Below are 56,065 nucleotides of genomic sequence, written 5' to 3' on the forward strand. Positions count from 1 at the left end.
TCCAAAATCTAGACAGTCTCATGGCATCAATTCAATTGAAATATTTGGTCACCGCATCTTATCGGCAGCACCCATCGATCTATAAAAAAGAAAAAAACGGCATCAATGGAATTGATATTTTTGTTTTCAATGCAGGCCCATTGAGCCACCCCGGCCTTCCAAACACGTTTGGCTATTGAAGACAGGGCGCAGTCGCACTTCGCTTGATCAGACGGCGCCGGCCAATGTGTACGCCCCGCCCCGCGCAGGGACAAGATTTCAATCGACGACCCGACGGCGCGCCGGACTACTTTTGGATGCACCGCGTAACGGCATGCTGTCCTTCGTAGCAAGAGACAAGCAACAGGGGGCAAGCGATGAACAAGACCGAGGCCTTGGCGGCCATGGTGGAAGTGGCACGGATCGGGCGCGGCATGACGCCCGCCGATGCACTCACGCAGTTGGGCGAGCTGATCGCGCAGGAGTCGCCGGACGATCCGGCGCATGACGTGAAGGTCGAGAAGCTGCTGCGCCTCGGCGCCTGCATCTGGTCATTGCGGCGCGGGGTGTTCCTGCCCGAGCCGCCCGGGCGCAGCGACGAAGCGGAGGCTGCGCCGGTGCAGCGACCCCGCGAGATCGCGCCCATCGGCACGGTGCCCGCGCGCGCATCGCACCCTGTCTCGCACCACCCGGTGATCCCGGCCCTGAGCACCTCGGTGCACTACGGGCTCGCGTCGGCCTTCACACCACCCGAAACTCCTCCACCACAAAGGCCGTGATCTCCGCCAGGAAGGTCTTGGCGTGCGCCATGGTGCGCTGGCCTTCGGGCGAAGCAAAGGCGGCGTTCAACGTGTCGGTGTTCTCGAACCACAGCTCCACGATGCCGTCGATCGGCAGCTCGGCGTAGCCGCAGGGCGTGCCCTTCTCGAACTCGCGCGCGACGACCACGTTCTGGCGGTAGCCGGCCACGCCGGGCATGCGGCGCACGTGGTCGGCGTGCACCTTCCATTCGCGGCGGAAGTCTTCTTCCGACTGCGCGACCGGGCGGCGCAGGGTCGAGATGCGCTTGAGCATCGCCGGCCCCGCCGACGATGCGGGCGACGGCGGCGCGATGACCTCGGTCTGCTCGACCGTCACGATGTGCAGCCCGCCCAGGAAGTGCCGCTCGTCCGCGCGGATCTCTGCCGCCAGCTCACCGGTGTTGAAGGCCGCATCGGCCTGCGCTGCCGCATCGAACTGCAGCTGCGAGAAGCCATCGAAGTCCCACGGCCCGCGTGCGAAGTCGATGCCGCGCTGCAGCCGGTCGGTCACGCGGTTCTGGCGGTAGGCGCGCAGCGTGGGCAGTCGCGCGACGAGCGGGCCGTGGCGTTCGCGCCAGTGGCGGCTGAAGGCCTCGTCGGTCCAGCCGGGCTGCTTGCGGATCAGGCCCATGCGCAGGGTCGTGGTCGTGGGGTCGGTCATCGATCGGTCTCCTTGTGGGGTGGCGCGTTCTGCGCTTCGGCGCGCGCACGCGCCAGGCCGGGCGCACGCTTGGCGAGCCACACGCCGTGGCGCACAGGCCAGCGCTGATACTGCGGATCGGCGCCGAGCGCGGCGGCCGCGTGGTGCGGCCAGTAAGGGTCGAACAGGGCTTCGCGGCCGAGCGCGACGAGGTCGGCCTGCCCGGCGGCGAGCACGGCCTCGGCCTGCTGCGCGTCGACGATCATCCCGACGGCCTGCGTGACCACGCCGGCCTCGCGCCGGATGCGTTCAGAGAAGGGCACCTGGAAGCCCAGGCCGCGCGGCACGGGCAGCGCGCGCGTCTCTTCGGTGAGGCCGCCGGACGAGCAATCGATCACGTCGACGCCGCAGCGCTTCAGCTCGCGCGCAAGCACCACCGAGTCGTCGAGACTCCAGCCGTCGAGCGTGCCGTCCACGGCCGAGAGGCGGCAGAACAGCGGCTTGCCGGCGGGCCATGCGGCGCGCACGCGCTGCGCGATTTCCAAGGCGAGCGACATGCGGTTCTCGCGGCTGCCGCCGAGCGCGTCGTCGCGGTGGTTGGCGTTGGGCGACAGGAAGCTCGCCACCAGGTAGCCGTGACCGAAGTGCAGCTCGACCACGTCGAAGCCGGCCTGGTCGGCGCGCACGGTGGCATCGACAAAGCGCTGCACGACCTCGGCCATGTCTGCGGCATCGAGTGCGCGCGGCGCCGACCAGCCGGGGCCGGCCGCGAGCGCGCTGGGGCCCAGGCGCTCCCAGGGCTCGTCGTCGGCCGCCATGCGCGCCGGGTCGATGGCCGCCCCGCCCTCCCACAGCGGCTCGCTGCCGGCCTTGCGGCCCGCGTGCGCCAACTGCACGCCGATGGCGCTGCCTTGCGCGTGGACGAAATCGACCACGGCCTTCAGCGGCGCGATCTGGCTGTCGTTCCACAGGCCGAGGTCGGCGGTGCCGATGCGCCCGCGCGGATCGACGGCGGTGCTCTCGGTGAGGATCAGGCCCGCGCCGCCGAGCGCGAACTTGCCCAGGTGCACCAGGTGCCACGGCGTGGCATGGCCGCGCTCGGCGGCGTGCTGGCACATGGGCGAGATGACGATGCGGTTGGCCAGCGTGAGCTCGCGCAGCTGCAAGGGCTGGAACAGCAGGGGAAGAGAAGAATCAGGCATGTGAAGGAATCAAGGGGCCGGCGCAGCCACCGGCCGCGTGCCGAGCCAGGTGCCGCTCATCACCGCCGCAAAGCCGAACAGGTGCCACCACGTGAGCACTTCGCCCAGCAGCAGCGCCGCGAACAGCACGCCGAACACCGGCACCCAGTAGAGAAAGACGGCCGTGCGCGCCACGCCGATGACGGAGATCGCACGGTTCCAGATGAGGTTGCCCGCGGCGGTGGCCGCGATGCCCGAGAACAGCACCAGCGCCCACGGCCACAGGCCGGGAAAGAGCTGCGCCGTGCCGAGCCGCGACGGCCCGAGCAGGGTGTGCACCACGAGCATGAACGTGCCGATGAGGTAGATGACCCAGCTGATCGACAGCGGATCGATCTGCCGCGCCAGCCGCTGCACGCCCACGCCGCCGACCGCGAAGCTCACCACCGACAGCGCGAGCATCAGGTCGCCGATGCCGGCGCTCGACAGCCCCGCGCCCGGGTGGCTCAGCACCACCGCCGCCACGCCCGCGAAGCCCAGCGCCACGCCCACCATGCGGCGCGCCGTGAAGCGCTCGCCGAAGACCAGCGCGGCCATCAGCGCCGACACCAGCGGGCTCAGCGCCATGATGAGCGCGCCGTTGGTGGCGGTGGAGCGCAGCAGCCCCTGCGCGAACAGGATCTGGTTGCCGTAGACCATGAGGAACGCACAGCCCGCCATCACCGCGAGCTGCCGCGCCGTGAGCCGGGGCACGCCACCGCGCCGCCACAGCACGATGGCGCTGAGCGCGACGCACGCCACGCCCATGCGCAGCGCCGCCAGCGGCAGCGTCTCGAAGGACGCGGTGAGCGCCTTCACGGCCGAGACGTTCACGCCCCACACCAGCATCGCGAGCAGCATCCAGCCCTGCACGGACGCGGGCGTGGCGCCGTGCGAAGGCGCGGGTTGGCTCACCTCAGCTTTCGAGGGCGTTCCACATTTCGATGTCGCGCTCCGCGGTCCAGATGCGCGGATGCACATGGCCGGTGGCTTCGTCGTAGGCACGGGTCACGTCGAAGGGCATGCAGTGGTCGAAGATGACCCAGTGGCCGTAGGTCGGGCGCAGCGCGGCCACGGTTTCCTTGTAGATCACGTTGAGCGACTTGCCCTCGGCCACGCCGTTGTTCACCAGCGTGTAGACGTCGGAGATGAAGGCGCGCGTGGAGGCGATGGCCTTGCGCACGTCGGCGGCGTTTTCCAGCGCGGCGCCGCGACCGGGCACCAGCTTCTCGAAGCCGAAGCCGGCCAGGCGGTCGAGCGTGGTGGGCCAGTCGCGGAAGTAGCAGTCGCCCGCGTAGGCGGTGCTCTGGTACTCGACGAGGTCACCGGCGAAGCAGATCTTCTGGTCTTCGAGGTAGGCGATGGTGTCGCCCTTGGTGTGGCCGCGACCCACCTGCGCGATCTTCACTTCGAGCTTCTTGCCCAGCCACACGCTCATCGTGCCGTCGAAGGTCATGGTGGGCCAGGTGAGGCCAGCGGGCACCGACTCGACGTTGCGGAACAGGCGCGGGAAGCGGCCGATCTCGCTGGCCTTGTCCTGCTCGCCGCGCTCGACGATCAGGTCGTAGGTGTCGCGGCTGGCCAGGATCTGCTCGGCGCCTTCCTTGAAGTACGCCGACGCGCCCAGCACGCGCACCGCGTGGTAGTGGCTCAGCAGCACGTACTTGATGGGCAGCGGCGTGACTTCCCGGATGCGGCGGATCACGTCCTGCGCCATCGCGGGCGTGGCCTGGGTGTCGACCACCATCACGGCCTCGTCGCCGATGAAGACGCCGGTGTTGGGGTCGCCCTCGGCGGTGTAGGCGTAGGCGTTCTCCGAGAGGCGGGTGAACGAGACCTTCTTTTCTTCGAGGTCGGCCTGGCTGGCGAATTTCTTGGTGGTCATGGGAGTTCCTTTGATGTGAGCGGTGAATTCAATGCGTGCCGAGGTACGCGGACTTCACCTTGGGGTTGTCGAGCAGCTCGCGGCCGGAGCCTTCGAGCGTGATGCAGCCGGTTTCGAGCACGTAGGCGCGGTCGGCCACGCCCAGCGCCTGCTTGGCCATCTGTTCCACCAGCAGGATCGTGAGACCCGAGCTGCGCAGCTGGCGGATGGCGTCGAAGATGTCCTTGATGATGAGCGGCGCCAGGCCCAGCGAGGGCTCGTCGAGCAGCAGCAAGCGCGGCTCGCTCATGAGCGCGCGGGCAATCGCGAGCATCTGCTGCTCGCCGCCCGACAGCGTGCCGGACAGTTGATGCGCGCGTTCTTTCAAGCGTGGGAAGCGCGCGAATTCGCGTTCGATGGCGCGTTCCACGAAGGCCTTGTCGCTGCGGCGCGAATAGGCGCCCAGCATCAGGTTCTCGCGCACGGTCTGGTCGGGGAACACGCCGCGCCCCTCGGGCGACAGCGCCACGCCCAGGCCCACGCGCTGGTGCGCGGGCACGTGCGTGCAGTCCTTGCCGTCGATGAGCACGCGGCCTTCGGTCACGGGCTCCAGCCCGACGATGCTCTTGAGCAGCGTGCTCTTGCCGGCGCCGTTGGCGCCGATGATGGTGACGACCTCGCCCGCGCGCACTTCCAGGCTCACGCCCTTGACGGCCTCGATGGCGCCGTACGAGACCTTCACCGATTCGATTTTCAACATGATGGTTTCGGTCCTCTGGCTCAGGCGGGCACGGCGGCCATGTCTTCTTCGTCGTCCACGCCCAGGTAGGCCTCGACCACGCGCGGATTCGACTGCACCTCGGCGGGCTTGCCTTCGGCGATCTTCACGCCGTAGTCGAGCACGATCACGTGGTCGGAGATCGACATCACCAGGTCCATGTGGTGCTCCACCATCAGGATGGACACGCCGCACTTGCCGATGCGCACCAGCAGTTCGCCGAGCTCGGCGGTCTCCTGCGGGTTGAGGCCGGCGGCGGGCTCGTCGAGCAGCAGCAGCTGCGGCTCGGTGGCCAGCGCGCGCGCCAGTTCCACGCGGCGCTGCAGGCCGTAGGGCAGGCTGCCGGCGGGCCAGTGCGCCAGGTGGCCCAGGCCCACGAGGTCGAGCAGCTGCAGCGCGCGGTCGCGCGTGGCGCGCTCCTGCTTTCCGGCCGTGGGCCAGGCCACGAGCGACGACAGGAAGCCGTTGCTCATGCGGCTGTGCCGTCCGAGCATCACGTTGTCGAGCACCGAGAGGTCGGCGAACAAACGCAGGTTCTGGAAGGTGCGGCCCATGCCCAGGCAGCAGATGGTGTGCGCCGGCTGGCCCACGATGTTACGGCCCAGGAAGCGGATCACGCCCGCGTCGGGTTCGACCACGCCGGTGAGCATGTTGATCATGGTGCTCTTGCCGGCACCGTTCGGGCCGATGAGCGCGTGGATGTGGCCGCGCTGCAGGCGGAACGACACGTCCTGCGCTGGCTTCACGCCGCCGTACGACTTGGTCACGCCCTGCACCACCAGCAGCTCGCCTTCGCCGCCGGGACCGATCTGGCCCGGCACGCCGTTGCCGGCCGCCCCTTCGCCGCGGTGGCGCGACTTCAGGAACCACTTGTTGAACAGGCCCACCACGCCGCCCGGCATCACGTACAGCGCGAACAGCAGCAAAAAGCCGTACAGGAAGTGCTGCGCCGAAGGCCAGCGCGCGAGCAGCGCGTCGGTCGCCGTGAGCAGCACCGCGCCCACGATGGGGCCGTACATCGAGCCCGCGCCGCCGAACAGCACCAGCAGCAGGATGAAGATCGACAGGTGGAAGGTGATGAAGTCGGAGTTGATGTACTGGTTCTGCTGCGCCACGAGCGCGCCCGCGATGCCGCAGGTGACGGCCGCGACCACGAAGGCCATGACCTTGGCGCGGTACACGCGCACGCCCACCGACGACGAGGCGATCTCGTCCGCCTGCAGCGACAGCAGCGCGCGGCCGAAGCGGCCCTGCAGCAGGTTGCGCAGCAGCAGGTGCAGCGCGGCGCTGAGCACGATGCCCAGGATCACCCATTGCACGCTGCTCAGCGGCTGGCCGTTCCAGGTCAGCGGGCGGATGCCGTAGATGCCCTGCGCGCCGCCGAACACGTCGGTCCATTCGCCCACGAGCTTCTCGACCACGATGCCGAAGGCCAGCGTGACCATCGCGAGGTACGGGCCCTTCACGCGCAGCGAGGGCAGCGCGATGAGCACGCCGCACACGCCGGAGACAACTGCCGCGATCACCAGCGCGAGCCACGGGCTCAGCTCGGTGCGCGAGGTGATGAGCGCGACCGCGTAGGCGCCGGCCGCGAACAGGCCGGCCTGGCCCAGCGATTTCTGTCCCGCGTAACCGACCAGCACGTTCATGCCGGCGGCACACAGGTAGTAGACGCACATCATGAAGGCGATGCGCAGGTAGTAGTCGTTGCCGGACAGCGAGACCAGGCCGCACAGCACGGCCGCCACCAGCACCACGGCGGCGGGATGGGCGAGGCGCTTCATACCTTCTCCACCGTCGAGCGGCCGAACAGGCCCGTGGGCCGGAAGGCCAGCACCAGGATCACGAGCGCGAACACCGCGACCTCGCGCCACTGCGCCTGCCAGAGGTTCACCATCGACTCGAGCACGCCCAGCAAAAAGCCGCCGATGACGCAGCCGCGCGGGTTGCTCAGGCCGCCGATCATGGCGCCCGAGAAACCCTTGAGCCCCACGGTCAGCCCCATGAAGAGCGAGGCCTGCGCGATGGGTGCGAGCAGGAAGCCCGACAGCCCCGCCAGCGCCGAGCTGACGACGAAGGCGCCGATCATCATGGCGTTGGTGTTGATGCCCATGAGGCTGGCGACGTTGCCGTTCTGCGCCACGGCACGCATGGCCTTGCCGATCATGGTGCGGTTCATCACGCGGTCGAAGCCGATCATCACGACCACGGCCACGCCCAGCGTCAGCAGTTCCTGCGGGCGCACGCCCACACCGAACATGCGGATCACGGTGTCGCCCACGGGCGCGGGTACCACCACGGGCTTCGGGCCCCAGATGGCCAGGCCCACGCTTTGCAGGATCACGCCGAAGCCCAGCGTGCTCATGACCCACGCCATGCCCGGGCGGCCCGCGAACGGGCGCACGCCGAGCACGTAGAGCAGCCAGCCCAAGAGGCCCATCACGCCGAGCGCGGCGACCAGCGCAAACAGCTGCGCGCCCGCGCCGGGCACGGCGTCGCCGAAGGTGGTGGAACTGAGCGGCTTGCCCAGCACGAGGAACAGCGCGCTCATGCCGATGAACGCGCCGGCCGAGACGAACTCGCCGTGCGAGAAGTTCAGCGTCTTGGTCGTCGTGAACGTGATGCTGAATCCGAGGGCCACCAGCGCATAGGCACCGCCGACGGCGAGCCCGCTGATGAGCGCCTGCAGGAGCGCTTCAACCATGGTGTGTATCTCCGTTGCGGAACGAGGCGGTGCCCCGTTCCTTTTGTCTCAGACGTTTATTGCTTGAAGTCGGCCGGCTTGAGCGCGCCGATCAGCGCGTCGCTGTAGGGCAGCAGCTTGCCGTCCTTCCAGCGGATCCAGACCAGGTCCTTGGCCGTCAGGGCTTCGTGGTTGGTCTTGCTGAAAGGCTTCTCGTAGGTCTTGAGAACGCCCTGCACCGGCGTCTTCAGGTCCTCGAGCGCCGCACGCACGGCAGCGCCGTCGGTGCTGTTGGCCTGCTTCATGGCCTGGGCCAGCAGCAGCACCGAGTCGTAGCCGTGCAGCGCGAACGAGAACGAGCCCGGCGCCTTCAGCTTGCTGCCGATGCGGTCGAACAGCTTCTGCTGCACGGGCGTGCGCGTTTCGCTCACGGTGCGCATGAAGATCGGCTTCTCGGCCAGCGCCTTGCCGGCCGCGTCGTAGAAGGTGATGTTGTCGGCCGCCCACGAGGTGAGCGTCAGCGGGAAGTAGTTGATCTTCTCCATGCTGCGCACCAGCTGCGCGATCGGCGTGCCCTGCGCCCACACCACCACGGTGTCGACGTTGGCGGCTTTCATTTTGGAGAGCTGCGAGGTCATGTCGGTGTCGCCAACGCCGAAGCGCTCGGTGGCCGCGATCTTGATGTCCTGCAGCTTGGCGATTTCTTCCATGTCCTTCAGGCCGCCCTGGCCGTAACCGGTGGTCTCGGCCATGAGGCCCACGACCTTGGAGCCGGCCGTGTTGCGCTTCACGTAGGCCATGAGCGCGGCGACCTGCTCGCGGTCGACCATCGAGACGCGGAACATGTAGTTGTCGGCGCCGGCGCTCATGGGCTTGGTGATGTCGGTGCCCGAGCCCACGTTGCCCAGCACCGGAATCTTCTTCTGGTTGGCGATGTGCTTCCAGGCCATGGCGTTGCCCGAGTTGGTGGGGCCGAACACGGCGACGACCTTCTCGTTGTCGACCAGGTCGCTCATGTTCTGGATCGACTTCGGCGGCGCCGAGACGTCGTCGCGCGTGACCAGCGTGAACTTCCGTCCGAGCGCGCCGCCGGCGGCGTTCAGGTCGGCAATGGCTGCTTCCATGCCCAGCACCGCGGCCTGGCCGCTCTGCGCCGAGGGCGACGCCGAGAGGTCGCCGTTGTAGCCGAGCTTGATGTCTTGCGCGTAGGCGCCTGCCGAGAACGCAGCGAAGGCGGCGGTCGCGAGCAGGGTCTTGTACAGACGGATCGTTTTCATTCTTTGTCTCCTAAGGGTTGACGGACGGGGAACGGGAAATCGAAAAGGAAGAGGCGTGGCTCAGACGGCGAGGAAGCCGCCGTCCACCGGCAGCGTGATGCCGGTGACGTAGCGCGACATGTCGCTGGCCAGGAAGATCACCGGGCCCACCAGGTCTTCGGTCTGGCCGACGCGGCCCAGCGGGATGCGCGTCATGAACGACTCGAGGCGCTGCGGGTTCTCTCGCGTGGCGGCGGTCATGGGCGTCTCGATCACGCCGGGGGCCAGTGCGTTCACGCGCACGCCGGCCGGTGCGAGCTCCTGCGCCAGCGACTGCGTCAGCATCTTGATGGCGCCCTTCGAGGGCGAGTAGCCCAGGCTCGCGGCCTGCCCCGCGTAGGCGGCGATGGAGGCGATGTTGATGATCGAGCCCTTCGTCTGCTTGAGCACGGGGATGAAGGCCAGCGTGGTGTTGAAGGTGCCGTGCACGTTCACGTCGATGGTCTTCTTCCAGTTGGCTGCGGCGTTCGGGCTGCTGGTGGTCTCGCGGATGATGATGCCGGCGTTGTTCACCAGCAGGTCGACGTTGCCGACCTCTTGCGCCACGCGCGCCGCCAGCGCCTGGCAGGCCTCGGGCGCGGTGACGTCGAGCACGAACGACCAGGCCTCGCCGCCTTCATTGCGCACCAGCTGCGCGGTCTCGGCCACGGTGGCTTCGTTCATGTCGGTGACGACGACGCGCGCGCCCGCCTGGGCCAGGCCGAGCGCGAGCGCGCGGCCGTTGCCCTGGCCGGCGCCGGTGATCAGCGCGAGGCGGCCTTCGAGCAGGCGCGGTGCGACGTGAGGAGGAAAGGGCATGGTCGGCTCCTTGGGTTGACTATCGGAACGGGGTCAGGCGCCGCGCGGCACGGCCACGGCTTCGCGCTGTTCGACGTGCAGGGGCACAGCCACTTCGGCCTGCGCGACCTGCAGGCCCGCGACGTAGCCGAAGGTGAGCGCCGGGCCGAGCGTGATGCCCGCGCCGGGGTAGTTGCCGCCCATCACGCTGGCCGCGTCGTTGCCGACGGCGTACAGGCCCTTGATCGGCTGGCGGTCGGCGTCGAGCACGCGGGTCTTCTCGTCGGTGACGAGGCCGGCAAAAGTGCCGATGTCGCCGATGACCAGCTTGATGGCGTAGTACGGGCCGTTTTCCAGCGGCGCCACGCAGGGGTTCGGCGTGACGTTGGCGTCGCCCTGGTAGCGGTTGTAGGCCTTGCTGCCCTTGCCGAAGGCGGGGTCGTCGCCGGTGCGCGCGCCCTGGTTGAACTCCTGCACGGTGGCTTCGAGCGCGGCCGGGGCGATGCCGATTTCCTTGGCCAGCTCGCCGATGCTCGCGCCGCGCTTGAGGTAGCCGGTCTTCAGGTGGCGGCCGATGGGCAGCGGCGCGGGCGCGACGCAGCCCAGGCCGTAGTCGCGCAGCGCCTTGTGGTCGCACAGCAACCAGGCCGTGACCTCGGGCTCGCCCTCGCAGGCCTTGACCATCGCCTGCACGAAGTCGTGGTACGAGTTGCCTTCGTTGGCGAAGCGCTTGCCCTTGGGCGTGACCGCGATCACGCCCGGCTTGGCGCGGTCGATGAAGTGCGGCATGACGCCCTTGCTGCCGTCGGGGCGCGTGGTGACCGAGGCCGGCACCCAGGCCGCCGCGTGCGGGATGGTGCCGTCGACGCGGCCGCCCACGGCTTCGGCCAGGCGCAGGCCGTCGCCGGTGTTCGTGGAAGGCGACGGCGAGTAATGCTCCTTGCCGGTGGGTGCGTGCGGGAACAGTTGCTTGCGGCGCTCCACGTCGTACGGGAAACCGCCGCAGGCCAGCACCACGCCACGTTTGGCGGTGATGCGCACCGTCTTGCCTTCGTGCTGCACCACGGCGCCCGAGACGCCGTCGTACTCAACGATGAGCTTCTTCACGGGCGACGAAAGCCACACGGGAATGTCCAGGTCCATCGCGGCCTTGGCCAAGCGGCCGGCCAGCGCGTTGCCGTTGGTCAGCGTCATGCCGCGGCCGTGGCGCACCACGTCCAGGAAGTGGCGGGTCAGGCGCTTGGTCACGTACCAGAACGAGGTCGGCGACTTGAAGGCCCGCATGAAGTGTTTGATCTCGGGGCCCGAGCCCAACATCATCCCGAACACCGTGAGTTCGGGCAGCGGCGGCGCCAGGTGCTTGATGCGCGCGCCGAGCTCGCGGCCGTCGAACGGGCGCGTGACCATCGAGCGCCCGCCGGGCTGGCCGCCGGGCGCTTCGGCGTGGTAGTCGGGGAAGACGGCCGGCATGTCGAACTGCACGCAGGTCTGGCGCGTGAAGAAGTCGATGGCCTTGGGGCCCATGTCGAGGAAGGCGCCCACGCGCGCCGCGTCGAAGTGCGTCGTGGTCTCGTGCTTCATGTAGTCGAGCGCCGCGCCGGGCGGCTCATGGATGCCCTGCTCCGTGGCCAGGCGCGTGCCCGGAATCCACAGCCAGCCGCCCGAGCGCGCGGTGGTGCCGCCGAAGCGCGGCTCTTTCTCGACCACCAGCACCTTCAAACCCTGCGACGCCGCCGTGACGGCGGTGGCCATGCCCGATGCGCCGCTGCCGACGACGAGGACATCGCATTCCCACGTGTTCTGTTCCATCTCTGCCTCTGTTCGCTCTCGTGTTGTGTGTACGACTTAAGTTGCGGCGGAGTGTAGGCATCGATGTTGATATGGTCAAGTCGTTTAGTTACTATCAGATGATCAGTCATCGTCGATTGAACACGACAATATCAGTAGAAACCCTGATGGCTATACTCGCTCCCACTCTCAACCCCCACGCCGGGCGCCCCATGGAAAAGCCAAGACGTGGCATTCAATCCGTCGAAATCGGAACGCAATTGCTGGTCGCGCTTGGCCGGCACGTGGCGCCCATGGCGCTGCGCGATCTCGGCAAGGCCGCCGGCGTGCCGGTCGGCAAGGCGCACCCCTACCTGGTGAGTTTTCTGAAGGTCGGCTTCGTGGTGCAGGACGGCACCGGCCGCTACGAGCTGGGCCCGCTGGCCCTGCAACTGGGCCTGGCCAAGCTGCAGCGGCTCGACCCGATCAAGGAAGCCTCGCCGCTCATCGAGGCGCTCGCGTCCGAGACCGAACAGAGCATCGCGGTCGCGGTCTGGGGCAACTTCGGGCCGACCGTGGTGCGGCTGGAAGAACCGATCCACCCGCTGCACGTGAACCTGCGCACCGGCACCGTGATGTCGCTGGCCTACACGGCCACGGGCCGGCTGTTCGCGGCCTACCTGCCGCCGAAGGTGGTGGAAAAGATGATGCTCGAAGACCTGGCGCGCACGCGCCCGGCCGACGGGCGCGGCGCCAGCGAAGAGCTGTCGAAGTCGCAGATCGAGGCGCTCCTGGTCGAGACGCGGCTGCACGGCATCTCGCGCACGCTGGGCCAGCCGATTCCGGGCATCGACGCCTTCTGCGCGCCGGTGTTCGACTCGACCAACAACCTGGTGCTGGGCATCACGGCCATGGGCCCCGAGGCCACCTTCGACAGCGACTGGAACGGCCGCGTGGCCGTGCCGCTGAAGGCCTGCGCACTCGAAATCTCGCGCCGCCTGGGCTTCGTGCCCACCGACGAAGCGGGCTGAACCGCCGGCCCGTGCCGTGTAGGCAGGCGCTCACGCGCTTGGTTTGCCTTATCCCGCACGCGCGGGCCGCAGACGCGGCCACCGTAGAGGCCTACCTACCTCACGGAGACCGGTCATGAAAAGCATCATCCTTTGGCTCTGCGGCGTCCCGCTGATCGTGATCATCGGGCTGAAGGTGTTCGGCATTCTCTGACCGGCCACGAGTCACGACGAACGATCCCGCTTCCTCCTCACGGCGCTTCTTGCGTCGTTACAGCGCCCCTCCCGGGGCGCTTTTTTTGCGGATCGATCCGCTCAGTGCCGCTCAGTGGGTATCGCGGCGCAGCTGCTGCACGTCTTCATGCAGCGAATGCGCCCAGCTGCGGCGTTCGCGGCTGTACGAAGGCTGCGGCTCGCCGAAGCGCACGATGGCCAAGAGCGGCGGCGCGCGCAGCGTGTTCCACACCGAGGCCAGCAGGCTGTCGTCGTCGATGTAGCGCGGCGCCTGGCTGGTTTCGCCGGTGGCGGCGTCGGCAAAGCGCAGCGCGGCCGGGATCACCGGCGCGCCCGAGGAAATCGCGGCCTGCAGCAGGTTGGCGTGGAACGGCAGCAGCCCGCGCCCGTCGCTCGTGGTGCCTTCGGGGAACACGCCGATCAGGTCGCCGCCGCGCAGCGCCTCGGTCATGTGGTGCACCACGCGCATGGCGTCGCGCCGGCGTTCGCGCTCGATGTAGAGCGTGCCCGAGCCGGTGGACAGCGTGCCGATCACCGGCCACTGCTTGACGTCCGACTTCGACACGAAGCGCACATGGCGCGCCGCATGGATGGCGGTGATATCGAGCCATGAGAGGTGGTTGCAGATGAGCAGCGCCGGCCCGTGCGCGGGCGGCTCGCCCTGCACGCGCAGCGTGACGCCCATGATCTGCAGCATGCGCGCCGACCAGGCCTGCACGCGCGCGTTGCGCTCGTCCTGCGGCAGGCGGGGGAAGGTGAAGCGGATCGTCCACCAGCCCGACAGCGCATGCGAGGCCGCATGCAGCAGGCGCCAGCCGGCCTTCAACGAGTGCAGCATCTGGACGCGGGCCCTCTTCTTCTTTTTGACGGCGTGCCGTGTGGCGGGCGGCTGTCGCTCAGCCGTGCACGACGCGACCGGCCACCAGCGTGTGGCGCGCGCGCCCCTGCATCGGGTAGCTGGAGAACGGCGTGTGCTTGCCCTGGCTGCGCAGCGCCTCGGGCACCACCTGCCATTCGAGCGACGGATCGGCGATGCACAGGTCGGCCACGCCGCCCTCGGCGATGCGGCCGATGCCGCTGGCCGCGTCGGCCGCGTTCAGCAGGCGCGCCGGCGCCGAGGTGACCACCTCGATGGCGCGCGCCAGGCCCGCGCCGCTGCGCTCGCCCCACTGCAGCGCGAGCGGCAGCAGCAGTTCGAGGCCGGTGGCGCCGGGTTCGGCTTCGGCAAAAGGCAGCGTCTTGGCGTCGGCCTCGACCGGCGTGTGGTCGGACACCAGCGCGTCGATGGTGCCGTCGGCCAACGCGGCCGAGAGCGCGTCGCGGTCGCCCTGCTGGCGCAGCGGCGGGTTCAAGCGCGCGCGGCTGTCGAAGAAGCCGATGTCGGTGTCGGCCAGGTGCAGCGAGTTGATGCTGACGTCGCAGGTGATCGGCAGGCCCTGCGCCTTGGCCTCGCGCACCAGCGCCACGCCGCGGGCGCTGGAAATGCGGCACAGGTGCACGCGCGCGCCGGTGCTCTTCATGAGCTCGATGATGGTGAAGATGGCGATCGTCTCGGCCGCCACCGGCACGCCGCCCAGGCCCAGCCGCGTGGCGAGCGCGCCGCTGGCGGCCACGCCCTTACCGAGGTCGCGGTCCTGCGGGCGCAGCCACACGGTGTAGCCGAAGGTGCTGGCGTACGACAGCGCGCGCTGCAGCACCTGCGTGTCGGCCAGCGGCACGTCGGCCTGGCCGAAGCCGATGCAGCCGGCCTCGGTGAGTTCGGCCATCTCGGTGAGCACGCCGCCGGCGAGGTTGCGCGTAAGCGCGCCGAGCGGGAACAGGCGCGCGCACTGCAGTTTTTCGGCGCGGAACTTGAGCATCTCGACCAGGCCGGGCTCGTCGAGCACGGGGTCGGTGTCGGGCGGGCACACGAGGCTGGTCACGCCGCCCGCGATGGCCGCGGCCATTTCGCTTTCGAGCATGCCTTCATGCTCGTAGCCCGGCTCGCGCAGGCGCGCGGCGAGGTCGACGAGGCCGGGGGTGACGATGCAGCCCGTGGCGTCGAGGGTGCGCTCGGGCTTGAAGCCGGTCGGTGCGCGCCCGATGCCGGCGATCTTGCCGTCGGCGATGGCGATGTCGGTGGGCTTGTCGGTGCCCGAGGCGGGGTCGACTACACGGCCGTTGGTGATGAGGATGTTCATGCGTCTGTACTTCCGGTGGCAGTCAGGGCCTTTTCGGGAAACACCGTGGAACCGGCTTTGCCGGGCCACTGGTGTTGCCCCCGGTAGGGGGTTGGCGAAGCGACACGAAGTGCGCGAAGACTGGGGGCGAGCAACATGTCTATGCTTCGTTACCTGCCACGATGCTCATCACGGCCATGCGGACCGCGATGCCGAAAGTGACCTGCGGGAGGATCACGCTCTGCTTGCCGTCGACCACGGCGGAGTCGATCTCCACGCCGCGATTGATCGGGCCCGGGTGCATCACGATGGCGTCGGGCTTGGCCAGCTGCAGCTTTTCCTGCGTGAGGCCGAAGGTCTTGAAGAACTCCTGCGACGAGGGCAGCAGCGCGCCGCTCATGCGCTCGTTCTGCAGGCGCAGCATGATGACGACGTCGCAGTCCTTGATGCCTTCTTCGAGCGTGTGGCACACGCGCACGCCCATGCCGGCCATGTCGGCGGGCACCAGCGTCTTGGGGCCGACCACGCGCACTTCGGCGCAGCCGAGCGTGGTGAGCGCATGGATGTCGGAGCGCGCCACGCGCGAGTGCAGCACGTCGCCGACGATCGCGACCGTGAGGTTCGAGAAGTCTTTCTTGTAGTGGCGGATCGTGTACATATCGAGCAGCCCCTGCGTCGGGTGCGCGTGGCGGCCGTCGCCGGCGTTCACCACGTGCACGTGCGGCGCGACGTGCTGCGCGATCAGGTAGGGCGCGCCCGACTCGCTGTGGCGCACCACGAACAGGTCGGCGGCCATGGCGCTCAGGTTGGCGATGGTGTCCAGCAGCGACTCGCCCTTGGTGGCCGAGGAGCGCGCGATGTCCAGGTTGATGACGTCGGCGCTCAGGCGCTTGGCCGCGATCTCGAAGGTGGTGCGCGTGCGCGTGCTGTTCTCGAAGAACAGGTTGAACACGCTCTTGCCGCGCAGCAGCGGCACCTTCTTCACCTCGCGGTCGCTCACGCTGGTGAAGTTGGCGGCCGTGTCGAGGATGTGCGTGACGATGTCCTTGGGCAAGCCCTCGATCGACAGCAGGTGGATCAGCTCGCCGTTCTTGTTGAGCTGCGGATTTCGCTTGTAGAGCATTACGTGTTGTCCTCCACCTTGAGGCTGAAGGCGCCGTCATCGGCGCGCGCGAGGGCGAGCAGCTGGGTGTCGGGCAGCTTGAGCGTCGTTGCCGCGAAGTCGGCTGCGACGGGCAGTTCGCGGCCACCGCGATCCACCAGCACGGCAAGGCGCACGCAGGCGGGGCGGCCGAAGTCGAACAGCTCGTTGAGCACGGCGCGGATGGTGCGGCCGGTGTAGAGGACGTCGTCGAGCAGCAGCACGTCGGCGCCGTTCACGTCGAAGGGCAGCGCGGTCTGCGCACTGGCCGAGAGGCCGCGGCGCGCGAAGTCGTCGCGGTGCATGGCCGACGAGATGATGCCGGGGGCGCCGGCCAGGCCCAGGTCTTTTTGCAGGCGCTCGACCAGCCAGGCGCCGCCGGAGGTGATGCCCACCAGTTTCGTCTCGGGGCGCATCAGCGCCTTCACGCCGGACAGCAGCGTCGTGTAGAGCGCTTCGGCATCGGGGATTGAACTCACGGGAGACTCCTCAAAAACTGTTCCAGGATGATGCAGGCGGAGGCGGCGTCGGCGTCGCGGGCGCCGGACGACAAGGCCTCGGTGGTGCTGTAGCGCTCGTCCACCTCGAACACCTGGAGATTGAAACGGCCGCGCAGCTGGCGCGCGAACTTCTGGGCGCGGCGGGTGTTCTCGTGCGGGGCGCCGTCGGGGTGGTAGGGCACGCCGACCACCAGCGCGTCGGGCTGCCATTCCTTGATGCGCGCCTCGACCTGCGCAAAGCGGGCGTCGGCGCCCTCGGCCTTGATGGTGGCCTGCGGGGTCGCCGTGCGCAGCAGCCGGTTGCCGCTGGCCACGCCGGTGCGCTTGGCGCCGAAGTCGAAGGCCAGGAAGCTCTGGAAATGCGCAGGAACGGCGGCGGGAGCGGAAACGGAAGCAGGGGCGGATGCGGGCGCGTCGGACATGACGTCGCTCATGCGTGGCCCGCGTCGGGGGACAGCGTCCAGGCCTCGAGCCCCAGCAGCATCAACGCCTTGTCGTAGCGCTTTTCCACCGGCGTATCGAAGATCACGGCCGGGTCGGCCAGCACGGTGAGCCAGCTGTTCTCGGCCAGTTCGGACTCCAGCTGGCCCTCGCCCCAGGCCGAATAGCCCAGCGAGACCAGCACCTTGCGCGGGCCGGCGCCGGTGGCCAGGGCCTCCAGCACGTCCTTGGAGGTGGTCATTTCGAGCCCGCCGGGGATGGTCATGGTCGAGGCGTAGACCGATTCCTCGGGTTTCTCGGCCTGGGTGAACACCGGCTCGTGCAGCACGAAGCCGCGCTCGGTCTGCACCGGGCCGCCCTGGAAAACGGGGGCGTCGCCCAGCTCGGGGCGGGCCAGGTGCAGCTCGATCTTCTCGAACAGCACCTTGAGGTTGATGTCGCTGGGTTTGTTGATCACCAGCCCGAGCGCACCGCGCTCGCTGTGTTCGCAGAGGTAAACGACGCTGCGGTTGAAAGTTTTGTCTTCCATCCCCGGCATCGCGATCAGAAAGTGATGCGTCAGGTTCATCGGGGCAGAATCGGCAGCCATATGCCCCCGATTTTACTGGCCGTCGACAAGACCTATCCCAAAGGGCTCATGTGGTTTCGCCGGGACCTCCGGGTGGACGACAACGCAGCGCTGTACCGGGCGCTGCGGGCCTGCCGGCAGGTGGTGTGCGTTTTCGTGTTCGACCGGGCGATCCTGGACGCCCTGCCCCGCGCGGACCGGCGGGTCGAATTCATCCGCGAATCGCTGGTGGAGCTCGAAGCCGAGCTGCGCGGCCTGGGCAGCGGGCTGATCGTGCGGCACGCGGTGGCCGCCGAGGAGATCCCGGCGCTGGCCCACACGCTCGACGTGCAGGCGGTGTTCGCCAACCGCGACGACGAACCCGACGCCCTGGCGCGTGACGCCCGCGTGCTCGGCGCGCTGGCCAATACGGGCATCAGCTTCCACACCTTCAAGGACAGCACGGTCTTCGACCGCGACGAGGTCATGACCAAGGCCGGCCTGCCCTACACGGTGTTCACGCCGTACAAGCGGGCCTGGCTGGCGAAGGTGGATTCGTTCTTCCTGAAGTCGTACCCCGTGCGCAGCCACGCCGACGCGCTCGCCCCGCCACCGCCGGCCCTGAACGGGCCGGTGCCCACGCTGGGCGAGATCGGCTTTGAAAGCACCAACCTCCAGACGCTGGAGATTCCCACCGGCACGCGCGGCGCGGGCGCGCTGTTCGAAGACTTTTTCGAGCGCATCGACCGCTACGACGAGGCACGCAACTTCCCGGCCGTGCGCGGGCCCAGCTACATGGGCGTGCACCTGCGCTTCGGCACCGTGTCGATCCGCCAACTGGCCAGCGTGGCGCACCAGCTGGCGTTGCAGGGCAACACCGGGGCCGCGACCTGGCTCAGCGAGCTGGTCTGGCGCGACTTCTACTTTCAGATCCTGGCGCACTTTCCGCACGTGCATGCGAACGGCGAATCGAAGAGCTTCCGCCCCGAATACGACAAGATCCAGTGGCACCACGGCAAGCACGCCGACCAGCTGTTCGACGCCTGGTGCGAAGGCCGCACCGGCTACCCGCTGGTCGATGCGGCGATGCTGCAGATCCGCCAGAGCGGCTACATGCACAACCGGCTGCGCATGGTGGTGGCGAGCTTCCTGTGCAAGGACCTGGGGCTGGACTGGCGGCGCGGCGAGCGCTACTTCGCGCTGCACCTGAACGACTTCGAGCTGGCCTCGAACAACGGCGGCTGGCAATGGGCCAGCTCGACCGGCTGCGACGCCCAGCCCTACTTCCGCATCTTCAACCCCGTGACGCAGAGCGAACGCTTCGACCCCGAAGGCAAGTTCATCCGCCGCTACCTGCCGCAGCTCGCGGGCCTGTCGAACGTGGCGATCCATGCGCCGTGGATGGCCTCGCCAGTCGAGCTGGAGGCAGCGGGCGTCAGGCTGGGCGAGAACTACCCGAAGCCGGTGGTGGACCACGCCGAGGCGCGGGAGAAGACGATGCAGCGCTATGCGGCGGCGCGGGCCAAGGCCCTGCAAAAGCCGTAACCCAAGAGAAAAGGGCCCCGAAGGGCCCTTTTTCTTTTGCGCGCCGATTGCCGGCGCTGCCGAGGCCGGTCAGGCCACCGCCAGCGCGGCCGGCTCGCTCGTGTAGGCACGCACCAGGCGCAGCAGTTCCTCTTCCGAGTACGGCTTGCCCAGGTAGTGGTTCACGCCCAGGTCGCGCGCGTACTCGCGGTGCTTCTCGGCGATGCGCGAGGTGATCATGATGATCGGCAGCTCGGCCAGGGCCACGTCGGCGCGGATGTTGCGGGCCAGGTCGAAGCCGTCCATGCGCGGCATCTCGATGTCCGACAGCACCACGGCCGGGCGCTCCTGCTGCAGCCGCTCCAGCGCCTGCAGGCCGTCGGCCGCAAGCGACACGCGATAGCCTTCGCGCTGCAGCAGGCGCTGCGTGACGCGGCGCACGGTGATGGAGTCGTCCACCACCAGCACGAGCGGGATCTGCGGCACCACCGGGGCAAAGGCGGCCGGCGTCTGCGGCGCGCCGGTGTCCACCGAAGCGGCATGCGTCGGCGCGGCCAGCGCGGCGGTCTGGCGCGCACGCGCCTGGTCGCCGTGCACCGCGGCCAGCGCCACCGGGTTGTAGATGAGCGCCACCGCACCCGAAGCCAGCACCGAGATGCCGGCCAGGCCGGGCAGCCGCGCGAGCTGCGGGCCGAGGTTCTTCACCACGACTTCCTGGTTGCCCAGCACTTCGTCCACGTGCAGGGCCACGCGCTGCGCCGCGCTTCGCACGATCACCAGCGTGTTGTTCTTGGTGGCGGCGTGCTCGCTGCGGATGGAGTGCTGCAGCAGCGCACCGGCCCAGTAGAACGGCACCTGCTCGCTGCCGAAGGCGAAGCTGTGGTTCAGGTAGGCGGCCTCGAGGTCGGCGCCGCTCACGCGCTGCACGAGTTCCACGAGGTTCGACGGCACGCCGATCGACACCTCGCCCGCACGCAGCATCACCACGTGCGTCACGGCGGTGGTCAGCGGCAGCACCAGCTTGAAGGTCGTGCCCTGGCCCGGCGTGCTGTGCGTTTCGATGCGGCCGCCGAGCGCGGCGATCTGCGCGCGCACCACGTCCATGCCGATGCCGCGGCCGGCCAGTTCGGACACCTGTCCGGCGGTGGAGAAGCCGGGCTTGAAGATCAGCTCGGTGGCTTCTTCGGGCGACAGGTCCTGGTCGGGGCCGAGCAGGCCGAGGGCGCGGGCGCGTTCGGCGATGCGCTTCTGGTCGAGGCCGGCGCCGTCGTCGCGGAAGCTCACCGACACGTCGTTGCCTTCGTGGTGCAGGTCGATGACGATGAGGCCGCTGGCGTCCTTGCCGGCCTTCTCGCGCGCCGCCACATCCTCGATGCCGTGCGCCACGCAGTTGCGCAGCAGGTGTTCGAAGGCGGGCGTCATGCGGTCGAGCACGCCGCGGTCCATTTCGATGGAGCCGCCGACGATGTCCAGGCGCACCTGCTTGCCGGTGTCCTTCGAGGCCTGGCGCACCACGCGGTACAGGCGGTCGGAGATGCCTTCGAACTCCACCATGCGCGTGCGCAGCAGGCCGCGCTGCAGTTCGCGCGTCTGGCGTGCCTGCACGCTCAGGTCGTCTTCCGTGGCCTGCACGGTCTTCTGCAGCGTGCGCTGCACGGTGGCCACGTCGTTCACCGACTCGGCCATCATGCGCGTGAGTTCCTGCACGCGGGTGAAGCGGTCGAACTCGAGCGGGTCGAAGCTCTGCTGCGAATCCTTGGCTTGTGCCAGGCGCGACTGCATCTGGCTTTCGGCCTGCACTTCGATGTCGCGCAGCTGCTGGCGCAGGCGGTCGAGGTTGCCCGTGAGGTCGGCGAGCGAGCCGCGCAGTTGGCCGAGTTCAGCCTCCAGGCGCGAGCGCGTGATGATGACCTCGCCGGTCTGCGCGACCAGGCGGTCGAGCAGCTGGGTGCGGATGCGCACGGCCTGGCCCGAGGCCGCGCGCAGCGGCGCGAGCAGGGCCGGCGCGGGGCGCGGCAGCAGGGAGGACGGAGCTTCCACGGCAGATTCGGCGGAAGCCGCTTCGGCCTGGTCGTCGTTCGCCGACTCGCGCACCTCGGGCGCCGCCTGCACGCGCTGGATGGCGGGTGCGGTCGGGCTGGCGGTGGCGATCAGCTGGGCCACTTCGACCTGGGCGGCGTCGTCGGCCGCGCGCAGGGCGTCGAAGGTGTGTTGCAGCGTGTCCAGGCGCGTGAGCAGCTTCTCGATGTCGGCCCGCTCCGCCCCCTGGGAGCCCAGCAGTTCGATCTCGGACTCCATGCGGTGCGCGCGCTCGCCCAGGCGCATGGCGCCGGCCAGCCGTGCACTGCCCTTGAGCGTGTGCAGCGTGCGCAGCACCGAGGCGCGCGGCGCGGCGTCGTCGGGGTGGTGCGACCACTGGCGCAGCGCCTCGCCCAGCTGGGGCATCAGTTCGGCAGCCTCTTCCTCGAAGATCGGGAACAGGTCGACGTCGACCGCATCGGCCAGGTCGATGGCGTCTTCGTTGTCGTCCAGTACCACGTCGGCGAAGGCGTCGTTGGCGACGACCTGCTTGGGCAGCAGCGTCTCGAAGCGGGCCGCGGCGATTTCGGGCGGCATCGGTGCGGCGGCGATTTCGCGCAGCGCCTGCAGCGTGGCTTCGGACGGATCGCGCAGGAAGCCGACGGCGAACTGGTGCAGCAGGCGACGCAGCTCGTCGGCCGCGGCGACCAGCACCACGCCCTGCTCGCGCGTGCCGCTGCCCTGCATCTGCAGGTGCTGCAGCGCCGATTCGAGCAGGCGGGCCATGCCCGAGAGGCTGTGGAAGCCGACGGTGGCCGAGCTGCCGGCCAGCGAGTGGGCCAGCGCGATGGTCGAGTCGGGCAGGCGCTCGTGGGTTTCGAGCGCCCATTCGCCGACATCGGTCGCCAGTTGGCGGGACCATTCGTCGGCTTCGTTGAGGTAGACGTTGTACAGCGCGATGCCGATGCGCAGCGGGCCGATCACCTTGACCTGGTCTTCGGCGCTCGGCGCGATGGAAGACTCGGGCTCGAGGACCGCCTCGGCCAGCACGGGCTCGGGCTCGGGCTCGGGCTCGGACACGGGTTCCGGCTCGGCCACGACGGCTGCTGGCAGCGCTTCGACGACAACGGGGGCTGGGGCTTCGGGGGCGACTTCGATGGCCGCCGACACAGGTTCCGGCTCCGGCTGCAGTTCTTCGACCGGCACGTCCAGCGCCGGCAGTTCTTCGGCGGCCTCGATGACCTCGACAGGTGCCACCGTCTCGGCGACAGGCTCTGCGGCAGCCAGCGGCAGCGGCTCGGGCGCCCATTCGAGATCGGGCAGGCCCGACGCGGTCGGCATCGTCGCTTCGATTTCCGGGGCGGGCTCGGGCTCGGCGTGCGACACGGCAGGCTCGGCCGGTGCATGCGTCTTCGGGGGCGCGAGGAAATCGAAATCGTCGCCGCTGGGCAGCACGTCGAGCGGCGCGGGCGCTGTGCTCTGCTTGCCTTCGAAGTCGAGGAAGTCGGTGGAGGCGAAATCGTCGTCGGGCTCGGGTGTGACAGGCTTGGTCGGTGCGTGTGGCGCTTCTTGCGCCTGCTGCCAATCGGAGAAGTCCAACGTGGCGTCAGGGGCTGCGACATCTTGCGGCGTCAGCGACAGGTCGGGGAGCTCAGGCAGCTCCGGCAGCGCGATCGGCGCGGGCTCCGCGGCGATGTGGCGCGCGGCCACCGCGAGCGCTTCGGCGTCGGCCACGCGCACCGGTGCAGGCACGGGCTCGCCGGCCAGCAGCGCATTGGCCACGCGGCTGAACGGTGCCGAGTGCCAGGTGCCTGCATCGCCGGCGGCGATGGCTTCGACCCACTGGCTGAAATCGCGCAGCATGCGCTCGGTGCTCGACAGCAGCTCGGGCGTGGCGTCGCGCTGATCGGCGAGCCAGGTGTTGAGCACCTGCTCGAGCGACCAGGCGGCGTCGCCGAAGTCGGTGAGGCCGACCATGCGCGAGCTGCCCTTGAGCGTGTGGAACGCACGGCGCAGGATGGTGAGTTCTTCGGTGTCGCCGGGACGGTTGCCGAGCGCGGCGATGGCAGCCAGGCCGTTGCCCACCACTTCGCGGGCTTCGTCCAGGAAGATGTTCTGCAGGTCGTCTTCTTCGAGCTCGGTGACCTCGGTGTCGGGCAGCGCCGACGGGCCCGTGATCTTGGTGGTCCAGCTCTCGGCCTTGCGGCTGAATTCCTCCAGCGGCGACGGCTTGGTCTTGCGGTTGGGCGTGGCCAGCGCGGCGAGCTTGGAGGCGATCTGTGCGTCGACTTCCTCGATGCTGAGCACGGGCTCGGCGGCCGGCGCGGCAGCGCCTTCGGCCGGGGCCGCGGCATCGATGGCCTGGCGGCCCATCAGCGGCTTGAGTTCGCCCGCTTCGGCGTCGAACACGAACAGGCGCTTGGCCAGTGCGGGCTGGTAGCCCAGCATGTCGATGAGGAAACCGAGCGCGCCCAGGTTGTTGCCGAGCGCGTCGAAGGTGGCCATTTCCTCGACGGGCGAACGGCTGACCTGCAGCATCTGCTCGACGTCGTCGCGCATGCGTTGCACGGTGTGCGCAGCCTGCTCGAGCCCCAGCACCGAGAACACGCCGCGCATCTGCATGAGCTGCGTGGGCACGGTGCGCAGCAGCGGCTTTTCGGCCGGGCGGCGGAAATACTGGTCGAGCGACTTCTCGAGTTCGCTCAGGTGGCTGCGCAGCTCGTCGACCACGGTGCCCATGGTCTGGCGGTCGCTGACGCGGCGGTACAGGTCCTCCATCCACGGCTCGAGCGGCTCGGAACGGCCGCCGTCGCGCACGCGTTCGATGCGGCCGGCCAGCTGCAGCGTGCGGGCCGTGAGCTGCGGGTCGCTGGGGTCGAGGTCTTCGAGTGCGGCTTCGAGGTACAGCACCGAGGTGGCGACTTCCATCGCCAGTTCGGTGTCGGGCGGCTGGCCGGAACGCACCGAGGCGTCCACGGCGTGCGTCAGCGCCTGCACCATCGGCTGGCTCGGCGGATGCAGCTTCAGCAGCGATTCGCCGAGTTGCGCGAAGGTGTCGGCCACCTGCCGCGTGCGCGTGATGTCGCCGCCCGAGAGCGCCGACCACATTTCCTTGGCGGTCTCGATGCGCTTGCGCGCCTGCGAGAGCACCAGCGGGTCGAAGCGGCCGAACTGCACCACGGTGTAGTCGACGCGCGGCTCCTGCGTCACGCCCCAGGCGCTGCGCACGGTGCGCAGCGTGGCGGCGTCGTCCTGCGCGCCGGGCACGGCCTGGGCGCAGAAGAAGAGCAGGTCCTGGCCGAGGCGATCAGATACGACGCTGTCGCCGCGCGCCAGCGTGGCGTACTGCAGCAGCACGCGCGAGGCGGCGCGCTTGACGTAGGTGTCGGCGGGAATCAGGCCCAGCGCAAGGGCTTCGAAGAAGCCCGCGGCCAGCGTCCAGAAGCTCGCGACGCGCGGCAGCAGCGCACCGCGCCCGAGCCCCAGGCACAGCGCATGCAGTCGTCGCGCGGCCTGCGCATCGCCGCTCTTGACCAGTTGCAGCACCTCGCGGTCGAGCCGCGAACGCACGGCCGGGTCATAAGCGAGCGCGGCTTGCGTGAGGGCCGGCTTGACCTCGACCCAGCGCCAGGCGGTGCTCCACAGGTCCGCCGGATGGACGCGCTCATTGCCGCCCAGCTCCAGCACGTCGCGGTACTGCGGAAACAGCGCCACCGACGACACGGCCTTGCCGGCCAGCAGTGCGCTGAGGAAATCGGTGACGGCGAAGCCGGCACGCTCGATCTTGTGCACGGCACTCTCGGTGCAGCGCTGCGGTTCGGCGATGAAGCCCTGCACCGCGAATTCGATGGTGCCCAGCACCAGCGCGGGCGAGCTGTGGCCGACCATCTGCAGCGCGCCGACGGCCTGGTGCAGTTGCTGGCGGGCCATCTGCAGCGGACCGCTCTCGGGCTCCGTGGCACTGCCCACGTCGCGCACGAAACGCCGCAGCGACTTGCCGACACCGTCGAGGGACTTCTGGATTTCTCCCAGCACCCAGGCCAGCGGCCCGAGGTCTTCGGTGGCCGGCATGTTGCCGGCAAGGGGGGCCGTGGCAGGGGTTTGAATCGACACGTGGTTGCTCGCCGTTCTTATCTATCTGTTGTCACGCGATCTTGAAACGGGCCACCGAGCGACGCAGTTCTTCGGCCATCTGCGAGAGCTCGCGCACCTGCTGGGCCGTGGTCCGCGTGCCTTCTCCGGTCTGTTCCGTCACCGCAAAAATGTGCTGGATGTTGGCGGCCACCACGTTGGCCGAATCGGCTTCGCGGGAGGCGGACTGCGAAATCTGCTCGATGAGGTCAGCGAGTCGGCGCGACACGCGGTCGATCTCGGACAGCGCGGTGCCCGCGTTGTCGGACAGCTTGGCCCCTTCGACCACACCCTGCGTGGAGCGCTCCATGGCGCCCACCGCGTCCTGCGTGTCGGTCTGAATCGCCTTCACCAGCGCCGAGATCTGGCGCGTGGCGTCTGCGGAGCGTTCGGCCAGTCGCTGAACTTCTTCCGCCACCACCGAGAAGCCGCGGCCGGCTTCACCGGCGGATGCCGCTTGAATGGCGGCGTTCAGGGCCAGCACGTTGGTCTGTTCGGTAATGTCCGAGATCAGCTCGGTGATTTCGCCAATCTCTTGCGACGATTCGCCCAGGCGTTTGATCCGCTTGGAGGTTTCCTGGATCTGGTCGCGGATGGAGTTCATACCGCCGATGGCGTTCTGCACGGCCTGCAGGCCCGACGATGCGGCTTGCAGCGACTGGCGCGCCACCGTGGCGGACTCTTGCGCTTGCGAGGACACGCCGTTGATTCGCTCGGCCATGGTCAGCACCGACTGGCCGGTTTCGCGAATTTCGCGCAGCTGTTCGGTCGAGGCGGCGAGCAGTTCGGTCGAGGTGTTTTCCACCTGCGACGTCGTCTGCGCCACGCGGGTTGCCGTGTTCTGCACGTTGCCCACCAGCAAACGCAGTTCTTCCACCGTGTAGTTCACCGAGTCGGCGATGGCGCCGGTGATGTCCTCGGTCACGGTCGCTTCCTGCGTCAGGTCGCCTTCGGCCACTGTCTGCAGTTCGTTCATCAGGCGAAGAATGGCGGCCTGGTTGGCGTTGTTCACGCGGCCGGCTTCTTCCGATGCCTGCTCGGCAGCCAGACGCTCGCGTTCGGCGACGGCGGCACGTTCGCGGCCTTCGCGCACCTGCACGAAACCGATGGCGCCGGCCAGAGCCAGGGCGGCCAGCGACAGCACGAACAGCAGCACGATGGTGCCGGCGCCCAGGCCGGTGCGTGCCGAGAGCTTCTCTTGCAGTTCGCCCAGCGACTTACGCAGCGGTTCGCTGTCGGTCAGGATGGACGCCTGCGCTTCGCGCGCGGCCACCAGGCCCTGCAGGTTGCCCAGAATGGCCGAGGCCTGCGTGCGCATCTGCTCGTAGGTCTTCAGGATGGCTTCGAGCTGCTGGCGCGTCTGCGGGTCTTTCGAGCCGGGGAAGCGCTGCTGCGCGTTGCCGTCGAGCAGGCCGCGGGTGGTTTCCTGGAAGGTGTTCAGGTCCTTGCCCAGCAGGAACACGGCGTCGGGGTTCACACCCTCGACCGTGAAGAACTCGTTGGTCGACTTGCCGATGCGCTGCGTCAGCATCACGAGCTGGCCGGCGGCCGAGATCTCGGGCAGCGTGGCGTTCTGCTGCATCTTCAGCGACGCGACGGTTTCCGTCATTTCGAGCAGCGTGGACGACTGCTGGTTGATGTCGCGCAAGGCGGCGCCCACCTGCGTCAAGATCTGGCGCTGGGCCAGCACGGCCTTGGCGCTGGTGTCGGCGCGGGCGACCAGCGGGTTGATCTTGTTCATCTCCTCGTCGTACTGGTTGCCGACGGCTTCCAGGCGCAAGGCGTCGTCGCCGTTGGTCAGGCCCTGCACGCGGCGCGAGAGGTCGTCGGCGCTGTCCTTCACTTCGACGAACGCCGAGGCGCTGCCGACGAGGGCCTGCGAGATCGACTTGGCCAGGCGCTGCGACTGCATCAGCGACTGGCCGGTGGCCGCCACCTGCTGCGCCAGGCGTTCCGCGCGAAGGATGGCGGAGCCGGCCACCAGCAACAGCGCCAGCACCACGATGGCCAGCATGATGGCCAGCACGCGCTGCTGCTTGGCGGGGTTGGCGCCCATGCCGCCGCCCGCGGCGGGGGCCAGCGGAACCGCTTCGAGCGTGGCCGCGTTGGCGGCCTCGACGGACGCCGGATCGCCCAGCGCGTCGATGCCGCCGAAGCCGGTGTCGGCTGTGGCGGCGGATGCCCCCTCGCCCTTCTTGGCGAGGCGGATCGTTTTTTCGTCCGGAACCTGAACCGTGTCGACATCGTCGAGCGATATCGAACCGGAGCCGTCGACGCGGGCCTTGTCGTTCCCGTTGGTCGCGGGGAGTAATTTCTTGAACTTGTCGGCGATCGAGCTCACGGTCGGTCCTTCAGGTGGTTGCCAGTGCCATGTGCCGAAGCACTACGCACCAATACTCAAAAACTGGGGTTGCTGCGAAAGCGCCTGCAGGTTGACTTCCTGCCAGCGCTCTCCTGCTGCGTCGGTGTACAGATGCCCGTGCCAGGCCGGGGCCTCTGCGCCCGGGGCGTCAGCGGCCGTGAAGGCCTCCGCACCCCGCAACCCCGCCAGTCGATCGACCAGCAAAGCGCAGTTGACTTCGAGCAGCTCGTTGAATGCCACGAGCCGCGATTGGATGCGTGCCGCCTCGGTGGCGGCGGGGGCGCCCGGCGCACCGGACGCAAACGCCGACAGCTGCACGACGCCGTACAGGCCGCCGCGCAGGTTGGCGACGCCGAGGAACCAGGGCTCCGTGTAGGGCACGGGCTGGGGCGGCGTCCAGGGAAAGATTTCGCCGGCGTGCGCCAGCGGAAAGAGGTACTTGCCCTCACCCGCCTCGACCGCCAGCCAGCTCGCGGCCACGCCCGTGGTGCGCGCGGCCTGGAGGCGGCTCGCAAGCCGGGACTGGAAGGCGCGCAGCGCGTCGCGATTCGCCATGGAGTGCGCAGGTTCCCGCTCAGGCGAGCGCGCTGATCTTGGACATCAGATCGGCCGCGTTGACCGGCTTCACGATGTAGTCGCGTGCGCCCTGGCGCATGCCCCAGACACGATCGGTTTCCTGGTTCTTGCTGGTGCACAGGATGATCGGAATGGCGGCGTACTTCGGGTCGCGGGCGATGGCGCGCGTGAGCTGGAAGCCGTTCTGGCCGGGCATGACCACGTCCATGAGGATCAGGTCGGGGTGGTCTTCCTCGAGGCGGCGCATCGCGTCGTCGGCGTTTTCGGCCGTCTTCACGGAGAAACCGTTCTTCTGGAGGAGGTCGGTCAGGAACACCAGTTCCGTCTTGGAGTCGTCGACGACGAGGATTTTTCGAATGGGCATTACTGCACTTCCTGTTGAACAATGCCAAACTGCTGCACGGCCTGCAGCAGCTGGTCTTTGGTGAATGGCTTGGTGAGATAGTCCTGGGACCCGACCATGCGGCCGCGGGCCTTGTCGAATACGCCATCTTTCGAAGACAGCATGACGACCGGGACATTGGAGAAATGCGCGTTGCGCTTGATGATGGCGCAGGTCTGATAGCCGTCGAGGCGAGGCATCAGGATGTCGCAGAAAATCAGGTGAGGCTTGTGGTCGTTAACCTTGGAGAGCGCGTCGAAGCCGTCTTCCGCGAGAAGAACCTCGTGCCCACCCTGCTTCAGAAAAATCTCGGCACTGCGCCGGATGGTGTTGCTGTCATCGATGACCAGCACCTTGTAACCAGATCCATTCGGGCCCATTGCAAACGCTCCTGCTCATGAGACTTGGATGCCCGCCGCGCCGAACATCGACGCAGATCGCGTAGCCCTATGCCATGCTTGTCAGATCTCAACCATTTCGAAGTCTTCCTTGCGCGCACCGCACTCAGGACAGGTCCAGTTCATCGGCACATCGGCCCAGGCCGTGCCTGCCGCGATGCCGTCTTCCGGTACACCAACCGCTTCGTCATAGATCCACCCACAAATCAGGCACATCCAAGTTTTCGTGTTCATCGGAGCTTAAAGTCCTTGTTCATTAAATGCAACGAGTGTATCTATGCGTATCTCACTGGCAGACCGTAAACGTCGCGCCTATGCCACCATCCAGGGGATTTCGCTAGGCGTATGACCATCTACTTACATCCAGACGAGAACGCCCGTAACCCGGGCAATCTTAACGACCCCTCGCAGGACGACGAGGCGCTGAGCGAACGCGACCTGAATCCCCCCTGCGTGCTGGTGTTCAATGCCAGCGATCCGAGCGGCGCGGGCGGCCTGGGCGCCGACGCCCTGGCCATGGGATCGGTGGGCGCTCACATCCTGCCGGTGGTGACGGGCGCCTACGCGCGCGACACGGCCGAGATCTTCGACCACTTCGCCTTCGAGGAAGAGGCCGTGGCCGAGCAGGCGCGCGCCATCCTGGAAGACGTCGAGGTCCAGCTGATCAAGGTGGGTTTTGCCGGCACCCCCGAGGCGCTGAGCACCATCGCCGAGACCGCCGCCGACTACCCGGACGTGCCCGTGGTGGCCTACATGCCCAACCTGTCGTGGTGGGACGAGAACCTCATCGAGGCCTATCTCGACGCTTTCCGCGACCTCGTGCTGCCCCAGACCACGGTGTTGGTTGGAAACCACAGCACGCTGTGGCGCTGGCTGCTGCCCGACTGGAGCGGCGAGCGCCCGCCCGGCGCGCGCGACATCGCCAAGGCCGCCGGCGAGTTCGGCGTGCCTTACACATTGGTGACCGGCATGGTGCTGCCCGACCAGTTCATCGACAACGTGCTGGCCTCGCCGCAGTCGGTGCTGGCCAGCGAGAAGTACGAACGGCTCGAAGCCGTCTTCGCCGGTGCCGGCGACACGCTCTCGGCCGCGCTCGCCGCCCTGCTGGCCAGCGGCACCGACCTCGTGGCCGCCACGACCGAAGCGCTCGCTTACATGGACCGCTGCCTCGACGCGGGCTTCCGCCCCGGCATGGGCCACGTGCTGCCCGACCGCCTGTTCTGGGCCGAGCCTGAGGACGACGAAGACGATGACGACGCGCCCGACACCCCTCCCGATTTCGCTTTACCCCCGCACGACACGCGACACTGATGACTGACCAGAACGACCTTCTTTTCGAGCGCGCCCGCGCCGTGATCCCCGGCGGCGTGAACTCGCCCGTGCGCGCCTTCAAGGCCGTCGGCGGCACGCCCCGTTTCATCCAGCGCGCGCAAGGCGCCTATTTCTGGGACGCCAACGACAAGCGTTACATCGACTACATCGGCTCCTGGGGCCCGATGATCCTGGGCCACGGCCACGCCGCCGTGGTCGAGGCGGTGCAGAAGGCCGTGCTCGAAGGCTTCTCGTACGGCGCGCCGACCGAGCGCGAGATCGAACTCGCCGAAGCCATCCTGGCCCTGGTGCCGTCGATGGAAATGGTGCGCCTCGTGAGCTCGGGCACCGAAGCCGCGATGAGCGCGCTGCGCCTGGCGCGCGGCGCCACCGGCCGCAAGACCATCGTCAAGTTCGAAGGCTGCTACCACGGCCATGCCGACGCGCTGCTGGTGAAGGCCGGTTCCGGCCTGGCCACCTTCGGCAACCCGACCTCGGCCGGCGTGCCGCCCGAGGTGGTGCAGCACACGCTGGTGCTCGAGTACAACAACCTGCAGCAGCTCGAAGAAGCCTTCGCGCTGCACGGCAAGGACATCGCCTGCCTGATGATCGAGGCGATCGCCGGCAACATGAACTTCGTGCGCGCCACGCCCGCTTTCGCCAAGCGCTGCCGCGAGTTGTGCACGCAGCACGGCGCGCTGCTGATCTTCGACGAGGTGATGACGGGCTTCCGTGTCGGCCTGCACGGCGCGCAAGGCGTGCTGGGCATCACGCCCGACCTCACGGTGCTCGGCAAGGTCATTGGCGGCGGCATGCCGCTGGCGGCCTTCGGCGGCCCGCGCGCCATCATGGAACAGCTCGCGCCGCTGGGCCCGGTCTACCAGGCCGGCACGCTCTCGGGCAACCCGGTGGCCACCGCCTGCGGCCTGGCCACGCTGAAGGAAATCTCGAAGCCCGGCTTCTACGAAGCACTGGCCAAGAAGACCCGCACACTGGTCGACGGCCTGAAGGCCGCCGCGGCCGCCGAGGGCCAGCCCTTCAACGCCGACAGCGAAGGCGGCATGTTCGGCTTCTTCCTGATGAACGAGCTGCCGCAGAACTACGCAACGGTGATGACCACCGACAACGCCCAGTTCAACGCGCTGTTCCACGGCCTGCTCGACCGCGGCGTGTACATCGCGCCGGCGCTCTATGAAGCAGGTTTCGTGAGCGCCGCGCACAGCGAGGACGACATCGCGGCCACCATCGCGGCGGCGCGCGACATCTTCCGCAAGCGCTGACGCGCGCCCTCCCCGCTCAGGCGGGGTCGACCGCCGCCACCGGCCCGGCCTCGGCTTCGAGCACCTCTGCCGCGGCCAGGCACAGGTCTTCCCGGAAGCGGTCGCTCACGAGCTGCACGCCCGTGGGCAGCCCGTGGCGCAGCCCCATCGGCACCGACAGCCCCGGCAACCCCAGGATCGCGGTGGACAGCAGCGGGCTCTGCGCATCCAGAATCTCCCGCATCGCGGCGCTGCCGCGCTGGTCGGCATCGACCGGGAACGGATGGCGCCACGACACGGGCATCAGCAGCAGCGGATGTCGTTGAAGGAACAGCGCCCATTCACGCATCAGGCCCGTGCGCGCAGCCAGGGCGCGCATGTAGCTTGCTGTGTCGAACTGCGGCGCGTGCGCATCCATGGCGCGGTAGGCCTGGCGGATGGTGTCGTCGCCGTCGCGCATGAGCGCCTCTTCCACCAACAGCCGGCTGTCGGCCATCGTCAATGACAGCCAGAGGTCGGCCGTCTCGCGCAGGCGCGGCGGCTGCGCAGGCTCGACGCGGTAGCCGGCACTCTCCAGGCGGCGCGCGGCGCGCTGCAACGCATCGGCGACCTCGGGGTCGCAGGCGTAGCCGGGCAGCTCGGTGCACAGCGCGACGCTGACCGGCCCGGTCGACGCGGCCTCCAACGGCGCAGGCGCCCACCACGGGTCGCGCACATCGCGCTGCGCCATCGCGGCAAAGGCCAGCCGCAGGTCGCGCACGCTGCGCGCCAGCGGCCCTTGCACCGACGTGAGCTGGACCACCATCGGCCGCTCGCTCCCGCCTGAGGGATTGAAGGCCGGCACGCGCCCGAAGCTCGGGCGCAGGCCGTACACGCCGCAGGCATAGGCCGGGTAGCGGATCGATCCGCCCTGGTCGTTGCCGTGGGCGATGGCGCCGATGCCGACCGCGACCGCCGCCGCCGCGCCGCCGCTCGAACCGCCCGGCGTGACCGCGGCGTCGTGCGGATTCAGCGTGCGCCCGTGCGCTGCGTTGTCGGTGAACCAGCGCATCGAGAACGCGGGCGTGTTGGTGCGGCCGACCACGATCGCGCCGGCGCGCTGCAGGTTCGCCACCACGGGGCTGTCGTCCGTCGCCACGACGCTGCGGTAGGCCTCCACGCCGTTGGTGGTTGCATGCCCGCGCTGGTCGACATTGACCTTGATGGTGACCGGCACGCCATGCAGCGGCCCGGTCGCCTCGCCCTGCGCGAGCACGGCATCGGCCTGCGCCGCCGCGCCGAGGGCCTCATCCGCGCAGCCGTCGACCACGGCGTTCACCCGCGGGTTGACGGCCTCCAGCCGCGCCAGGCTGCTGCGCACCGCCTCGACGCACGAGACCTCGCGCGCCTTGATGCGCTGCGCCAGGTCGGCGGCTTCCAGTTGCCAGAGTTGCATGCGTTGTCTCCTTGAGAAAAATGAAATCGATCGGACCGCCGTGCGTCAGTCACCCTTGACGCCCGCGCGCCGCACGGCGTCGGCCCAGCGCGGCTTCTCGCGCTTCATCAGCGCGCTGAGCTCCTCGGGACTCGAAGGCAATGCCTCGATCGACAGCGCGGCGTTGGCGCGCACCACGGCCGGGTCGGCGAGCGCGGCGCGCAACGCGGTGTTGAGCCGGTCGACCATCTTGCGCGGCGTGCCCGCCGGCGCCATCAGCGCGCCCCAGGCCACCACCTCGAAACCGGGCACGCCGCTCTCGGCCACCGTCGCCACCTCGGGCAGCACGCCGGCGCGCTTCGCGCTGGTCACGGCGATCGCCTTGACCCGGCCCTGCTGGATGAACGGGAGCACCGCCGAGATGTTCTCGATGGTCACGTCGAGCTGGCCGTTGACCATGTCGCCGACCGCCTGGGTGCCGGTCTTGTAGGGCACCTGCACCATCGTCAGCCCGGTCTCGGCCTTCAGCAGTTCGCCGGTCAGGTGGCCTGCGCTGCCGATGCCGGGCGAGCCGGCCGAGAGCTTGCCGGGATGCTCGCGCCCGTAGGCGATGAGCTCCTGCAGGTTGCGCACCGGCAGGTCCTTGCGCACGATCAGCACGTAGGCGTTGCTCGAGATCAGGCCGACCGGCACCAGGTCTTTCTCGGGCGCGTAGGGCAGCTTCGAGAAGAAGGCCGGGTTGATGCTCAGCGTGACGAGGTTGCCGTAGCCGACCGTGTAGCCGTCGGGCGCGGAGGTGGCCAGCGCCTGCGTGCCGACGATGCCGCCGGCGCTGGGGCGGTTGTCCACCGCCAGGGCCTGGCCCAACTCGCGCCCCATGGCGTCGGCCACCGGCCGCACCGCGACGTCCACGCCCGACCCGGCGGCGTAGGGCACGATGAATTTCAACGGGCGCTCGGGAAACTGGGCCGAGGCGCCCAGGGCAACGGCGGCCAGTCCGGCCAGGACGGTGCGGCGGGTCCACGCGAATGACAGTGCAGGCACGAAGCGATCTCCTGTGAGAGTCCCGCCGCTCACCATGAGACGACCGGTGCGCAAAGTCTAGAAATCGGCCGCGCGCCGGAAAAGACAATCGCTTGTCGCGATGACAACCTGCGTTTGTCTGGGGATCACCCGGTGGCGCCGGGCGGCAGAATGCGCCGCATGAAGGACCACCAGCTCAAGGCCTGGCTGCGGCTGGCCGACACCGGCAGCATCCGCGCCGCCGCGCGCAGCCTGCACCTGAGCCAGGCGGCAGTGACCAAGGCGATCCGCGAACTCGAGGCCGAGGTCGATGCCCAACTGGTGCTGCGCAGCTCGCGCGGCATCGAGTTCACCGAGTGCGGCCGCCAGCTCACCGTGCGCGCGCGGCTGGCGCACCAGCAGCTCGAACTCGCGCGCCAGGACATCCGCATCCTGCAGGGCAGCCAGCACGGGCGCGTGGCCGTCGCCGTGACGCCGATGGTGTTCCTGGGCGTGCTGCCCGAGGTGGTGCGCGCCTTCCGCAAGGCGATGCCGCATGCGCAGCTCAAGCTCTTCGATGGCCTGATTCCCCAGGTGCTGCCGCTGCTGCGCGAAGGCACGATCGACTTCGCGGTGGCCGGCCCGGTGGCCGCGGCGCTCGATGCCGACTTCGCGTTCGAACGGCTCGACATGATCGAGATGGCGGTGCTCTGCCGGCGCGGCCATCCGCTGAACCGCGCCACCCGATGGGAAGAAGTGGCGGGCGCCGAATGGCTGATGCACCTGGCGCCCGGCAGCCAGCACACCTTCTTGCTCGAACAGTACGCCGCGCAGGGCCTGCCGCTGCCCGAGCACCGCATCGAGGTGGCGTCGTTCGGCGTGAGCTGGGGCCTGCTCACGCGCAGCGACGCGCTGATGGTCGGGCCGGCCGGCATGCTCACGATGCCGCCGTATGCCGACCTGGTGGAGCGCGTGCCGCTCGCGATGCCGGTGCCGCCTCTGGAGCTGGGCATCGTCTCGCCGCGCGGCAAGCCGCTGTCGCTGGCGGCGCTGCGGCTGGCCGAGCTGTTTCGCAAGTACCTGGCGCGGCCCGCCTGAGCGATGTCATCGTTTTCGCGATGGCCGCGTGTATATTGCGCCGGCGTTCGCGGGGCCGTGCCCCCCGCGCGCAGACCCAAGGGAAGCCGTCATCGCAGCCACCATCGAAGCCGCGAGACAGACCAATTTCAGGATGCCCCGCCCATGACCCCCTTGCGCATGCTGCCGCTGCTGAGTGCCCTTCTTTTGCCGGGCCTCGCGCTGGCGCAGTCCTTCGAGCCGAAGAACATCTGGGTCAACCCCGGCTTCTACTCGGCCCACTTCGACAGCGGCAAGGGCCTGGAAAACGCCAACCCGGGCCTGGGCTTCGAGTACCCGCTGAACGACACCTACCGCGTCACAGCCGGCACCTTCCACAACAGCAACCGGCGCCAGTCGCACTACGTCGGCCTGTACATCCTGCCCTTCGAGTTCTACGGCGTGAAGTTCGGCGCGGTGGTGGGCGGCTTCGACGGCTACCCCGACTACCGCAACGGCAACTGGTTTCCGGCCATCATTCCCACGGCCGCCATCGAGGGCAAGAACTGGGGCCTGAACATCGCCTACGTGCCGACGATCAGGAACCGGCTGTACGGCGCGATCAGCTTCCAGCTCAAGTACCGCTTCGGCACGCACGAGTAGCGGCCACAAAAAAAGCCAGGGCCGCGTAAGCGACCCTGGCCTTGTTCTGTTCGGGCAGGCCCCGCAGGGCCGCAGGCTCAGTGCCGGAAGTGGCGCACGCCCGAGAACACCATCACCACGCCGCGCTCGTCGGCCGCGTCGATCACTTCCTGGTCGCGCATCGAGCCGCCCGGCTGGATCACGCAGCCCGCGCCCGCGTCCACCACCACGTCCAGGCCGTCGCGGAACGGGAAGAAGGCGTCGCTCGCCACCGCCGTGTCCTTGAGCGACAGGCCCGCGTGCTCGGCCTTGATGCTGGCGATGCGCGCCGAATCGAGGCGGCTCATCTGGCCGGCGCCCACGCCCATGGTCATGCCGTCGGCGCAGAACACGATCGCGTTGCTCTTGACGTACTTCGCGACCTTCCAGGCGAACAGCAGGTCTTGCAGCTGCTGCGGCGTGGGCTGCTTCTTGCTGACCACCTTGAGGTCGGCCAGCGCCAGCTCGTGGTTGTCGGCGGTCTGGATCAAGAGGCCCGAGCCGACGCGCTTGACGTCCATCGCGTTGCGGCCATTGTCCCAATCCGTGCTTCCACCCTTGGGCAGTGCGATCTCGAGCACGCGCACGTTGAGCTTGGCCTTGGTAGCCTGGAACACTTCCAGCGCCTCGGGCGTGTAGCCCGGTGCCATCAGCACTTCGACGAACTGCTTGTTGACGGCCTGCGCGGTGGCCAGGTCGACCGGGCGGTTGAAGGCGATGATGCCGCCGAAGGCCGAGGTCGGGTCGGTCTTGAAGGCCTTGCTGTAGGCCTCGAGCGCGTCGGCGCCCACGGCCACGCCGCAGGGGTTGGCGTGCTTCACGATCACGCAGGCGGGCACGTCGAAGCTCTTCACGCATTCCCACGCCGCATCGGCGTCGGCGATGTTGTTGTAGCTGAGTTCCTTGCCCTGCAATTGCTTGGCCGACACGAGCGAACCGGGCGCCGGGTACAGGTCGCGGTAGAACGCGGCCTGCTGGTGCGGGTTCTCGCCGTAGCGCAGGTCCTGCACCTTCACGAAGCGGCCGTTGCTCTGCGCGGGGAAGAGCGAGCGCGTGGGCGCGGGCTGGCCGATGCTGGCGTCGAAGTCGATGGCCGAGAGGTAGTCGCTGATCGCGCCGTCGTAGTCGGCGATGCGGTTGAACGCGGCCACCGAGAACGCGAACTTGGTCTTGTCGCTGAGCTTGCCGTCGGCCTGGAGCTCGGCCAGCGCCACGGCGTACTGCGAGGCGTCGGTGAGCACGCCCACGTCCTTCCAGTTCTTGGCGGCGCTGCGCACCATCGCCGGGCCGCCGATGTCGATGTTCTCGATGGCGTCTTCCAGCGTGCAACCGGGCTTGGCCACGGTGGCTTCGAACGGGTACAGGTTGACCACCAGCAGGTCGATGGTGTCGATGCCGTGCTCCTTGATGGCGGCGACGTGCGCGGGCAGGTCGCGGCGCGCCAGCAGGCCGCCGTGGATCTTCGGGTGCAGCGTCTTCACGCGGCCGTCGAGCATTTCGGGAAAGCCGGTGTGGTCGGCGACCTCGGTCACCGGCAGGCCGGCGTCGGCCAGCAGCTTGGCGGTGCCGCCGGTGGACAGCAGCTTGACGCCCAAGCCATGCAGGGCTTGCGCGAATTCAAGGATGCCGGTCTTGTCGGAAACGGAAAGGAGTGCGGTCTGAGCCATGGGATATGCCGTGGAGTTATTTCAAAAGTTTGTGCTCGACCAATTTCTTGCGGAGCGTGTTGCGGTTCAGGCCCAGCCATTGGGCGGCCCGGGACTGGTTGCCTTCGGCGCGCGTCATGACGACGTCGAGCAGGGGTTTCTCGACCACGCGCACGAGCATCTCGTACATGCCGTCGGGTTCGGTGCCCCGCAGATCGCGAAAGTAGCTGTCCAGACTGCTGCGAACGCAGTCCTCGATGTGTTTCTTGCTCATTGCTTCTTCTCTTTTTGTCTTCGCTCAATCGACGGCGCAGGCCGTCTCCTCTTCTCCCGCCGGCTCCTCGTCTGCCGTCGGGGCGGGCATGCGGTCCATGCGGTCCGCGAGCCCCTGGAAATAGTCGTCGACCGCGCGCAGCTGGCCGGCGCAGTCTTCGATGGCGTTCATCCGTGCGCGGAAGGCCTCGCCGTCGGGCAGCGCGCGCACATACCAGCCGATGTGCTTGCGCGCCGTGCGCACGCCGCTGAACTCGCCGTACAGCGCGTAGTGCTCCACCAGGTGATCGAGCAGCAGCCGGCGCACCTCCGCCACCAGCGGCGGCGCCAGGTGGGTGCCGGTGTCCAGGAAATGCGCGATCTCCCGGAAGATCCACGGCCGGCCCTGCGCGGCGCGGCCGATCATCACGGCGTCGGCGCCCGTGGCCGCGAGCACGTCGCGCGCCTTCTCGGGCGAGCGGATGTCGCCGTTGGCCACCACCGGCACGCGCACCGCGGCCTTCACGGCGGCGATGGTGTCGTACTCGGCGTGGCCCTTGTAGCCCTGCTCGCGTGTGCGCCCGTGCACCGTGAGCATCTGCACGCCGGCCGATTCGAAGTCGCGTGCGAGCTTCACCGCGTTGCGGTGGTCTTCGCTCCAGCCGGTGCGCATCTTGAGCGTGACCGGCACGTTGAAGGGTTGCGCCGCATCGACCACGGCCTGGACGATCTCGAGCGCCAGCGGCTCGTCGCGCATGAGCGCCGAGCCGGCCCACTTGTTGCAGACCTTCTTGGCCGGGCAGCCCATGTTGATGTCGATGATCTGCGCGCCGCGCTCGATGTTGTAGACCGCGGCCTCGACCATCATGGCCGCGTCGGTGCCGGCGATCTGCACCGCAATGGGGCCCGGCTCGCCGTCGTGGTTGGCGCGCCGCGAGGTCTTCAGCGTGTTCCAGAGTTCCTTGCGCGAGGTGACCATCTCGCTGACCGCATAGCCCGCGCCGAGTTCGCGACACAGCATGCGGAAGGGCCGGTCCGTCACGCCGGCCATGGGCGCGACGAACAGCCGGTTTTCCAGCGTGTGGGTGCCGATCTGCAAGGTCATGGGAAGGAGTGCTGTGCGGGTCGGCTGCTGAAAAATGAGGCACGATTGTAGCCACGTGGCATTTCAGCGACTGAAACGATTTACGCCTTTTTGCGCTTGCGACACAGGCGTAAACACCAGTATTTCGCGGGGCCTTCTCCCACGCGCTTGCGACGTGAGCGCTGCCTATACTTCGCCGACCTTATGCAAGCCTGGCTCGACGCACTCCTGGCGCTCCTCGCGCTCCCCCAGTACGGACTTTCGACGCTGTTCATCGCGGCCTTCGTGTCGGCCACGCTGCTGCCGGTGGGCTCCGAACCGATCTTGTTCGGCCTGCTGAAACTCAACCCCGAGATGTTCTGGCAGGCCATTGCCGTGGCCACCGTGGGCAACACGCTGGGCGGCGCGGTCGACTGGTGGATGGGCTACGGCGCGCACAAGGTGGCCGACAAGTACTCGCACTCGAAACACCACCTGCGCGTGCTCGGCTGGCTCGAGCGGCTGGGCCCGAAGGCCTGCCTGCTGAGCTGGCTGCCGATCGTGGGCGACCCGCTGTGCGCGGTCGCCGGCTGGCTCAAGCTGCCGTTCTGGCCCTGCGTGGGCTACATGGCGATCGGCAAGTTCCTGCGTTACGTGACGATGACCTACGCGCTTCTATACGTCTTTCCGTCATGAAGCGCGCGGTCGAAAAAACTCAGCTCAGCAGTTCGTAGGGGCCACCGCGCTCCAGCGCGCGCTGGTAGGCCGGACGCGCATGGATGCGCTCCAGGTAGGCCATGAGCTTCGGCCGCTTCGCATCGAGGCCGCCGCGCGCCCGCGAGGCTTCGACCACGAAACTCATCTGGATGTCGGCGCCCGTGAATTCATTGCCCGCGAACCACTCGCTGCGGCCGAGCTCGGCCTCCATGAAATTCAGATGGCCCGTGATGTTCGGATGAATGAAGGCCGACTTCGCCTTCGCCGCGATGGCCTTGGCGATCGGCTTGGCGAAGAAGGGCATCTTGCTCGTCTCGATGCGGTCGAACACCAGCTTGAGCAGCAGCGGCGACATCGCAGTGCCTTCAGCGAAGTGCAGCCAGTAGCGATAGCGCAGGGCCTCGGGCGAGCCCGGCGCGGGCGCGAGCCGGCCCTGGCCGTAGCGCTCGATGAGCGACTCGATGATTGCGCCCGATTCCGCCAGCGTCGCGCCGTCGTCGGTCGTCACCACCGGCGACTTGCCCAGCGGATGCACGGCCTTCAGCGAAGCGGGCGCCAACATGGTCTTGGGGTCGCGCTGGTAATGGACGATCTCGTAGGGCAGCTCGAGTTCTTCGAGCAGCCAGAGCACACGTTGCGAGCGCGAGTTGTTCAGGTGGTGGACAGTGAGCATGGCAAATGAAAGCCTTCCGGCGGAGGATGCAGCGGGCGCGCAGTCTAACCACAACACGTGCGGGCTTCAGGCGCCCGCTGCGACAGCGTTATCGCCTACGGCAAACCGTGGGGCTGCTTCCTACACTGACCCAGATGGCTCCTCACTTCACGCGGCGCCGCCGCACCTCGCTCATCGGACTCTGGCTCGGCCTCGCGGCCTGCCAGGCCTGGGCGCTCACGCCCGAGGAGGTGTTCCGCAAGGTCGCGCCCGCCGTCTGGACCGTGAAAGGCGAACGCGGCAACAACCAGACCGCCATCGGCAGCGCGGTGGCTGTGACCCCGGGCGCGCTGGCCACGGCCTGCCATGTGGTCGACGGCGCCGTCGCCGTCACCGTGGAGCAGGGCCCGACCACATTGCGCATCGCCCGCATCGTGCGCGACCCCGATCCGTCGCGCGACCTGTGCGTGCTCACGAGCGAAACGCCGCTGCAGCTGCCCGCCGTGCAGATCGTGCCCGCCGCCGAGTTGCGCGTCGGCCAGCGCGTGTTCGCCGTCGGCAGCCCGCATGGCCTCGAACGCACGCTGAGCGAGGGCCTGATCTCGGCGCTGCGTCCGCGCGCGCCCGGGCAACTGCCGATCGTGCAAACGTCGGCGCCCGTATCTTCAGGCTCCAGCGGCGGCGGGTTGTTCGACACCGAGGGCCGGCTGGTCGGCGTGACCGACAGCGTGGCGCCCGGCGGCGCGAACCTTGGCTTTGCCTATCCGGCGCAATGGGTGATGGAGTTGCCGCAGCGCGTGACCACGGAGCTGGCGACATGGCGCGATCTGCTGAAAAGCACCGGCGTGGTGTTCGGCCCCAACGGGGAACCCGCGCCGTCCGGCCACGCCGAACTGTCGGACCTGCAGGCCCTGCCCTCCATCGGCGCAGACCCGACCCCGGTGCGCAATGCGTACCGCCAGTTCCTGCTGCAGGCCCGGCCCCGCATCTTCCTGATCACCGGCGATCAGAAGTTCGGCACTGCCACCAGCTCGGCCGCGCTGACCGAGCATCTGAAAGGCTGCACTGAACGCAAGGTGACGTGCGCGGCCTATGCGGTGGATGACACGGTGGTTTGGGGCAAGCAGCAGGCCGCGAAGTAGCCGTGACTTACTTGACCCCGGCCTTGCGGAGCTCTTCCGCCGTGATGCGGACCGACTTCTGGCCCCGCTGGACCACGATGGCGGTGTTGGTACGCACCGCGGCCTCGCGCGCGGCCCGCGCGGCGCGCCGGATCGCGACCAGCGAAGCGGCCAGATCCTTGTCCTTGGCTTGCATGAGCTGTTCACGGGTCATGGTGCTTCTCCCCATTCGATGAGATCCGGCTCTTCGCCGGCGTTGTCGTACAGCGCCCACGCGTCCACCGCGACGCGATAGCGGTCGTCGAAATTCCGACGACCCGCCTCGAATCGGCGACGAATCACATCTTCGGGAATGTGATGCCCGCCCTGCCGGACACGCTCGACGACGCGTGCCACGGCAAATTCTGCCGTCGGAAGGGCCAGAAAGAAAAGGCTCACGTGGTAGCCCGACTTTCTCCACGCATCGATGTGGCGCAGATAGCCCAGTCCCGACAGGGTCGTCTCGAAAGCGAAGCTCTCTCGGCGACGGGCGCACTCCGCGATCTCCGCCAGCATCAGTCGCCCAGCCTTGAGGGCTTCAGCCTCCGGTGCGAAAGGCGACAAGCCGGCCGCGATCAGATCGGCATTGATGAAACGCGAGATTTGCGCTTCCTGAGGAAGGAAGGCGCGGGCGAAAGTGGTCTTGCCCGCACCGTTCGGTCCCGCAATGATGACGATCTTGGGATGGCTCATCAAAACGGGCGGCGCATGCTCAGGAACTGAACAGGAAGTTCATCACGTCGCCATCCTTGACGACGTATTCCTTGCCCTCCGACCGCATCTTCCCCGCGTCCTTCGCGCCCTGCTCGCCCTTGAAGGCGATGTAGTCGTCGAACGCGATGGTCTGGGCGCGGATGTAGCCCTTCTCGAAGTCGCCGTGGATCACGCCGGCGGCCTGCGGGCCGGTGTCGCCGATGTGGATGGTCCAGGCGCGCACTTCCTTCACGCCGGCGGTGAAGTAGGTCTGCAGGCCCAGCAGCTTGAATGCGGCGCGGATCAGGCGGTTCAGGCCCGGCTCTTCCTGGCCGATTTCGGCCAGGAACATCTTCTTGTCTTCGTCGTCCATCTCGGCCAGGTCGGCTTCGATCTTGGCGCAGATGGCGACCACGGGCGCGCCCTGCTTGGCGGCGTACTCGCGCAGGCGGTCCAGGTAGGGGTTGTTCTCGAAGCCGTCTTCCGACACGTTGCCCACGAACATGGCGGGCTTGGCGGTGATGAGCGTGAAGCTCTTCACCAGCGGCATCTCTTCCTTGGTGAACTCGAGCGCGCGCACGGGCGTGTTCTCGTTCAGCGCGGCCTGGCAGCGTTCGAGCAGGCCGACGAGCTTCTGCGCGTCCTTGTCGCCCGAGCGGGCCACCTTGGTGTGGCGGTGCAGCGCCTTCTCGACCGTGGCGAGGTCTGCCAGGCACAGCTCGGTCTGGATCACTTCGATGTCGGAGATCGGGTCGACCTTGCCGGCCACGTGGATCACGTTCTCGTCGTCGAAGCAGCGCACCACGTTGACGGTGGCGTCGGTCTCGCGGATGTGCGCCAGGAACTTGTTGCCCAGGCCTTCACCGGTGCTGGCACCGGCCACCAGGCCGGCAATGTCGACGAACTCGACGATGGCGGGCACCACGCGCTCGGGCTTGACGATCTCGCTCAGCTGGTCGAGCCGCGGATCGGGCACTTCCACCACGCCCACGTTGGGCTCGATGGTGCAGAACGGATAGTTTTCCGCTGCGATGCCGGCCTTGGTCAACGCATTGAAAAGGGTGGATTTACCGACGTTGGGCAGGCCGACGATGCCGCATTGCAAACTCATGGGAGGTCCTCTTGGGTAACCCCCGATTTTAGGCTGACCGGGTTCTCCCCCGGGTCGGGCGCCCTTCCCGCCACGCCGGCGCGCCCTTTTCCCGACGCGCTCGACCCTGCGCGAAAGCCCTCTGGCAGCGGCTTCGAGCCCCGAAAGGCTCAGGGTTTGACCCGACTAGCAAACGTTTGCGCAAACGTTTCCCTCGATTAACATCGGAGCCCCCGGCACAGACCGGCGTTCCGCTCTGACCCCTCATTTCAGGAGACATCCACCATGAAGTTCACCCGCCGTACCCTGCAAAGCGCTGCCGCATTGACCTTGCTGGGCGCCATCGCCGGAACGCCCGCCTTCGCGCAGGACAAGCCGAAGGTCGCGCTGGTCATGAAGTCGCTGGCCAACGAGTTCTTCCGCACCATGGAAGACGGCGCCAAGGCGCACCAGAAGGCCAACGCCGCGCAGTACACGCTGGTGGCCAACGGCATCAAGGACGAGACCGACACCGCCGCCCAGATCAAGATGGTCGAGCAGATGGTGGCGCAGAAGATCAACGCGCTGGTCATCGCGCCGGCCGATTCGAAGGCGCTGGTGCCGGTGATCAAGGCGGCCATCGACAAGGGCATCCTGGTCGTGAACATCGACAACCAGCTCGACGGCGCTGCACTGAAAGAGAAGGGCATCCAGGTGCCCTTCGTCGGCCCCGACAACCGCGCCGGCGCCAAGCTGGTGGGCGACGCGCTGGCCAAGGAGCTGAAGTCGGGCGACAAGGTCGGCATCATCGAAGGCGTGTCGACCACCTTCAATGCGCAGCAGCGCACGCTGGGCTACCAGGACGCCATGAAGGCCGGCGGCATGACCGTGGTCGGCGTGCAGTCGGGTCAGTGGGAAATCGACAAGGGCAACACCGTGGCCGCCGGCATGATGCGCGAGCACCCCGACCTGAAGGCCCTGCTGGCCGGCAACGACAGCATGGCGCTGGGCGCCGTGGCCGCCGTCAAGGCCGCGGGCAAGACCGGCAAGGTGCTGGTGGTGGGCTACGACAACATCGGCGCCATCAAGCCGATGCTGAAGGACGGCCGCGTGCTCGCCACCGCCGACCAGTTCGCCGCCAAGCAGGCCGTGTTCGGCATCGAGACCGCGCTGAAGGCCATCGCCGACAAGAAGAAGCAATCGGAAATGCCGGCCGAAGTGAAGACCGACGTGGTGCTCGTCACCAAGTCGTCGAAGTAAGCCATTCCGCTCCCCTCTAAAAAGAAGAAGACCTCGTTTTGACCGCCGCACCCGACGCCGCCATGAATCCGCCCTTACCCACCGCCGTGCTCGCCCTGAGCACGGTCGGCAAGGACTACGCGGCGCCGGTGCTCGACGGGGTTTCTCTTGAACTGCGCGCCGGCGAGGTGCTGGCGCTCACGGGCGAGAACGGCGCGGGCAAGAGCACGCTGTCGAAGATCGTCTGCGGGCTGGTGCAGCCCACGCGCGGCGGCATGCTGCTGGACGGCCAGCCCTTCGCGCCGGCCTCGCGCCGCGATGCCGAGCGCCTGGGCGTGCGCATGGTCATGCAGGAACTCGGCCTCGTCACCACGCTGTCGGTGGCCGAGAACCTGCTGCTCGACCGCCTGCCGCACAAGAGCGGCTGGATCCGCCGTGCCACGCTGCACGAGCTGGCCGAGCGCCAGCTCGCCAAGATCGGCCTGGACGGCATCGACCCGGCCTCGCCGGTGGCGCGGCTGGGCATCGGCCAGCAGCAGATGGTGGAGATTGCGCGCAACCTGCAGGACGACACGCGCGTGCTGGTGCTCGACGAGCCCACCGCCATGCTCACGCCGCGCGAAACCGCGCACCTGTTCGAGCAGATCGAGCTGCTGAAGCTGCGCGGCGTGGCGATCGTCTACGTGTCGCACCGCCTCGAAGAGCTGCAGCGCATCGCCGACCGCGTGGCGGTGCTGCGCGACGGCAAGCTGGTCGACGTGCGCGCCATGGCCGGCGTGCGCGAATCCGAACTGGTGCAGCGCATGGTCGGGCGCGCGGTGCACGAGCACGAAGGCCGCGCGCGCCGCGTGGCGGGCCCGGTGCTGCTGAGCGCGCGCGGCATCGGCCGGGCGCAGGTGGTGCGCGACGTCGATCTCGAACTGCGCGCGGGCGAAGTCATGGGCCTGGCCGGCCTGGTCGGCTCGGGCCGCACCGAGCTCGTGCGGCTGCTGTTCGGCGCCGACCGCGCCGACCGCGGCGAGGTCGTGCTGCACGACGGCACGCCCGCCGCGCAGCCCGTGCAGCATGCGCGCAAGGGCTGGCGCTCGCCGATGCAGGCCATTCGCGCGGGCATCGGCCTCGTCACCGAAGACCGCAAGTCGCAGGGCCTGCTGCTCACGCAGCCGATCCGCGTCAACGCCACGCTGAGCGACCTCGGCGCGATCTCGCACGCCGGCTGGCTGCGCCGCGCCAAGGAACGGCAGATTGCGCGCCGGCTGGTGGAGCTGCTGCGCATCCGCTCGCGCAGCATCGAACAACCCGTGTCCACGCTCAGCGGCGGCAACCAGCAGAAGGTGGTGTTCGCGCGCTGGCTGCACCGCGAATGCAAGGTGCTGCTGCTGGACGAACCCACGCGCGGCGTGGACGTGGGCGCGCGCGCCGACCTGTACGCCGAGCTCGACCGCATGACCGACGCCGGCAAGGCGCTCCTGATGGTGTCCAGCGACCTGCGCGAGCTGATGGCCATGTGCGACCGCATCGGCGTGATGAGCGCCGGCCGGCTGGTCGCGGTGTTCGAGCGCGGCGAGTGGAGCGAACAGTCGCTGCTCGCCGCCGCCTTCAGCGACGCCACGGGCCGCGTGCCCGGTTCCCCGGCGGACTCCTCCGCATCCGCCCCGACTTCCGCCGACGCCTGACGACCATGAACGCAGCCTCTCCCTCTTCTCCTGCTTCCGCCGCCGCCGGCAAGCCGCCGTCCGCGCTCAAGGGCCAGCTCGGCACCTACCTGGGCCTGACGGTCGTGCTGCTGGGCATGATTGCGCTGTTCGGCTCGATGAGCGAATACTTCCTCACGCGCGAGACCTTCATCTCCATCGCCAACGAGATCCCGGCGCTGGCCGTGATGGCGGTGGGCATGACCTTCGTGCTGATCATCGCGGGCATCGACCTGTCGGTGGGCTCGGTGCTCGCGCTGAGCGCGGCCGTCACGGCCGCCGCCATCCTCGAATGGAAGCTCTCGGTGCCGCTGGCCGCCCTGCTGGGCCTGGCCACCGGCCTCATCTGCGGCACGGTGACGGGCGCGGTGTCGGTCGCCTGGCGGCTGCCGAGCTTCATCGTCTCGCTGGGCATGCTCGAAGCCGTGCGCGGCGGCGCCTACCTGGTCACCGACTCGCGCACGCAGTACGTGGGCGACGCCATCTCGGGCCTGGCCGCGCCGTGGATCGGCGGCATCTCGGCCGCCTTCGTGCTCGCCGTGGTGCTGGTGGCCGCGGGGCAGCTGGTGCTCACGCGCTCCGTGTTCGGCCGCCATGTCGTGGGCATCGGCACCAACGAGGAAGCCATGCGCCTGGCGGGCATCGACCCGCGGCCGATCCGCATCATCGTGTTCGCCGTCACCGGCCTCTTGGCCGGGCTCGCGGGCCTGATGCAGTCGGCCCGCCTCGAAGCGGCCGACCCGAACGCCGGCGTGGGCATCGAGCTGCAGGTGATCGCGGCCGTGGTCATCGGCGGCACCAGCCTCATGGGTGGGCGCGGCTCGGTGGTCAACACCTTCTTCGGCGTGCTGATCATCGCGGTGCTCGAGGCCGGCCTGGCGCAGGTGGGCGCGAGCGAGCCGAGCAAGCGCATCATCACGGGCGCGGTGATCGTGGTGGCCGTCATCATCGACACCCTGCGCCAGCGCCGGGCCGATCGTCGATTGGCCTGAGCCTCAAGGAACCCACACAACCATGGCCACCATCAAGGACGTCGCACTCCAGGCGGGCGTTTCCGTCACCACCGTGTCGCACGTCGTCAACGACACGCGCCACGTGAGCGCCAAGGTGCGCGAGCGCGTCGAGCTGGCGATCCGCGAGCTGGGCTACGTGCCCAACGCAATGGCGCGCAGCCTCAAGAGCAACACCACCTCGACGCTGGGCATGCTGATTCCCAACAGCTCGAACCCCTACTTCGCCGAGATCGTGCGCATCGTGGAAGACCGCTGCTTCGGCGCCGGCTACACGCTGGTGCTGTGCAATACCGACGACGAGCCCCGGCGCCAGAGCGTGTACCTGCAGGTGCTGGCCGAGCGCCGCATCGACGGGCTCATCGTGGTGTCGACCGGCGCCGACGAGGACGACTCGCTCGCCACCCAGCTGCGCGGCCTGCGCATTCCCACCGTGCTGGTCGACCGCGAGATCGCCGACCCGGCCTGCGACCTGGTGGAAACCGCCCACATGCAGGGCGGCCTGCTCGCCGTGCGGCACCTGCTGTCGCTGGGCCACAAGCGCATCGCCTGCATCGGCGGGCCGCTGGGCGTGACCTCGAGCGAGCAGCGCATCGAAGGCTGGCGCATGGCGCTGGCGGAAACCGGCTCGCCGCCGAACGCCGACGCGCTGCTGTGGCGCGGCGGCTTCACCAGCCAGGGCGGCTACGAGGCGATGCACGCCATCCTGCGCACCGAGCAGAAGCCCTCGGCCGTGTTCGTGTGCAACGACCTGATGGCCATCGGCGCGCTGCGCGCCGCGCATGAAAGCGGCGTGCGCGTGCCCGACGAACTGTCCATCGTGGGCTTCGACGACATCGAACTGTCGGCCTACACCAGCCCGCCGCTCACCACCGTGGCCCAGCCCAAGGAGCGCATCGGCGCGCTGGCGGTCGACATGCTGCTGGAGCGCATGGGCGGCAAGCGCCGCGACGCCCGCAAGGTCGTGCTGCAACCCGAGCTGCGCGTGCGCGCCTCGACCGCGCGCCACGCGGGCTTTCGCGAAGCCGGCGTGACGCCTGCCCCTTCCACCATCACCGCCACACCTTCCAAGTCCCGCACCTCGTGAGCCTTCAGCCTCTTTCTTCCTCCAAGGCACCGCGCATCGTGGTGCTCGGCAGCCTGAATATGGACATCGTGCTGCGCGTGCCGCACGCGCCGGCCGCGGGCGAAACCTTGCTGGGCCGCTCGATCGACGCCATCCCCGGCGGCAAGGGCGCCAACCAGGCCGTGAGCTGTGCACGCGAAGGCGCGCAGGTGCAGATGATCGGCTGCGTGGGCGACGACGCGCATGGCGCGGCCCTGCGCGATGCGCTCGCGCGCGACGGCATCGACACCGCCGCGCTGCGTACCGTGGCGGGCGAGCCGACCGGCACGGCGCTGATCCTCGTGGAAGACAGCGGCCAGAACCGCATCGTGATGATCCCCGGCGCCAACGCGCGCGTCGCCATCGACGAAGCCTCGCTGACGCAGCAGGTACAGGGCGCGGCCTTCCTCGTCGCGCAGTTCGAGACCCCGATGGGCCAGGTGACACGCGCCATCAACGCCGCGCACGACGCGGGCTGCGCGGTGATGCTCAACCCCTCGCCGGTGCAAGCCATCGCCGAGGCGCTCTGGCCCCGCATCGACACGTTGGTGGTCAACGAGATCGAGGCGCAGACCCTGTCGGGCCAGAACGCCGACAGTCCCGAAGAAGCAGCGCAGGCCGGCCAGGCACTGCGCGCGCGCGGCATCGCCCGCGTGGTCGTGACGCTGGGTTCGCGCGGCGCCGTGGCGGTCGACGCCGACGGTGCGCGCCACCATCCCGCGCCGAAGGTGCGGGCGGTCGACACCACCGCCGCCGGCGACACCTTCCTGGGCGCACTCGCCGTGGCCCTGGGCGAGGGCCAGTCCTTCGACGAGGCCGTGCGCCTGGGCATCCGCGCCGCGGCGCTGTGCATCCAGCAGCCCGGCGCCCAACCCTCCATTCCGCTGCGCGACGCCGTGCTGCGCAGCCCCCTGCCCCCCGACTGGATCACGCTGTGAAACGCTCTCCCCTGCTGCACGCCGAACTCTCCCACGTGATCGCCTCGATGGGCCACGGCGACATGCTGGTGATCGGCGACGCCGGCCTGCCGATTCCCGACGGCCCGCGCCGCATCGACCTGGCCGTGGCGCGCGGTGTGCCGGGGATCAGCGATGTGCTCAAGGCGGTGCTGTCGGAGATGCAGGTCGAAGCCATCGTGGTGGCCGACGAAGCGCTGCAAGGCGATGCGAAGGCGCTACCGGGCTGGTACCCGCAGTCGCTGGGCATCGCGCCGCAGACGGTGTCGCATGAAGAATTCAAGCGCCGCAGCGCGAAGGCCCGCGCCATCGTGCGCACGGGCGAATGCACGCCCTACGCGAACATCATCCTGATCGCCGGCGTGAAGTTCTGAGGCTCTGAGCGACTGCCCACGGTCTGCCTCCCCCTTGATTTCGCTGCGCAAGGCACCCCATCAGCGTGAGCGTTGTTCGCAGCAGTCGTTGATCGCCCGCAAGCGCAGAGCGTGCCCTCGTGCGCAGGGCATCGGGGGCTCCCCGCAGCGAAATCAAGGAGGAGGCCGCAGGCCGGGGGACATTCGCGGAGGGGAGTACCCGGTGTCCTGTGCACGCACCCCGAGTTGACCGCACACCACTCAGGCGTGCGGCATGCCCTTCACTCGAAGCGGTAGTTCGCGCCGACGGACTGCCCCACCTTGAGCATGTGCTCCACGCCCTGCACCACGATGCAGTTCATGCCGAAGGTGATACCGCCGTCCACGCGCGCGTCGGCGCGGTAAGTGCGCAGCATGTCGCCGACCTCGGGGCTGCTGAGCGCGGTGGCCGGGTCGATGTCGGGAATGGGGCAGCGCGTGCAGGGCTTGACCGGGCGCAGCTCGGCCTCTCCCTCGCCGGTGGTGACGTGCAGCGCGTCGACCCGGTCTTCGTCATGCGACTCGATGCCGGCCAGCACGATGTTCGGGCGGAAGCGCTCGATGCCGACCGGGCCGTGGCCCGCCGCCGCCAGGCGCTCGTTGAGTTCGGCGATCGAGCCTTCGCTGGCCACCAGCAGCGGGAAGCCGTCGGCGAACTGGTTCAGCGCCTCGACGCCGTCGGTCCACTTCAGGCTCGACAGGCGCTGGTGCTCGGGGTCGAAGCGCACCAGGCGCAGCGTCTGCGGCTTGCCGGGCTCCGAGAGGAAATCGCTGAACCACTGGGCCGCGATGTCACCCATGTCGTAGGCCGCCACCTCGTCCTTCCACACGCGCACGCGCACCGGCTGCTCGACGCGGTCGAAGGCCAGGTGCAGCGCCAGCATGCCGGGCGCGCGCAGCACGACCTCGGTGTGCTTCATCTGCGGCTGGATGAGCGCCATGCGCGGCAGTTGCCGCTGGGTGACGAACTCGCCCTGCGCATCGACCACCATCCAGGCGCGGTCGAACTCCAGGCCGGTTTCGGTGAGCAGCATCTCGTCGAGCTCGACGCCGGCGCACGACTTGACGGGGTACACGAACAGGCGGGCGATGGTGGCCTGGAGATCGAAAGCGGACGGCTGCGACACGGTGGGGGTTCCTTTGAAATCGCCGGCCATTCTCCTGCATGAACGGGTATCGGCGCCCGCGCGCGAGGCAACTCCTACAATCATCCGATGGCCCTTTCTCCCGAAGTTTGTATCCGCGGCGCCGGCATCGTCGGCCGCACGCTGGCGCTGCTGCTGGCGCGCGAACGCGTGCGTGTCGCGCTGGTGGTGCCGCCGGCCCCGCCGGGCAAGGAAGACATCCGGGCGTACGCGCTCAATGCGGCGTCCCGCACCATGCTCGAATCGCTGCGCGCCTGGCCCGACACGGCCCATGCCACGCCGGTGCACGAGATGCAGGTGCACGGCGACGACGGCGGCCGCGTGCAGTTCAGCGCCGCGCGCCAGAAGGTCGAGGCGCTGGCCTGGATCGTCGACGTGCCCGCGCTCGAACAGCAACTGGCCGACGCGGTGCGCTTCCAACCCCTGATCGACGTGGTGACCGAGCCCGTGGCCGCGCCGCTCACGGTGGTGTGCGAAGGCAAGGCCAGCGCCTCGCGCGCGGCGCTGGGCGTGAGCTACGAGGTCACGCGCTACCCGCAGCACGCCATTGCCGCACGGCTCGAAGCCGCGCACACGCACGACGGCATCGCGCGCCAGTGGTTCAACGACCGCGGCGAGGTGTTCGCCCTGCTGCCGCTGGGCGGCGTGCACGGCAAGACGCTGGCGCTGGTGTGGTCGGTCGACCAGCTGCGCGTGCCCGAGCTGGTCGCGCAAAGCGTCGAAGAATTCAGTGCCGCCGTGAGCGAAGCCAGCCACGGCGAGCTGGGCTCGCTGCGGCTCACGAGCGAACGCGCCGTGTGGCCGCTGTCGCGCGCCATCGCCGACCGCTGGTCCGGCACGATGCCCGGCCAGCCCACCCAGTCGTGGGTGCTCGCGGGCGACGCCGCGCACACGGTGCATCCGCTGGCGGGCCAGGGCCTGAACCTCGGCCTGGCCGATGCGGCCGCGCTGGCCGACGTGATCCGCACCCGCGACTACTGGCGCAGCGTGGGCGACGCCCGCCTGCTGCGCCGCTACGAACGCGCCCGCCGCGCCGACGTGCTGCAGATGAGCCTGGCCACCGACGGATTGCAGCAACTTTTCTCGCACAACCTGGGTCCACTTCCTGCGTTGCGCAACTGGGGCATGCGCGGTTTCGACCGCACGCGCTTCGTGAAGCACTGGATCACCGCACAAGCCATGGGCCTGAAGGCCTGACGCCCCGCGCCCACCAGCCCTCCACCTTTTTCCCGAAACCTTCCCGATGACCTTCGTCCGCCACCTTCTCGTCGCCGCCTGCGCGCTGCTCACGCTCTCCACCGCCGGCGCGGGCGAGGCCGAGATCCGCAAGAACCTGCCGACGCACATCCCGCAGCTGCCGCCCATCGAGGAAGTCACCAAGACGCCCGTGCCGGGCCTGTACGAAGTGCGCGTCAACGGCAGCCAGATCCTGTACACCGACGAGCAAGGCGGCTACCTGTTGCAGGGCAGCCTGATCGACGCCAAGACCCGCCGCAACCTCACCGAGGAACGCGTCGAGAAGCTCACCGCCGTCGCCTTCGACAAGCTGCCGCTGAAGGACGCGATCAAGATCGTGCGCGGCAACGGCAAGCGCAAGGTCGCGGTCTTCGAAGACCCGAACTGCGGCTACTGCAAGCGCTTCGAAAAAGACATGAAGAAGGTCGACAACGTCACCGTCTACATGTTCCTGTACCCCGTGCTCGGCCCCGATTCGACCGCCAAGTCGCGCGACATCTGGTGCAGCAAGGACCCGGGCAAGGCCTGGGCCGACTGGATGGAAGGCAACGTCAAGCCCGCCGCCGCAGCCACCAGCTGCAACGTGACGGCGCTGGAGCGCAACGTGGAGTTCGGCCGCAAGTACAACATCACCGGCACGCCCACGCTGATCTTCACCGACGGCAGCCGCGTCCCCGGCGCCATTCCCGCCGAGCAGGTCGAGAAGCAGCTCGCCGCCGCCAACTGATCCGATGGCGACGACCTCCGCTTCCCGGCGCGCAGCCGCGGCTGCAACCGCCACGCCCGCTGTGCATTGCCGCGTCGAGTGCGCCGACCTGCATGCGCGCCTGTTCGCCGTCACGCTGACCATCGCCGCGCCCGCCGCGCAGCAGCGCGTGGCGCTGCCGGTGTGGATTCCCGGCAGCTACCTCGTGCGCGAATTCGCCAAGAACCTGCAGGGCCTGCGCGCCACGCAGGGCCGCCGCAAGCCGGTGCTGACGCAGCTCGACAAATGCAGCTGGCAGGTCGACTGCGTGCCGGGCCAGCCGCTGGTGCTGCACTACCAGGTGTGCGCCTACGACAACTCGGTGCGCACCGCCTGGCTCGACGCCACGCGCGGCTTCTTCAACGGCACCAGCGTCTGCCTGCGTGTCGAGGGCCAGACCGAGGCGCCACACGCGCTGGAAATCGTGCCGCCCGCGCTGCCGGCCGACGCCGCGCGCTGGTCGTGCGCCACCGCGCTCGTGCCGACGAAGGCCGACAAGCACGGCTTCGGCAGCTACCGCGCCGCCGGCTACGACGAACTGGCCGACAGCCCGGTCGAGATGGGCGCCTTCTGGAGCGCCGAGTTCGACGCCTGCGGCGTGCCGCACCGCTTCGTGATCGCGGGCGCCGCGGCCTCGTTCGACGGCGAGCGCCTCATCGCCGACACCAAGGCCATCTGCGAAGCGGAGATCCGCTTCTGGCACGGCGACAAAGCAGGAAAGCGCGGCGGCCCGAAGCTGCCGATCGACCGCTACGTGTTCATGCTCAATGCGGTGGACGACGGCTACGGCGGGCTCGAGCACCGCCATTCCACCGCGCTCATCTGCAACCGCCGCGACTTGCCGCTGCGCGGCGAAAAGAAGAAGCAGCCCGAGGGCTACACCACGCTGCTGGGCCTCATCAGCCACGAGTACTTCCACACCTGGAACGTCAAGCGCATGCGCCCGGCGGAGTTCGCGAGCTACGACTACAGCCGCGAGAACTACACGCAGCTGCTGTGGTTCTTCGAAGGCTTCACGAGCTACTACGACGACCTGCTGCTGCGCCGCGCCGGCCGCATCGACGACGCCGCGTACCTGCGCCTGCTCAACAAGACCATCAACCAGGTGCTGCAGACGCCCGGCCGGCTGGTGCAGCCGGTGGCCGACGCGAGCTTCGACGCCTGGGTCAAGTACTACCGCCAGGACGAGCAGACGCCCAACAGCACCGTCAGCTACTACACCAAGGGTGCGCTGGTGGCGCTGTGCTTCGACCTCGCGCTGCGCCAGGAAGGCAAGGGCACGCTCGACGACGTGATGCGCCACCTCTGGACGCAAGGCAACGGCGGCCCGATCAGCGAAGCCGACATTGCAACCGCGCTCGAAGCCGTGGGCGGACGCTCGTATGCGCCAGAGCTTGCACGCTGGGTGCATTCGACCGACGAACTCCCGCTGGCCGACCTGCTGCGCGCCCACGGCGTGGCCACGCTCGACGACCCCTCGCAACCCGCGCAGGCGCTCGGCTTGCGCGTGGCCGAAACCGGCGGCAGCGTGCAGATCAAGGTGGTGCTGCGCGGCGGCGCCGCCGAAAAGGCCGGTTTCTCGGCCAACGACGAATGGCTCGGTATCGAGTTGCCGGCCGTCGGTGGTCGCGGCAAGGGTGCGGCGCAACCCGCACAGGCCTGGCGCCTCACCAAGCTCGACGACCTGGCGCTGTACCTCGGTGATGCCACCAAGTGCACCGCCCTCGTCGCCCGCGACCGCCGGCTGCTGCGCCTGCCGCTCACGCTGCCGACGGGCTCGACCACGTGGCGGCTGTTCTCGCACGACGCGGCCAGGATCTCGGCCTGGCTCGCAGCCAAGCCGTAATTTCTTCCGTTCAGGCCGGGTGATCGACGGCCGCCGCCAGCGGCGGCCGCACGAACAGCATCGGCTGTGGCTCGCCCACGAGCACGCAGGGCTTGCCGGTGCGGCGGCAGTGGTCCTGCACGCGCCAGTAGGCGCCGTGGCTCACGCAGCCCGTCTGGCAGATCACGAGGTCGGCGGCGCGCAGGCCCGCCTCGAGCGCCGCGGGGTCGTCGGCCTCGTCGCCGCCGTCGTGGTGCAGGTAGTGGCCGCCGGCAATCTCCACGAGCTGGCGCGCCAGCGAAGGCGCCTCGGGCGTCGCTTCCGAACGGCCCACGCACAGCACCGACTTGGCCCGCAGGTCGGCCGGCACCTGCGGCCCTGGCGGCAAGGCATGGTGACGCCGGCCACCCGGTGCCAGCAGCGCGTGCAGGCGCTGGGGCAAGGCGCTGCCCTTGGCCGCGCGCGCCGCCAGTTCCTCGCGCACGATGGCAATTGCCGAGTCGCGCGCCACCAGTGCGCCGCGCAACCGCACGACCTGCGCCTCGAGCCGCTCGACCCGGGCGGCCTGTTCCATCAGCAGGCGCGAGCAACGCTCCTGCACCCGGGCATAGGCCCGCAGCAACACGGCATGTTCTTGCATCGGGAAGTCCATGGCGGCCATTCTAGATGAGAACAATTCTCAAATGAAACACCCGCGCGTCAGCGGGCCCGAAGCCTGGCTGGGTATAGTGGGACGCGTTTTTTTCCCCACCTCCCCCGGAGACAGCGACACCATGAGCTACGAAAACATCGACGTGCGGACCGAAGCAGGCAAGGTCGGCATCATCACCCTCAACCGCCCCAAGGCCCTCAATGCGCTGAACGACGCGCTGATGACAGAGCTGGGCCAGGCGCTCAAGGCCTTCGACGCCGACGACGCCATCGGCTGCATCATCCTCACGGGCAGCGAGCGCGCCTTCGCGGCCGGTGCCGACATCGCGGCGATGGCCAAGTACAGCTTCATCGACACCTACAAGGGCGACTACATCACGCGCAACTGGGAAACCATCCGCTCGATCCGCAAGCCGGTGATCGCGGCCGTGAGCGGCTTCGCACTGGGCGGCGGCTGCGAGCTGGCGATGATGTGCGACTTCATCATCGCGGCCGACAACGCCAAGTTCGGCCAGCCCGAGATCAAGATCGGCGTGATCCCCGGCGCCGGCGGCACGCAGCGCCTGCCGCGCGCGGTGGGCAAGAGCAAGGCCATGGACATGGCGCTCACCGCCCGCATGATGGACGCCGCCGAAGCCGAGCGCGCCGGCCTCGTGAGCCGCGTGGTGCCTTTTGAAAAGCTGGCCGACGAAGCGCTGGGCGCCGCGCTGATCATCGCGGGCTTCTCGCAGATCGCCGTGATGGCGGCCAAGGAATCGGTCAACCGCGCCTTCGAGAGCGGCCTGAGCGACGGCGTGATGTTCGAACGCCGCCTGTTCCACGCGCTGTTCGCCACGCAGGACCA

General features: G+C 68.7%; 52 protein-coding genes (1 of these 52 cut by a window edge). 19 read left to right on the forward strand and 33 right to left on the reverse strand.

Going from position 1 to position 56,065, the window contains the following annotated elements; genetic code table 11:
* Positions 1–356: 356 nt before the first annotated feature.
* Positions 357–758 carry a hypothetical protein gene (locus tag AC07XP_RS13515; protein ID WP_447747098.1) on the forward strand — a complete coding sequence of 134 codons (402 nt, stop codon included), beginning with the start codon at positions 357–359 and terminating at the stop codon, positions 756–758.
* Here the strand turns inward: AC07XP_RS13515 and AC07XP_RS13520 are convergent.
* Genes AC07XP_RS13520 through AC07XP_RS13565 form a run of 10 tightly spaced genes read right to left on the reverse strand, consistent with a single transcriptional unit; the run spans position 721 to position 11,866 of the window.
* On the reverse strand, positions 721–1,440 hold the full coding sequence (locus tag AC07XP_RS13520) for an EthD domain-containing protein (protein ID WP_307637992.1): 720 nt from the start codon (positions 1,438–1,440) through the stop codon (positions 721–723). The two genes, AC07XP_RS13515 and AC07XP_RS13520, sit on opposite strands and share 38 nt — an antisense overlap.
* Entirely contained in the window at positions 1,437–2,621 is a 1,185-nt protein-coding gene (locus AC07XP_RS13525) for an NADH:flavin oxidoreductase/NADH oxidase (RefSeq protein ID WP_495264952.1), read from the reverse strand. The genes AC07XP_RS13520 and AC07XP_RS13525 overlap by 4 nt, the downstream gene beginning before the upstream one ends.
* 9 nt (positions 2,622–2,630) lie before the next feature.
* Positions 2,631–3,554 carry a DMT family transporter gene (locus tag AC07XP_RS13530; RefSeq protein ID WP_495264953.1) on the reverse strand — a complete coding sequence of 308 codons (924 nt, stop codon included), beginning with the start codon at positions 3,552–3,554 and terminating at the stop codon, positions 2,631–2,633.
* Position 3,555: 1 nt separating this feature from the next.
* Positions 3,556–4,524 (reverse strand): MBL fold metallo-hydrolase, encoded by a 969-nt coding sequence (locus AC07XP_RS13535; RefSeq protein ID WP_095746773.1) that lies wholly within the window; start codon positions 4,522–4,524, stop codon positions 3,556–3,558.
* Positions 4,525–4,552: 28 nt separating this feature from the next.
* Positions 4,553–5,263, reverse strand: coding sequence for an ABC transporter ATP-binding protein (locus AC07XP_RS13540; protein WP_495264954.1), 711 nt, complete (start codon positions 5,261–5,263; stop codon positions 4,553–4,555).
* Between the two features lie 20 nt (positions 5,264–5,283).
* Entirely contained in the window at positions 5,284–7,065 is a 1,782-nt protein-coding gene (locus tag AC07XP_RS13545; protein WP_099792889.1) for a branched-chain amino acid ABC transporter ATP-binding protein/permease, read from the reverse strand.
* Positions 7,062–7,985, reverse strand: a complete 924-nt coding sequence (locus AC07XP_RS13550) for a branched-chain amino acid ABC transporter permease (RefSeq protein ID WP_062469725.1) — start codon at positions 7,983–7,985, stop codon at positions 7,062–7,064. Before AC07XP_RS13550 ends, AC07XP_RS13545 begins: the two co-directional genes overlap by 4 nt.
* 56 nt (positions 7,986–8,041) lie before the next feature.
* The gene (locus tag AC07XP_RS13555; RefSeq protein WP_062469728.1) at positions 8,042–9,241 is read right to left on the reverse strand and encodes an ABC transporter substrate-binding protein; all 1,200 of its coding nucleotides are present in this window, start codon (positions 9,239–9,241) and stop codon (positions 8,042–8,044) included.
* Positions 9,242–9,301: 60 nt separating this feature from the next.
* Positions 9,302–10,078 (reverse strand): SDR family NAD(P)-dependent oxidoreductase, encoded by a 777-nt coding sequence (locus tag AC07XP_RS13560; RefSeq protein ID WP_095948047.1) that lies wholly within the window; start codon positions 10,076–10,078, stop codon positions 9,302–9,304.
* A gap of 33 nt (positions 10,079–10,111) precedes the next feature.
* On the reverse strand, positions 10,112–11,866 hold the full coding sequence (locus AC07XP_RS13565) for an FAD-dependent oxidoreductase (RefSeq protein WP_495264955.1): 1,755 nt from the start codon (positions 11,864–11,866) through the stop codon (positions 10,112–10,114).
* Positions 11,867–12,057: 191 nt separating this feature from the next.
* Between AC07XP_RS13565 and AC07XP_RS13570 the strand changes: the two genes are divergently transcribed.
* A complete protein-coding gene (locus AC07XP_RS13570; protein ID WP_070062752.1) occupies positions 12,058–12,855 on the forward strand; it encodes an IclR family transcriptional regulator in 798 nt (265 codons plus the stop codon).
* A 304-nt stretch (positions 12,856–13,159) separates the two neighbouring features.
* Here AC07XP_RS13570 and AC07XP_RS13575 read toward each other — a convergent pair whose 3' ends face one another.
* From AC07XP_RS13575 to AC07XP_RS13600, 6 genes are all read right to left on the reverse strand, one after another.
* Entirely contained in the window at positions 13,160–13,906 is a 747-nt protein-coding gene (locus AC07XP_RS13575; RefSeq protein ID WP_493195740.1) for a lysophospholipid acyltransferase family protein, read from the reverse strand.
* A 58-nt stretch (positions 13,907–13,964) separates the two neighbouring features.
* Positions 13,965–15,248, reverse strand: coding sequence for a dihydroorotase (locus tag AC07XP_RS13580; protein WP_495264956.1), 1,284 nt, complete (start codon positions 15,246–15,248; stop codon positions 13,965–13,967).
* A gap of 139 nt (positions 15,249–15,387) precedes the next feature.
* A complete protein-coding gene (locus tag AC07XP_RS13585) occupies positions 15,388–16,350 on the reverse strand; it encodes an aspartate carbamoyltransferase catalytic subunit (RefSeq protein WP_056577783.1) in 963 nt (320 codons plus the stop codon).
* Positions 16,350–16,847, reverse strand: a complete 498-nt coding sequence (pyrR, locus tag AC07XP_RS13590) for a bifunctional pyr operon transcriptional regulator/uracil phosphoribosyltransferase PyrR (RefSeq protein WP_495264957.1) — start codon at positions 16,845–16,847, stop codon at positions 16,350–16,352. Before pyrR ends, AC07XP_RS13585 begins: the two co-directional genes overlap by 1 nt.
* The gene (gene ruvX / locus AC07XP_RS13595) at positions 16,844–17,302 is read right to left on the reverse strand and encodes a Holliday junction resolvase RuvX (protein ID WP_495264958.1); all 459 of its coding nucleotides are present in this window, start codon (positions 17,300–17,302) and stop codon (positions 16,844–16,846) included. Before ruvX ends, pyrR begins: the two co-directional genes overlap by 4 nt.
* Positions 17,299–17,898: a YqgE/AlgH family protein gene (locus AC07XP_RS13600; RefSeq protein ID WP_095948042.1), complete on the reverse strand. Its 600-nt coding sequence runs from the start codon at positions 17,896–17,898 to the stop codon at positions 17,299–17,301. Before AC07XP_RS13600 ends, ruvX begins: the two co-directional genes overlap by 4 nt.
* Here AC07XP_RS13600 and AC07XP_RS13605 point away from each other — a divergent pair, their 5' ends adjacent.
* On the forward strand, positions 17,899–19,401 hold the full coding sequence (locus tag AC07XP_RS13605) for a cryptochrome/photolyase family protein (protein WP_495264959.1): 1,503 nt from the start codon (positions 17,899–17,901) through the stop codon (positions 19,399–19,401).
* A 69-nt stretch (positions 19,402–19,470) separates the two neighbouring features.
* On the opposite strand, the gene AC07XP_RS13610 is transcribed toward AC07XP_RS13605, so the two are convergent.
* The 6 genes from AC07XP_RS13610 to AC07XP_RS13635 all read right to left on the reverse strand — a co-directional run bounded on the left by AC07XP_RS13610 (position 19,471) and on the right by AC07XP_RS13635 (position 29,482).
* The gene (locus AC07XP_RS13610) at positions 19,471–25,512 is read right to left on the reverse strand and encodes a hybrid sensor histidine kinase/response regulator (protein ID WP_495264960.1); all 6,042 of its coding nucleotides are present in this window, start codon (positions 25,510–25,512) and stop codon (positions 19,471–19,473) included.
* A gap of 31 nt (positions 25,513–25,543) precedes the next feature.
* Positions 25,544–27,871: a methyl-accepting chemotaxis protein gene (locus tag AC07XP_RS13615; protein ID WP_095948039.1), complete on the reverse strand. Its 2,328-nt coding sequence runs from the start codon at positions 27,869–27,871 to the stop codon at positions 25,544–25,546.
* 42 nt (positions 27,872–27,913) lie between these two features.
* Complete coding sequence (locus tag AC07XP_RS13620; protein ID WP_062479111.1) at positions 27,914–28,447, reverse strand: chemotaxis protein CheW; 534 nt, start codon at positions 28,445–28,447, stop codon at positions 27,914–27,916.
* A 19-nt stretch (positions 28,448–28,466) separates the two neighbouring features.
* Entirely contained in the window at positions 28,467–28,832 is a 366-nt protein-coding gene (locus AC07XP_RS13625) for a response regulator (RefSeq protein ID WP_062479114.1), read from the reverse strand.
* Complete coding sequence (locus AC07XP_RS13630; RefSeq protein ID WP_021012487.1) at positions 28,832–29,230, reverse strand: response regulator; 399 nt, start codon at positions 29,228–29,230, stop codon at positions 28,832–28,834. The genes AC07XP_RS13625 and AC07XP_RS13630 overlap by 1 nt, the downstream gene beginning before the upstream one ends.
* An 81-nt stretch (positions 29,231–29,311) precedes the next feature.
* Positions 29,312–29,482 (reverse strand): rubredoxin, encoded by a 171-nt coding sequence (locus AC07XP_RS13635; RefSeq protein WP_007838397.1) that lies wholly within the window; start codon positions 29,480–29,482, stop codon positions 29,312–29,314.
* Positions 29,483–29,593: 111 nt separating this feature from the next.
* Between AC07XP_RS13635 and thiD the strand changes: the two genes are divergently transcribed.
* Positions 29,594–30,559 (forward strand): bifunctional hydroxymethylpyrimidine kinase/phosphomethylpyrimidine kinase, encoded by a 966-nt coding sequence (thiD, locus tag AC07XP_RS13640; RefSeq protein WP_390348600.1) that lies wholly within the window; start codon positions 29,594–29,596, stop codon positions 30,557–30,559.
* On the forward strand, positions 30,559–31,839 hold the full coding sequence (gene hemL, locus AC07XP_RS13645; RefSeq protein WP_495264961.1) for a glutamate-1-semialdehyde 2,1-aminomutase: 1,281 nt from the start codon (positions 30,559–30,561) through the stop codon (positions 31,837–31,839). The genes thiD and hemL overlap by 1 nt, the downstream gene beginning before the upstream one ends.
* A gap of 16 nt (positions 31,840–31,855) precedes the next feature.
* On the opposite strand, the gene AC07XP_RS13650 is transcribed toward hemL, so the two are convergent.
* Positions 31,856–33,253 (reverse strand): amidase family protein, encoded by a 1,398-nt coding sequence (locus AC07XP_RS13650; RefSeq protein WP_495264962.1) that lies wholly within the window; start codon positions 33,251–33,253, stop codon positions 31,856–31,858.
* 45 nt (positions 33,254–33,298) lie between these two features.
* Positions 33,299–34,276, reverse strand: a complete 978-nt coding sequence (locus tag AC07XP_RS13655) for a Bug family tripartite tricarboxylate transporter substrate binding protein (protein WP_495264963.1) — start codon at positions 34,274–34,276, stop codon at positions 33,299–33,301.
* A 159-nt stretch (positions 34,277–34,435) separates the two neighbouring features.
* Between AC07XP_RS13655 and AC07XP_RS13660 the strand changes: the two genes are divergently transcribed.
* Together AC07XP_RS13660 and AC07XP_RS13665 are read left to right on the forward strand one after the other, a co-directional pair.
* Complete coding sequence (locus AC07XP_RS13660; protein WP_062479122.1) at positions 34,436–35,332, forward strand: LysR substrate-binding domain-containing protein; 897 nt, start codon at positions 34,436–34,438, stop codon at positions 35,330–35,332.
* Between the two features lie 144 nt (positions 35,333–35,476).
* The gene (locus AC07XP_RS13665) at positions 35,477–35,953 is read left to right on the forward strand and encodes a hypothetical protein (RefSeq protein WP_062479124.1); all 477 of its coding nucleotides are present in this window, start codon (positions 35,477–35,479) and stop codon (positions 35,951–35,953) included.
* A 77-nt stretch (positions 35,954–36,030) separates the two neighbouring features.
* On the opposite strand, the gene purH is transcribed toward AC07XP_RS13665, so the two are convergent.
* Genes purH through dusB form a run of 3 tightly spaced genes read right to left on the reverse strand, consistent with a single transcriptional unit; the run spans position 36,031 to position 38,974 of the window.
* Positions 36,031–37,638, reverse strand: a complete 1,608-nt coding sequence (gene purH, locus AC07XP_RS13670) for a bifunctional phosphoribosylaminoimidazolecarboxamide formyltransferase/IMP cyclohydrolase (protein ID WP_492742617.1) — start codon at positions 37,636–37,638, stop codon at positions 36,031–36,033.
* 16 nt (positions 37,639–37,654) lie between these two features.
* Positions 37,655–37,891, reverse strand: a complete 237-nt coding sequence (locus AC07XP_RS13675) for a Fis family transcriptional regulator (RefSeq protein WP_056577757.1) — start codon at positions 37,889–37,891, stop codon at positions 37,655–37,657.
* A 24-nt stretch (positions 37,892–37,915) separates the two neighbouring features.
* Positions 37,916–38,974, reverse strand: coding sequence for a tRNA dihydrouridine synthase DusB (dusB, locus tag AC07XP_RS13680; RefSeq protein WP_495264964.1), 1,059 nt, complete (start codon positions 38,972–38,974; stop codon positions 37,916–37,918).
* Between the two features lie 183 nt (positions 38,975–39,157).
* Between dusB and AC07XP_RS13685 the strand changes: the two genes are divergently transcribed.
* Positions 39,158–39,628 (forward strand): YqaA family protein, encoded by a 471-nt coding sequence (locus AC07XP_RS13685; RefSeq protein WP_062479132.1) that lies wholly within the window; start codon positions 39,158–39,160, stop codon positions 39,626–39,628.
* 19 nt (positions 39,629–39,647) lie between these two features.
* Here AC07XP_RS13685 and AC07XP_RS13690 read toward each other — a convergent pair whose 3' ends face one another.
* A complete protein-coding gene (locus AC07XP_RS13690; RefSeq protein ID WP_495262358.1) occupies positions 39,648–40,322 on the reverse strand; it encodes a glutathione S-transferase in 675 nt (224 codons plus the stop codon).
* Between the two features lie 134 nt (positions 40,323–40,456).
* Here AC07XP_RS13690 and AC07XP_RS13695 point away from each other — a divergent pair, with 134 nt between their 5' ends.
* Complete coding sequence (locus AC07XP_RS13695) at positions 40,457–41,443, forward strand: trypsin-like peptidase domain-containing protein (protein WP_495264965.1); 987 nt, start codon at positions 40,457–40,459, stop codon at positions 41,441–41,443.
* A gap of 7 nt (positions 41,444–41,450) precedes the next feature.
* Here the strand turns inward: AC07XP_RS13695 and AC07XP_RS13700 are convergent, their stop codons facing one another.
* The 3 genes from AC07XP_RS13700 to ychF are packed head-to-tail and all read right to left on the reverse strand — an operon-like array spanning position 41,451 to position 43,265.
* Positions 41,451–41,636, reverse strand: coding sequence for a hypothetical protein (locus tag AC07XP_RS13700; protein WP_307696941.1), 186 nt, complete (start codon positions 41,634–41,636; stop codon positions 41,451–41,453).
* On the reverse strand, positions 41,633–42,154 hold the full coding sequence (locus AC07XP_RS13705; RefSeq protein WP_495264966.1) for an ATPase: 522 nt from the start codon (positions 42,152–42,154) through the stop codon (positions 41,633–41,635). The genes AC07XP_RS13700 and AC07XP_RS13705 overlap by 4 nt, the downstream gene beginning before the upstream one ends.
* A 19-nt stretch (positions 42,155–42,173) precedes the next feature.
* A complete protein-coding gene (gene ychF, locus AC07XP_RS13710; RefSeq protein WP_095948031.1) occupies positions 42,174–43,265 on the reverse strand; it encodes a redox-regulated ATPase YchF in 1,092 nt (363 codons plus the stop codon).
* A 264-nt stretch (positions 43,266–43,529) separates the two neighbouring features.
* On the opposite strand from ychF, the gene AC07XP_RS13715 reads away from it, so the two are divergent.
* The 6 genes from AC07XP_RS13715 (at position 43,530) to rbsD (ending at position 49,601) form a co-directional block, all read left to right on the forward strand.
* The gene (locus AC07XP_RS13715) at positions 43,530–44,483 is read left to right on the forward strand and encodes a sugar ABC transporter substrate-binding protein (protein WP_101490361.1); all 954 of its coding nucleotides are present in this window, start codon (positions 43,530–43,532) and stop codon (positions 44,481–44,483) included.
* Positions 44,484–44,545: 62 nt separating this feature from the next.
* Entirely contained in the window at positions 44,546–46,138 is a 1,593-nt protein-coding gene (locus tag AC07XP_RS13720) for a sugar ABC transporter ATP-binding protein (protein WP_495264967.1), read from the forward strand.
* A gap of 5 nt (positions 46,139–46,143) precedes the next feature.
* Positions 46,144–47,148 carry an ABC transporter permease gene (locus AC07XP_RS13725; protein WP_495264968.1) on the forward strand — a complete coding sequence of 335 codons (1,005 nt, stop codon included), beginning with the start codon at positions 46,144–46,146 and terminating at the stop codon, positions 47,146–47,148.
* 22 nt (positions 47,149–47,170) lie between these two features.
* Positions 47,171–48,253 (forward strand): LacI family DNA-binding transcriptional regulator, encoded by a 1,083-nt coding sequence (locus AC07XP_RS13730; protein ID WP_495264969.1) that lies wholly within the window; start codon positions 47,171–47,173, stop codon positions 48,251–48,253.
* Positions 48,250–49,209, forward strand: a complete 960-nt coding sequence (rbsK, locus tag AC07XP_RS13735) for a ribokinase (RefSeq protein WP_495264970.1) — start codon at positions 48,250–48,252, stop codon at positions 49,207–49,209. The genes AC07XP_RS13730 and rbsK overlap by 4 nt, the downstream gene beginning before the upstream one ends.
* Complete coding sequence (gene rbsD, locus AC07XP_RS13740) at positions 49,206–49,601, forward strand: D-ribose pyranase (protein WP_447747152.1); 396 nt, start codon at positions 49,206–49,208, stop codon at positions 49,599–49,601. Before rbsK ends, rbsD begins: the two co-directional genes overlap by 4 nt.
* Positions 49,602–49,861: 260 nt before the next feature.
* Here rbsD and AC07XP_RS13745 read toward each other — a convergent pair whose 3' ends face one another.
* On the reverse strand, positions 49,862–50,746 hold the full coding sequence (locus AC07XP_RS13745; RefSeq protein ID WP_495264971.1) for an MOSC domain-containing protein: 885 nt from the start codon (positions 50,744–50,746) through the stop codon (positions 49,862–49,864).
* A gap of 87 nt (positions 50,747–50,833) precedes the next feature.
* On the opposite strand from AC07XP_RS13745, the gene AC07XP_RS13750 reads away from it, so the two are divergent.
* Genes AC07XP_RS13750 through AC07XP_RS13760 form a run of 3 tightly spaced genes read left to right on the forward strand, consistent with a single transcriptional unit; the run spans position 50,834 to position 54,591 of the window.
* Entirely contained in the window at positions 50,834–51,961 is a 1,128-nt protein-coding gene (locus AC07XP_RS13750) for an FAD-dependent monooxygenase (RefSeq protein WP_495264972.1), read from the forward strand.
* Positions 51,962–52,007: 46 nt separating this feature from the next.
* The gene (locus AC07XP_RS13755) at positions 52,008–52,727 is read left to right on the forward strand and encodes a DsbC family protein (protein WP_070062774.1); all 720 of its coding nucleotides are present in this window, start codon (positions 52,008–52,010) and stop codon (positions 52,725–52,727) included.
* A gap of 4 nt (positions 52,728–52,731) precedes the next feature.
* Positions 52,732–54,591, forward strand: coding sequence for a M61 family metallopeptidase (locus tag AC07XP_RS13760; RefSeq protein WP_495264973.1), 1,860 nt, complete (start codon positions 52,732–52,734; stop codon positions 54,589–54,591).
* A gap of 10 nt (positions 54,592–54,601) precedes the next feature.
* Here the strand turns inward: AC07XP_RS13760 and AC07XP_RS13765 are convergent, their stop codons facing one another.
* Positions 54,602–55,210 carry a DUF2325 domain-containing protein gene (locus AC07XP_RS13765; RefSeq protein WP_495264974.1) on the reverse strand — a complete coding sequence of 203 codons (609 nt, stop codon included), beginning with the start codon at positions 55,208–55,210 and terminating at the stop codon, positions 54,602–54,604.
* A gap of 133 nt (positions 55,211–55,343) precedes the next feature.
* Here AC07XP_RS13765 and AC07XP_RS13770 point away from each other — a divergent pair, with 133 nt between their 5' ends.
* A protein-coding gene (locus tag AC07XP_RS13770) for an enoyl-CoA hydratase (protein ID WP_062481985.1) crosses the window boundary here: on the forward strand, positions 55,344–56,065 show its 5' portion. 58 nt of this gene lie beyond the right edge of the window; 722 of the gene's 780 nt are visible here — the first part of the coding sequence; the start codon lies at positions 55,344–55,346; its stop codon lies beyond the right edge, outside the window.

This window comes from Variovorax sp. GW531-E2 (genome assembly GCF_059423125.1).

Bases quoted from the DNA above. Each gene is read 5' to 3' on its own strand.
- AC07XP_RS13695 (WP_495264965.1), top strand. From the start codon at position 40,457: ATGGCTCCTCACTTCACGCGGCGCCGCCGCACCTCGCTCATCGGACTC.
- AC07XP_RS13650 (WP_495264962.1), bottom strand. From the start codon at position 33,253: ATGCAACTCTGGCAACTGGAAGCCGCCGACCTGGCGCAGCGCATCAAG.
- AC07XP_RS13540 (WP_495264954.1), bottom strand. From the start codon at position 5,263: ATGTTGAAAATCGAATCGGTGAAGGTCTCGTACGGCGCCATCGAGGCC.
- AC07XP_RS13555 (WP_062469728.1), bottom strand. From the start codon at position 9,241: ATGAAAACGATCCGTCTGTACAAGACCCTGCTCGCGACCGCCGCCTTC.
- AC07XP_RS13705 (WP_495264966.1), bottom strand. From the start codon at position 42,154: ATGAGCCATCCCAAGATCGTCATCATTGCGGGACCGAACGGTGCGGGC.
- AC07XP_RS13725 (WP_495264968.1), top strand. From the start codon at position 46,144: ATGAACGCAGCCTCTCCCTCTTCTCCTGCTTCCGCCGCCGCCGGCAAG.
- AC07XP_RS13665 (WP_062479124.1), top strand. From the start codon at position 35,477: ATGACCCCCTTGCGCATGCTGCCGCTGCTGAGTGCCCTTCTTTTGCCG.
- AC07XP_RS13730 (WP_495264969.1), top strand. From the start codon at position 47,171: ATGGCCACCATCAAGGACGTCGCACTCCAGGCGGGCGTTTCCGTCACC.
- AC07XP_RS13550 (WP_062469725.1), bottom strand. From the start codon at position 7,985: ATGGTTGAAGCGCTCCTGCAGGCGCTCATCAGCGGGCTCGCCGTCGGC.
- purH (WP_492742617.1), bottom strand. From the start codon at position 37,638: ATGGCTCAGACCGCACTCCTTTCCGTTTCCGACAAGACCGGCATCCTT.
- AC07XP_RS13760 (WP_495264973.1), top strand. From the start codon at position 52,732: ATGGCGACGACCTCCGCTTCCCGGCGCGCAGCCGCGGCTGCAACCGCC.
- AC07XP_RS13715 (WP_101490361.1), top strand. From the start codon at position 43,530: ATGAAGTTCACCCGCCGTACCCTGCAAAGCGCTGCCGCATTGACCTTG.
- AC07XP_RS13570 (WP_070062752.1), top strand. From the start codon at position 12,058: ATGGAAAAGCCAAGACGTGGCATTCAATCCGTCGAAATCGGAACGCAA.
- hemL (WP_495264961.1), top strand. From the start codon at position 30,559: ATGACTGACCAGAACGACCTTCTTTTCGAGCGCGCCCGCGCCGTGATC.
- dusB (WP_495264964.1), bottom strand. From the start codon at position 38,974: ATGACCTTGCAGATCGGCACCCACACGCTGGAAAACCGGCTGTTCGTC.
- AC07XP_RS13685 (WP_062479132.1), top strand. From the start codon at position 39,158: ATGCAAGCCTGGCTCGACGCACTCCTGGCGCTCCTCGCGCTCCCCCAG.
- ychF (WP_095948031.1), bottom strand. From the start codon at position 43,265: ATGAGTTTGCAATGCGGCATCGTCGGCCTGCCCAACGTCGGTAAATCC.
- AC07XP_RS13625 (WP_062479114.1), bottom strand. From the start codon at position 28,832: ATGCCCATTCGAAAAATCCTCGTCGTCGACGACTCCAAGACGGAACTG.
- AC07XP_RS13750 (WP_495264972.1), top strand. From the start codon at position 50,834: ATGGCCCTTTCTCCCGAAGTTTGTATCCGCGGCGCCGGCATCGTCGGC.
- thiD (WP_390348600.1), top strand. From the start codon at position 29,594: ATGACCATCTACTTACATCCAGACGAGAACGCCCGTAACCCGGGCAAT.
- AC07XP_RS13620 (WP_062479111.1), bottom strand. From the start codon at position 28,447: ATGGCGAATCGCGACGCGCTGCGCGCCTTCCAGTCCCGGCTTGCGAGC.
- ruvX (WP_495264958.1), bottom strand. From the start codon at position 17,302: ATGAGCGACGTCATGTCCGACGCGCCCGCATCCGCCCCTGCTTCCGTT.
- AC07XP_RS13535 (WP_095746773.1), bottom strand. From the start codon at position 4,524: ATGACCACCAAGAAATTCGCCAGCCAGGCCGACCTCGAAGAAAAGAAG.
- AC07XP_RS13605 (WP_495264959.1), top strand. From the start codon at position 17,899: ATGCCCCCGATTTTACTGGCCGTCGACAAGACCTATCCCAAAGGGCTC.
- AC07XP_RS13630 (WP_021012487.1), bottom strand. From the start codon at position 29,230: ATGGGCCCGAATGGATCTGGTTACAAGGTGCTGGTCATCGATGACAGC.
- AC07XP_RS13565 (WP_495264955.1), bottom strand. From the start codon at position 11,866: ATGGAACAGAACACGTGGGAATGCGATGTCCTCGTCGTCGGCAGCGGC.
- AC07XP_RS13580 (WP_495264956.1), bottom strand. From the start codon at position 15,248: ATGAACATCCTCATCACCAACGGCCGTGTAGTCGACCCCGCCTCGGGC.
- AC07XP_RS13755 (WP_070062774.1), top strand. From the start codon at position 52,008: ATGACCTTCGTCCGCCACCTTCTCGTCGCCGCCTGCGCGCTGCTCACG.
- AC07XP_RS13545 (WP_099792889.1), bottom strand. From the start codon at position 7,065: ATGAAGCGCCTCGCCCATCCCGCCGCCGTGGTGCTGGTGGCGGCCGTG.
- AC07XP_RS13700 (WP_307696941.1), bottom strand. From the start codon at position 41,636: ATGACCCGTGAACAGCTCATGCAAGCCAAGGACAAGGATCTGGCCGCT.
- AC07XP_RS13660 (WP_062479122.1), top strand. From the start codon at position 34,436: ATGAAGGACCACCAGCTCAAGGCCTGGCTGCGGCTGGCCGACACCGGC.
- AC07XP_RS13635 (WP_007838397.1), bottom strand. From the start codon at position 29,482: ATGAACACGAAAACTTGGATGTGCCTGATTTGTGGGTGGATCTATGAC.
- AC07XP_RS13765 (WP_495264974.1), bottom strand. From the start codon at position 55,210: ATGCAAGAACATGCCGTGTTGCTGCGGGCCTATGCCCGGGTGCAGGAG.
- AC07XP_RS13585 (WP_056577783.1), bottom strand. From the start codon at position 16,350: ATGCTCTACAAGCGAAATCCGCAGCTCAACAAGAACGGCGAGCTGATC.
- AC07XP_RS13515 (WP_447747098.1), top strand. From the start codon at position 357: ATGAACAAGACCGAGGCCTTGGCGGCCATGGTGGAAGTGGCACGGATC.
- AC07XP_RS13560 (WP_095948047.1), bottom strand. From the start codon at position 10,078: ATGCCCTTTCCTCCTCACGTCGCACCGCGCCTGCTCGAAGGCCGCCTC.
- AC07XP_RS13690 (WP_495262358.1), bottom strand. From the start codon at position 40,322: ATGCTCACTGTCCACCACCTGAACAACTCGCGCTCGCAACGTGTGCTC.
- AC07XP_RS13575 (WP_493195740.1), bottom strand. From the start codon at position 13,906: ATGCTGCACTCGTTGAAGGCCGGCTGGCGCCTGCTGCATGCGGCCTCG.
- AC07XP_RS13720 (WP_495264967.1), top strand. From the start codon at position 44,546: ATGAATCCGCCCTTACCCACCGCCGTGCTCGCCCTGAGCACGGTCGGC.
- AC07XP_RS13600 (WP_095948042.1), bottom strand. From the start codon at position 17,898: ATGGCTGCCGATTCTGCCCCGATGAACCTGACGCATCACTTTCTGATC.
- AC07XP_RS13520 (WP_307637992.1), bottom strand. From the start codon at position 1,440: ATGACCGACCCCACGACCACGACCCTGCGCATGGGCCTGATCCGCAAG.
- AC07XP_RS13675 (WP_056577757.1), bottom strand. From the start codon at position 37,891: ATGAGCAAGAAACACATCGAGGACTGCGTTCGCAGCAGTCTGGACAGC.
- AC07XP_RS13525 (WP_495264952.1), bottom strand. From the start codon at position 2,621: ATGCCTGATTCTTCTCTTCCCCTGCTGTTCCAGCCCTTGCAGCTGCGC.